Origin of the sequence: Paenibacillus sp. Root52 (assembly GCF_001426865.1) — a bacterium.
Taxonomy (GTDB): domain Bacteria; phylum Bacillota; class Bacilli; order Paenibacillales; family Paenibacillaceae; genus Paenibacillus.
On record NZ_LMFO01000034.1, the window covers coordinates 173,015 to 230,685 of the forward strand.

48 protein-coding genes (2 of these 48 running past the window's edge) are annotated in these 57,671 nt (G+C 47.4%); 31 read left to right on the forward strand and 17 right to left on the reverse strand.

Annotated features, from left to right (window positions below; translation table 11 throughout):
* The 5 genes from ASD24_RS29525 to ASD24_RS29545 all read left to right on the forward strand — a co-directional run.
* Positions 1–435, forward strand: the 3' portion of a protein-coding gene (locus tag ASD24_RS29525) for a rhamnogalacturonan lyase (RefSeq protein WP_056704004.1). The gene continues 1,440 nt to the left of window position 1, outside the view; 435 of the gene's 1,875 nt are visible here — the last part of the coding sequence; its start codon lies off the left edge, out of view; it ends in the stop codon at positions 433–435.
* A gap of 497 nt (positions 436–932) precedes the next feature.
* A complete protein-coding gene (locus ASD24_RS29530; protein ID WP_056704007.1) occupies positions 933–2,012 on the forward strand; it encodes a sulfate ABC transporter substrate-binding protein in 1,080 nt (359 codons plus the stop codon).
* A gap of 78 nt (positions 2,013–2,090) precedes the next feature.
* The gene (gene cysT, locus ASD24_RS29535) at positions 2,091–2,927 is read left to right on the forward strand and encodes a sulfate ABC transporter permease subunit CysT (protein WP_056704010.1); all 837 of its coding nucleotides are present in this window, start codon (positions 2,091–2,093) and stop codon (positions 2,925–2,927) included.
* 131 nt (positions 2,928–3,058) lie between these two features.
* Positions 3,059–3,934 (forward strand): sulfate ABC transporter permease subunit CysW, encoded by an 876-nt coding sequence (cysW, locus tag ASD24_RS29540; protein ID WP_056704014.1) that lies wholly within the window; start codon positions 3,059–3,061, stop codon positions 3,932–3,934.
* Positions 3,935–4,124: 190 nt separating this feature from the next.
* A complete protein-coding gene (locus ASD24_RS29545) occupies positions 4,125–4,367 on the forward strand; it encodes a YezD family protein (protein ID WP_056704017.1) in 243 nt (80 codons plus the stop codon).
* Positions 4,368–4,632: 265 nt separating this feature from the next.
* On the opposite strand, the gene ASD24_RS29550 is transcribed toward ASD24_RS29545, so the two are convergent.
* Positions 4,633–5,532 carry a hypothetical protein gene (locus tag ASD24_RS29550; RefSeq protein ID WP_056704020.1) on the reverse strand — a complete coding sequence of 300 codons (900 nt, stop codon included), beginning with the start codon at positions 5,530–5,532 and terminating at the stop codon, positions 4,633–4,635.
* Between the two features lie 82 nt (positions 5,533–5,614).
* Here ASD24_RS29550 and ASD24_RS29555 point away from each other — a divergent pair, with 82 nt between their 5' ends.
* The 4 genes from ASD24_RS29555 (at position 5,615) to ASD24_RS29570 (ending at position 9,207) form a co-directional block, all read left to right on the forward strand.
* Entirely contained in the window at positions 5,615–5,905 is a 291-nt protein-coding gene (locus ASD24_RS29555; protein WP_156395588.1) for a hypothetical protein, read from the forward strand.
* A gap of 33 nt (positions 5,906–5,938) precedes the next feature.
* Positions 5,939–6,352, forward strand: coding sequence for a GNAT family N-acetyltransferase (locus tag ASD24_RS29560; protein ID WP_056704025.1), 414 nt, complete (start codon positions 5,939–5,941; stop codon positions 6,350–6,352).
* Between the two features lie 472 nt (positions 6,353–6,824).
* Positions 6,825–7,457 carry an NAD(P)-dependent oxidoreductase gene (locus ASD24_RS29565; protein WP_056704028.1) on the forward strand — a complete coding sequence of 211 codons (633 nt, stop codon included), beginning with the start codon at positions 6,825–6,827 and terminating at the stop codon, positions 7,455–7,457.
* A gap of 82 nt (positions 7,458–7,539) precedes the next feature.
* A complete protein-coding gene (locus ASD24_RS29570) occupies positions 7,540–9,207 on the forward strand; it encodes an NAD(P)H-hydrate dehydratase (RefSeq protein ID WP_056704030.1) in 1,668 nt (555 codons plus the stop codon).
* Between the two features lie 506 nt (positions 9,208–9,713).
* Here ASD24_RS29570 and ASD24_RS29575 read toward each other — a convergent pair.
* The 4 genes from ASD24_RS29575 to ASD24_RS29590 all read right to left on the reverse strand — a co-directional run bounded on the left by ASD24_RS29575 (position 9,714) and on the right by ASD24_RS29590 (position 15,966).
* Positions 9,714–11,366, reverse strand: a complete 1,653-nt coding sequence (locus ASD24_RS29575; protein ID WP_056704035.1) for a methyl-accepting chemotaxis protein — start codon at positions 11,364–11,366, stop codon at positions 9,714–9,716.
* A gap of 29 nt (positions 11,367–11,395) precedes the next feature.
* Positions 11,396–12,403 carry a BMP family lipoprotein gene (locus ASD24_RS29580; RefSeq protein WP_056704037.1) on the reverse strand — a complete coding sequence of 336 codons (1,008 nt, stop codon included), beginning with the start codon at positions 12,401–12,403 and terminating at the stop codon, positions 11,396–11,398.
* 657 nt (positions 12,404–13,060) lie between these two features.
* Positions 13,061–14,671 carry a gamma-glutamyltransferase family protein gene (locus ASD24_RS29585; RefSeq protein ID WP_056704039.1) on the reverse strand — a complete coding sequence of 537 codons (1,611 nt, stop codon included), beginning with the start codon at positions 14,669–14,671 and terminating at the stop codon, positions 13,061–13,063.
* Positions 14,672–15,066: 395 nt separating this feature from the next.
* Positions 15,067–15,966 (reverse strand): glucose 1-dehydrogenase, encoded by a 900-nt coding sequence (locus ASD24_RS29590; protein WP_056704042.1) that lies wholly within the window; start codon positions 15,964–15,966, stop codon positions 15,067–15,069.
* A gap of 198 nt (positions 15,967–16,164) precedes the next feature.
* Between ASD24_RS29590 and fosB the strand changes: the two genes are divergently transcribed.
* Entirely contained in the window at positions 16,165–16,587 is a 423-nt protein-coding gene (gene fosB / locus ASD24_RS29595) for a metallothiol transferase FosB (protein ID WP_056704044.1), read from the forward strand.
* 260 nt (positions 16,588–16,847) lie between these two features.
* Positions 16,848–18,659 (forward strand): S9 family peptidase, encoded by a 1,812-nt coding sequence (locus tag ASD24_RS29600; RefSeq protein WP_056704047.1) that lies wholly within the window; start codon positions 16,848–16,850, stop codon positions 18,657–18,659.
* 218 nt (positions 18,660–18,877) lie between these two features.
* On the opposite strand, the gene ASD24_RS29605 is transcribed toward ASD24_RS29600, so the two are convergent.
* From ASD24_RS29605 to ASD24_RS29625, 5 genes are all read right to left on the reverse strand, one after another.
* Complete coding sequence (locus ASD24_RS29605; RefSeq protein ID WP_056704051.1) at positions 18,878–19,912, reverse strand: phosphotransferase family protein; 1,035 nt, start codon at positions 19,910–19,912, stop codon at positions 18,878–18,880.
* 20 nt (positions 19,913–19,932) lie between these two features.
* On the reverse strand, positions 19,933–20,283 hold the full coding sequence (locus ASD24_RS31270; protein WP_056704054.1) for an immunity 51 family protein: 351 nt from the start codon (positions 20,281–20,283) through the stop codon (positions 19,933–19,935).
* 23 nt (positions 20,284–20,306) lie between these two features.
* A complete protein-coding gene (locus ASD24_RS29615) occupies positions 20,307–21,284 on the reverse strand; it encodes an SMI1/KNR4 family protein (protein WP_235540967.1) in 978 nt (325 codons plus the stop codon).
* Between the two features lie 409 nt (positions 21,285–21,693).
* Positions 21,694–22,725 (reverse strand): ribonucleotide-diphosphate reductase subunit beta, encoded by a 1,032-nt coding sequence (locus ASD24_RS29620; protein WP_056704060.1) that lies wholly within the window; start codon positions 22,723–22,725, stop codon positions 21,694–21,696.
* 161 nt (positions 22,726–22,886) lie between these two features.
* Positions 22,887–25,220: a ribonucleoside-diphosphate reductase subunit alpha gene (locus ASD24_RS29625; RefSeq protein ID WP_056704063.1), complete on the reverse strand. Its 2,334-nt coding sequence runs from the start codon at positions 25,218–25,220 to the stop codon at positions 22,887–22,889.
* Between the two features lie 892 nt (positions 25,221–26,112).
* Between ASD24_RS29625 and ASD24_RS29630 the strand changes: the two genes are divergently transcribed.
* The gene (locus ASD24_RS29630) at positions 26,113–26,439 is read left to right on the forward strand and encodes an MTH1187 family thiamine-binding protein (RefSeq protein ID WP_056704065.1); all 327 of its coding nucleotides are present in this window, start codon (positions 26,113–26,115) and stop codon (positions 26,437–26,439) included.
* A 155-nt stretch (positions 26,440–26,594) separates the two neighbouring features.
* On the opposite strand, the gene ASD24_RS29635 is transcribed toward ASD24_RS29630, so the two are convergent.
* Complete coding sequence (locus ASD24_RS29635; RefSeq protein WP_056704068.1) at positions 26,595–27,719, reverse strand: LpqN/LpqT family lipoprotein; 1,125 nt, start codon at positions 27,717–27,719, stop codon at positions 26,595–26,597.
* A gap of 14 nt (positions 27,720–27,733) precedes the next feature.
* Complete coding sequence (locus ASD24_RS29640) at positions 27,734–28,165, reverse strand: helix-turn-helix domain-containing protein (protein WP_056704071.1); 432 nt, start codon at positions 28,163–28,165, stop codon at positions 27,734–27,736.
* 422 nt (positions 28,166–28,587) lie between these two features.
* Here ASD24_RS29640 and ASD24_RS30840 point away from each other — a divergent pair, with 422 nt between their 5' ends.
* The 7 genes from ASD24_RS30840 to ASD24_RS29665 all read left to right on the forward strand — a co-directional run bounded on the left by ASD24_RS30840 (position 28,588) and on the right by ASD24_RS29665 (position 33,982).
* On the forward strand, positions 28,588–28,689 hold the full coding sequence (locus ASD24_RS30840) for a dihydroorotate dehydrogenase (protein ID WP_200956226.1): 102 nt from the start codon (positions 28,588–28,590) through the stop codon (positions 28,687–28,689).
* A 46-nt stretch (positions 28,690–28,735) separates the two neighbouring features.
* On the forward strand, positions 28,736–28,843 hold the full coding sequence (locus ASD24_RS30845; protein ID WP_200956228.1) for a sporulation protein YjcZ: 108 nt from the start codon (positions 28,736–28,738) through the stop codon (positions 28,841–28,843).
* Positions 28,844–29,207: 364 nt separating this feature from the next.
* Positions 29,208–29,333, forward strand: coding sequence for a YjcZ family sporulation protein (locus ASD24_RS31275; RefSeq protein ID WP_222125999.1), 126 nt, complete (start codon positions 29,208–29,210; stop codon positions 29,331–29,333).
* A 286-nt stretch (positions 29,334–29,619) separates the two neighbouring features.
* Complete coding sequence (locus tag ASD24_RS29650) at positions 29,620–29,937, forward strand: hypothetical protein (protein ID WP_056704077.1); 318 nt, start codon at positions 29,620–29,622, stop codon at positions 29,935–29,937.
* A 703-nt stretch (positions 29,938–30,640) separates the two neighbouring features.
* Positions 30,641–31,237 carry an RNA polymerase sigma factor gene (locus tag ASD24_RS29655; RefSeq protein WP_056704079.1) on the forward strand — a complete coding sequence of 199 codons (597 nt, stop codon included), beginning with the start codon at positions 30,641–30,643 and terminating at the stop codon, positions 31,235–31,237.
* The gene (locus ASD24_RS29660; RefSeq protein WP_056704082.1) at positions 31,234–32,217 is read left to right on the forward strand and encodes an anti-sigma factor; all 984 of its coding nucleotides are present in this window, start codon (positions 31,234–31,236) and stop codon (positions 32,215–32,217) included. The genes ASD24_RS29655 and ASD24_RS29660 overlap by 4 nt, the downstream gene beginning before the upstream one ends.
* A 238-nt stretch (positions 32,218–32,455) precedes the next feature.
* Complete coding sequence (locus tag ASD24_RS29665; RefSeq protein ID WP_056704083.1) at positions 32,456–33,982, forward strand: HD domain-containing phosphohydrolase; 1,527 nt, start codon at positions 32,456–32,458, stop codon at positions 33,980–33,982.
* Here the strand turns inward: ASD24_RS29665 and ASD24_RS29670 are convergent, their stop codons facing one another.
* On the reverse strand, positions 33,983–34,636 hold the full coding sequence (locus ASD24_RS29670) for a phosphatase PAP2 family protein (RefSeq protein WP_056704087.1): 654 nt from the start codon (positions 34,634–34,636) through the stop codon (positions 33,983–33,985).
* A 242-nt stretch (positions 34,637–34,878) separates the two neighbouring features.
* On the opposite strand from ASD24_RS29670, the gene ASD24_RS29675 reads away from it, so the two are divergent.
* From ASD24_RS29675 to ASD24_RS29690, 4 genes are all read left to right on the forward strand, one after another.
* Positions 34,879–36,294, forward strand: a complete 1,416-nt coding sequence (locus ASD24_RS29675; protein WP_056704091.1) for an ATP-binding protein — start codon at positions 34,879–34,881, stop codon at positions 36,292–36,294.
* Positions 36,295–36,385: 91 nt separating this feature from the next.
* On the forward strand, positions 36,386–37,660 hold the full coding sequence (locus ASD24_RS29680) for an MFS transporter (RefSeq protein WP_056704094.1): 1,275 nt from the start codon (positions 36,386–36,388) through the stop codon (positions 37,658–37,660).
* A 95-nt stretch (positions 37,661–37,755) separates the two neighbouring features.
* Positions 37,756–38,433: an oxidoreductase gene (locus ASD24_RS29685; RefSeq protein WP_156395595.1), complete on the forward strand. Its 678-nt coding sequence runs from the start codon at positions 37,756–37,758 to the stop codon at positions 38,431–38,433.
* Between the two features lie 72 nt (positions 38,434–38,505).
* Positions 38,506–38,880: a RidA family protein gene (locus ASD24_RS29690; RefSeq protein WP_056704100.1), complete on the forward strand. Its 375-nt coding sequence runs from the start codon at positions 38,506–38,508 to the stop codon at positions 38,878–38,880.
* 181 nt (positions 38,881–39,061) lie between these two features.
* On the opposite strand, the gene ASD24_RS29695 is transcribed toward ASD24_RS29690, so the two are convergent.
* On the reverse strand, positions 39,062–39,820 hold the full coding sequence (locus ASD24_RS29695; protein WP_056704102.1) for a tryptophan-rich sensory protein: 759 nt from the start codon (positions 39,818–39,820) through the stop codon (positions 39,062–39,064).
* A gap of 254 nt (positions 39,821–40,074) precedes the next feature.
* Here ASD24_RS29695 and ASD24_RS29700 point away from each other — a divergent pair, with 254 nt between their 5' ends.
* Positions 40,075–41,064 carry an arsenic resistance protein gene (locus ASD24_RS29700; protein WP_200956231.1) on the forward strand — a complete coding sequence of 330 codons (990 nt, stop codon included), beginning with the start codon at positions 40,075–40,077 and terminating at the stop codon, positions 41,062–41,064.
* A 4-nt stretch (positions 41,065–41,068) separates the two neighbouring features.
* Here the strand turns inward: ASD24_RS29700 and ASD24_RS29705 are convergent, their stop codons facing one another.
* Both ASD24_RS29705 and ASD24_RS29710 read right to left on the reverse strand, forming a co-directional pair.
* Positions 41,069–42,691: a response regulator transcription factor gene (locus tag ASD24_RS29705; RefSeq protein WP_056704109.1), complete on the reverse strand. Its 1,623-nt coding sequence runs from the start codon at positions 42,689–42,691 to the stop codon at positions 41,069–41,071.
* 5 nt (positions 42,692–42,696) lie between these two features.
* Positions 42,697–44,526, reverse strand: a complete 1,830-nt coding sequence (locus ASD24_RS29710; protein ID WP_056704111.1) for a cache domain-containing sensor histidine kinase — start codon at positions 44,524–44,526, stop codon at positions 42,697–42,699.
* Positions 44,527–44,666: 140 nt separating this feature from the next.
* On the opposite strand from ASD24_RS29710, the gene ASD24_RS29715 reads away from it, so the two are divergent.
* From ASD24_RS29715 to ASD24_RS29740, 5 genes are all read left to right on the forward strand, one after another.
* Complete coding sequence (locus ASD24_RS29715; RefSeq protein ID WP_056704114.1) at positions 44,667–45,548, forward strand: carbohydrate ABC transporter permease; 882 nt, start codon at positions 44,667–44,669, stop codon at positions 45,546–45,548.
* Positions 45,549–46,385, forward strand: a complete 837-nt coding sequence (locus tag ASD24_RS29720; protein ID WP_056704116.1) for a carbohydrate ABC transporter permease — start codon at positions 45,549–45,551, stop codon at positions 46,383–46,385.
* A 718-nt stretch (positions 46,386–47,103) separates the two neighbouring features.
* Complete coding sequence (locus ASD24_RS29730; protein WP_056704121.1) at positions 47,104–48,402, forward strand: ABC transporter substrate-binding protein; 1,299 nt, start codon at positions 47,104–47,106, stop codon at positions 48,400–48,402.
* A 469-nt stretch (positions 48,403–48,871) separates the two neighbouring features.
* The gene (locus ASD24_RS29735) at positions 48,872–49,438 is read left to right on the forward strand and encodes a TetR/AcrR family transcriptional regulator (protein ID WP_056704124.1); all 567 of its coding nucleotides are present in this window, start codon (positions 48,872–48,874) and stop codon (positions 49,436–49,438) included.
* 65 nt (positions 49,439–49,503) lie between these two features.
* A complete protein-coding gene (locus ASD24_RS29740) occupies positions 49,504–51,495 on the forward strand; it encodes an alpha/beta fold hydrolase (RefSeq protein WP_056704128.1) in 1,992 nt (663 codons plus the stop codon).
* A 437-nt stretch (positions 51,496–51,932) separates the two neighbouring features.
* Here the strand turns inward: ASD24_RS29740 and ASD24_RS29745 are convergent, their stop codons facing one another.
* Complete coding sequence (locus tag ASD24_RS29745; RefSeq protein ID WP_056704130.1) at positions 51,933–53,912, reverse strand: methyl-accepting chemotaxis protein; 1,980 nt, start codon at positions 53,910–53,912, stop codon at positions 51,933–51,935.
* A 535-nt stretch (positions 53,913–54,447) separates the two neighbouring features.
* Here ASD24_RS29745 and ASD24_RS29750 point away from each other — a divergent pair.
* Both ASD24_RS29750 and ASD24_RS29755 read left to right on the forward strand, forming a co-directional pair.
* Positions 54,448–54,879: a chemotaxis protein CheW gene (locus ASD24_RS29750; protein WP_056704132.1), complete on the forward strand. Its 432-nt coding sequence runs from the start codon at positions 54,448–54,450 to the stop codon at positions 54,877–54,879.
* Positions 54,880–55,140: 261 nt separating this feature from the next.
* Positions 55,141–57,671, forward strand: the 5' portion of a protein-coding gene (locus ASD24_RS29755; protein ID WP_056704135.1) for a DEAD/DEAH box helicase. The gene runs 682 nt beyond the window's last position; the window shows 2,531 of its 3,213 coding nt (coding positions 1–2,531); the start codon lies at positions 55,141–55,143; the stop codon falls past the right edge of the window.

Consider the following 57,671-nt stretch of genomic DNA (forward strand, 5'->3'; position numbering starts at 1 on the left):
CAGAGAATCGGGACAACCGTACCTTCGTCCACGAACTTTGGCATCTGGTGGGATGGTGATCTGCTCCGCGAACTGTTAGACAGTAACCGTATCGACAAATGGGATTATGTGAATGGGCGAACGGTGAATCTGCTAACTGCCGCTGGAGCTTCCTCCAACAACGGAACGAAGTCTACACCGAATCTTCAGGCTGATCTGCTGGGCGACTGGAGAGAGGAAGTGGTATGGCGAACCAACGATAGCTCGGCACTCCGTATTTATACGACAACCGCACTCACCGACAAACGAATCTACACGTTGATGCATGATCCGGTGTACCGTCTGGGCGTAGCTTGGCAAAATGTAGCCTATAATCAGCCGCCACATACCAGCTTCTATCTGGGAGAAGGCATGAATCCACCTCCAGTGCCGAATATTCGCATTGCTGGACAATAGGGGACAAGTATCTCGGCGCATTGTATTCTGTCTGAGATTCTCATAATTCAGTCACATCAGTAACATGACGAATATGGATCAGAGAGTAGACGAAGGAACAGGGTATACACGCTCTGTTCCTTTTCGGCTTTTTTCCAGTTGTAAAATGAATTGGGCAAAAATCGGAAAAAACGTTTGACAGGTAAAAGGGCTGCCCTTATGATACATATAACTTACTAAACAGGTAGGAATAATTAAAAAGACTGTATAACGTGATGAACTTCATGATTCAGTCCAGCAGCAGAGAATGTCATCTGAACAGAATAACGTTCTCACCGTATCGACGGAGGAACACCGCAGCACATCGAACGCGATAAAGCATACCCGGCAGCAAGCCGGCATGACTTTAGGAGGGAGAGGTGTGTACAGGTGTCCCTCCGTTATTTGTTTTTCGGTGACGTTCCAAGCTGTTCAGCCTGTTCATGTAGTCACGCAGATCCACAGGGGGAGTGTTATTGATGAAAAAGAGAGTTCAAAAAGGTATTCTATTTGGTCTGGCACTGGTGTTGACAGGCGTGCTTGCAGGTTGCGGAGCAAATGGCAGTGATTCTAATGCAACTGGAGCATCTGGAGGGCAGGACAGTGGTGGCGATAGCCCGAAAGCCATTGAATTGTTGAATGTATCGTATGATCCGACTCGTGAGCTCTACGAGCAATACAACAAGGCGTTTGCGGCGTATTGGCAGAAGGAAAAAGGTCAAGACGTGACTATTAAACAGTCTCATGGTGGTTCGGGTAAACAGAGCCGCTCCGTCATTGATGGCTTAGACGCAGACGTGGTTACACTGGCACTGGGATATGACATTGATGCGATTGAAGATAAAGGCCTCATTAACGAAGGTTGGCAAGATAAATATGAGCATAACAGCTCCCCATATACATCAACGATTGTATTTCTGGTTCGAAAAGGCAATCCAAAAGGCATCAAAGACTGGGATGATCTAATTAAGGGTGACACTCAGGTCATTACACCGAATCCAAAAACATCCGGCGGAGCCCGCTGGAACTATCTCGCAGCTTGGGGGTATGCGCTCAAGAAGAATAACAATGACGAAGAGGCTGCAAAAGCCTTTGTAGGTGAGCTGTTCAAGCACGCACCTGTACTGGATTCCGGTGCACGCGGAGCCACAACAACGTTTGTAGAACGTGGACTTGGCGATGTTCTGCTGGCTTGGGAGAATGAAGCATTCTTGTCGGTGAAGGAACTGGGTCCGGACAAATTCGATATTGTTGTTCCTTCCGTGAGTATCCTGGCTGAGCCTCCGGTAGCTGTGGTGGACAAAAACGTCGACAAAAAGGGAAGCCGTGAAGTTGCCGATGCTTACCTGAAATATCTGTATAGTGAGGAAGGACAGACGATCGCGGCTGAAAACTATTACCGTCCAACCCTGGATACCGTGGCTGAGAAGTTCAAGGATCAGTTCCCTGACCTAGAACTGTTCACGCTGAATGATGTATTCGGCACATGGCGGGATACACAAGCGAAACATTTCAATGATGGCGGGGTCTTTGACCAAATTTACGTTCCGGGCAGTTAAGTCTGGGCAATCTGTACTCGATCCTATGGCAAGGAGCCAACCAGCCTGACCGGCTGAAGGCAAGAGAGGATGACGTTCATGAGCAAGGTAATAGCAACCCGGAGGCGCACGCTTCCGGGATTCGGGTTAACGATGGGATACAGCGTATTTTACCTTAGCCTTGTTGTATTGATCCCACTGACAGCCCTGGTGTTTAACTCCACAGGTTTGACCTGGTCTATGTTGGTTGAGACAGCTACGAATCCCCGAGTGCTCGCTTCATTTAAGGTCAGCTTCCTGACCGCAGGTGTGGCGGCTCTAATTAATTTGGGATTAGGGCTGCTCTTGGCATGGGTATTGGTGCGGTATGAATTCCCGGGTAAACGGCTCTTTGATGCCGTGATTGATCTGCCGTTTGCGTTGCCAACAGCGGTGGCAGGAGTTGCTCTTACGGCACTGTATGCCGGAAACGGCTGGATTGGGCAGTTTACGGAGCCTCTAGGCATCAAATTAGCCTATTCTCAGGCGGGCATTACACTAGCTCTGATGTTTATTGGTATTCCATTTGTCGTTCGAACGGTGCAACCGGTATTAGAAGAGCTGGAAGCCGAGGTTGAGGAGGCGGCTGCAACGTTAGGGGCAGGAAGATGGCGGATATTCCGTACCATTCTACTTCCGGATCTTATTCCCCCACTGCTGACAGGCTTCGCGTTGGCGTTTGCCCGAGGTATTGGAGAATTTGGCTCGGTCGTGTTTATTTCAGGCAATATGCCGATGAAAACGGAGATTGCGCCGCTGCTCATTATGGCGAAGCTTGAACAGTTTGATTACGCAGGAGCTACGGCTGTCGCTTTGCTGCTGTTGCTGGTTTCATTTATCCTGTTGCTGGTCATTAACTCTTTGCAACGATGGAGCCGGAAGGCAGGCAGGGCGTAATAGATTCGAATCGGTGCACCCTAATGAATGCTATATCCACCGTGTGCAAGAGCCGCGGGAATATCTAGGCATTCAATAGGTTGTTATCTGATGGTAGCTTTTCACTTATCCCACTGAAGGAGGTGCAGCGTATGGCGGGTTCTGTTCCGCTGAGTCCTGCTTCGCGCATACCAAGTGGCCCTGGGCCAAACCGTGCAACCACGGAGGCTCCTTGGGTCAAATGGCTGTTAATTGGACTGGCAGGTCTAGTATTGTTGTGGTTGCTTATTTTGCCACTGGTCATCGTCTTAATGGAGGCATTGAAGCAAGGATGGGGAGTCTATATCGCCGCTCTGACCGAGCCTGATGCGATGTCTGCTCTGAAGCTGACGCTGCTCGTTGCAGCAATTACGGTGCCACTCAATACGATATTTGGTGTGGCAGCAGCTTGGGTCATTACGAAGTTCCAGTTCCGGGGTAAAGGAATCATGATCACGTTAATCGACCTTCCTTTCTCCATTTCTCCCGTTGTCGGCGGGTTGATCTTTGTATTGGTGTTTGGCTCTAATGGTTGGTTCGGCCCATGGCTGGCTGAGCATGATATCAAAATAATTTTTGCACTGCCAGGCATTGTGCTGGCGACACTGTTCATCACGTTCCCCTTCGTGGCAAGGGAATTAATCCCGCTCATGGAGGATCAGGGAACCCGTGAAGAGGAAGCGGCGGTGACGCTTGGAGCCTCGGGATGGCGGATCTTCTGGAACGTCACGTTACCCAATATTAAGTGGGGACTGCTCTACGGTATTATTTTGTGTAATGCTCGTGCGATGGGCGAGTTCGGGGCGGTATCCGTCGTGTCTGGGCATATTCGTGGTGAGACCAACACACTGCCGCTGCATGTCGAGATTTTGTATAACGAATATCAATTCTCGGCATCTTTCGCCGTCGCTTCATTGCTGCTGATTCTTGCTCTGGCAACGCTCCTAGTCAAGAGCTGGCTGGGACATAAGAATGTGAGTGAACGATGAGTGAAGGCTAAGTATGATAAAAATGGAACCTTAACTGGTTAACGGAAAATACCGATTGACAGCTACTGGAAGCCCTGATATTGTATAATCCAAGTATATAGGTTGGATAAGAATGTTTTATAAGTCGGATGGATATAAGTACGTGTTCAAGTAATATTGCGGGCACAGCCCGAGAAGAGGAGGCGGCTCTATGGCTAAGCCGTTGAAAGTGGATGAGGTATGGATGGACAGAATCGCTGGACAGCTCAATGACATGGAGTTTGGGTCGCTGCACATCGTGGTACACGAGGGTCAGATTGTACAGATGGAGCGAACGGAACGTAAGCGTTTTGAAAATACACCGACAAGCAGCGCCTCCAAATCCGGCGGTGCTGCACGGAACAACACACCTCGTTCGTTGCGCGGCTCCAATGCCAGCGGTGCGAAGGGATAGCGTGAGGTAGTGAGATGGATTGTTACGGAGGCAGGGAGATGTACGAGATAATGCATCATTAGATTGTTGAAGATGTCTCCAGCAGAGCTGTTTCGTGCGAAGAACAGCAATACGATGGGTAAAACAAAGAGAAGCCGCAGGATGCGAGCTTCTCTTTGTTTGTTGACTATAGTGGACAATATGGATTAACCGCCCTTATAGGTCGGTCTATTGTTGTGCCGTGGTGTTTCATAGATAGCTGCGAATGTAGTCCAGCCAGTCTGCGCTACTCGTCCACTTTGGTACCCGATTTGCGCGTTGTATTCACTTCAATCTCCGCAGAAGCTTCCTTTGCCGGCTCTAGCTCTGTATGCCCTGCATAAGGACGTTCACTACGAGAACTTGTACCTGTCAGACGAAAACCAGACACAAACAATATGAGCTGCAAGCCCAGTGCGTAAGGAGCGGTCACAGGTCCAATAAGGTGCAGCAGAGAGCAGAGTGCAATGAGCGCATATAACACCTTGGTCATGGTACCTGATGCACCTGGTTTCCCGCGGCGAGGACTAGTCAAGAGCAGATAACCATAGAGTACCGTAATACATAGGGAAATGAAGCGAATCCAGAACAATGCGTAGGCCCAGCCATGCCAGAACGGTTGATTCAGTCCTTGCTGAACAATGATGAAATCAGCGGTTAGATACAGTAATGCTGCTACAGCAAGAGGCTCGACCGCAGGACGAATCACATTCCAGACGGCTTCCCACCAATGCACCGATTGTGTTTGGCTGCGTAGTTCTTCCGATAGGCTGGAGCTTTCTCGCTCTAGGGCTCTATGCATTAAGGTTAGCCGCGCAGGATCGGGGTCTTGAATGCAGCTACGAATCTGATCCTGAAGCTGTGGCGATAAGCTAACTGCTGTTCTACACGCCAGCATGGCGTTAAGCAATTCGTGCTGCTCAGCTTCCGTGCGTGTAGATTGCCTATTTTCAATAAAAGTGAGTTGCCCGAGCAGTGGTGTCGTTATGTATAATGTATCTCGTATCGCTTGTGTTCTCCGGTCTCGACTTCGTCTAATTTCGGTGGCAGACCATATGTATATGCCTAGGAAAAGGGCAATGATTCCGAGCAATAAGGCTACGAAGCCTGGATATGAGAACAGAAAAAACATCCAACGTTGCAGCACAGTTGGTCCTCCTTTGTACGAAAGTTGGGCGTAGCATAAATCCCGGTTATATAAGCTTCTCTCACTATTACACAGGAAGTAGTTGAGTTCAAGCAGAAAGATGGGAATGGAAGAAGAGCAGCAGCGTTTATATGATACGGCTATGGAAGAGATTGAACGAAACAAGGGAAAAGAATATTCTTACGACGATGCACGCGAACTTGTAGATCAGGGGAAGACCATGGCTAGTGGATCGTGGAGGATGAAGGTGGATGATCGAGGGAGGTTGTGGCTCGGTCAGTTACTGATAGACCTATCTTATCAATGGATAATGCCTACTTATATTCCACCTGTGTTATTGTTAATATCATGGCATAAGGTAACAAGAGCGTAATTGTAATTTAGTATATTGGGGAGGGTTTATTTCATGGATCACGTTATCGTTGAACACGCACCACCAGCCGTAGCCGAGTATTTATCTTTGCGAGAGATCGCAGGGATGAGTCCGAGAAGTCGTGAGGGCGCTGAGCGAGGATTGCCGAATAGTCTATTTGCGGTGTGTTTGCGACAAGATGATGTGCTTATTGGTATGGGACGAGTGGTGGGAGACGATGGTTGTTTCTATCAAGTGGTCGATATCGTTGTACATCCAGACGAGCAGGGAAAAGGGTATGGCAAGCTGATCATGAACGAGATCATGAAGTATCTGAAAGAGAACGTACCTGCCCGTGCCCTGGTGAGCCTACTAGCGGATGTTCCAGCGGATCGGTTGTATGCTCAGTTTGGCTTCGAATATACTAGCCCACAATCAGAAGGTATGTGGTGGAGACAAGAAGGATAGCTCGTTCAACACCATACATAATGAGTGAGGTTACCATGGGAGACTGTTCACAGTAATCCAGATACAGAATAGAGAACCGCTGTTTACTTGCAGGATTGCATTAAAGTTGAGCTGGTGCATGGTGTGATTCAGCATGGGCTGGTTGGATCTTTTGAAATGAACGATCGCTAAATTAATAGATAGGCTATAGGGGGCCGCATATGCGGCTTTTTTTGTCATTACCGAATGTATACTTCATTAAGTTATTGCGGTTTGTGCGAATTACCTTAGTTATCATTCTTGGAATGTTCCAGGTTGTGGGTGCTTGAAGAGGCAAAAACAGAGGGTTGACTGAATTCATCGCTATTCCCCGTTTACAAGCGAGGCTGTTCGGTTTAAGATGGCGTGAGCCGTTTAAGGTTATAATAGTAGATTAGGTATCACAATAACGGTACGTTCGCATAATGAAATATATAGAAAAGAGGGATTAGATATGAAAGTAGCTATTTTTGGAGCAACCGGAGCAATTGGGAAGACAATCTTGTGGGAGTTAATGGATCGTGGGCATGAAGTGACTGCGATTGTTCGTGACCCATCGAAGGTTGAGATGAAGCATGAGCGTCTGCGTGTAGAACAAGGGGATTTGCTTAACCCAGATCAGGTGGCTGATTTTACAGCAGGTCAGGAAGCGGTAGTGAGTGCATATGGCCCGAAATTTGGCTCCGAGGAAGAGTTGCTTGAAGTTACGCGTTCACTCATTGAGGGTGTTCGACGTGGTAAAGCGGCTCGTCTCGTTGTTGTTGGCGGAGCGGGAAGTTTGCTGACGGATTCGAATGAAATGCTGATGGACACACCGGGGTTCCCTGAAGAAGTCAAACCGCTTGCGAAGGCTCATGCAGATGCATATGAGATCCTTGCGGAATCGGATATTAACTGGACGTATATGAGCCCAGCAGCGACGATTACGACAGGACAACGGACAGGTCAATTCCGAATCGGGATGAATCGTGTTGTAACGGACGACCTTGGCGAGAGCACGATATCGATTGGTGACTTTGCAGCAGCTCTGGTGGACGAGCTGGATGATCCGCAATTTATTCAATCACGCTTTACGTTAGCGTACTAATTGTAGTAAAAGAGCACATCTAATGTAACAAAGAATACAGGAGCACGAATTCCTTGAAATATGCTTGGGGAGGGATGAGTTGTTGTACATCGTTACGGCTGAACAGATGAGAAGCATCGACGAGCATACGATTCATACACTAGGCATTCCTGCGGCGAGCCTGATGGAGAATGCGGGAAGAGCAATTGCGGAAGAAGTCATTCGGCTGTGCCGGGAAGAGCAGATACATGGTAGAGCAGGGCGTATGGATGAGTCCAAAAGAGGACAGACCCGGGCGCACACAGGGCCCGGGGATTGGCCTGGACGAGGTGGCGATATCACCGCCGATTCGGCGCTGGCGATGGAGCAACCCGGTGATCAGCAGTGGTACATGCTGATCGGCAAGGGCAATAATGGCGGCGACGGGCTGGTGGCGGCGCGCCATTTGGTTGAAGCGGGGCTCGGCGTAACTTTGGTCTACGCCGATGCACCGGAGGCACTGCGGGGCGAAGCCGCAGTGCAACGGGATGCCGCCGCGCAGCTTGGCATCCCTGCCCTTGTCCACGGACGCGAAGCCGTGGACTTCAGCCGGTGCACAGGCATCGTAGATGCACTGCTGGGCACCGGCTCGCGGGGGGCGCCGTGCGGAGCTTACGCGGCGCTGATTGAGGCGGCGAACGACAGCGGTAAGCCTGTCGTGTCTGCCGATGTGCCAAGTGGGCTGAATGCCGACACTGGGGAGGTATTCGAGCCCTGCATTCAAGCCCGGGTGACCGTATGCCTCGCGCTGCTTAAGCGTGGGCTGGTGCAGTACCCGGGCGCTTCTGCCGCGGGGCGCATTGTGGTGCGCGCCATCGGCATTCCCACGCGGCTTGCGCCAGAGCATGCCTCCGCAGTCCGTCTGTTGACGGACGAGGTGCTGCGCCGTGCGCTGCGCGTGGACACTAGTCGTCTCCGGGCACCGGACGGCCACAAGGGCACCTACGGCCATGTACTATTGGCCGCAGGAAGTCTGCCGATGAGCGGCGCTGGCCTGCTCTCGGCGAAGGCCGCGCTGCGCGCAGGCTGCGGGCTCGCCACATGGGCGCTGCCCGCGGCACTACTGCCGCATGTCATCGGCACCGTGCCTGAGCTCATGCTCGCCGCCGCTGCCGATGGCGACAGCGGCGAATGGAACGCGGCTTCCGCAGACGCTGTGCTGCGCCTGGCGGAGAGCCGCGATGTGCTTGCGACCGGCCCCGGGCTCGGTCGCTTCAAGGGCGACACAGACTGGCTACGTCGTCTGTGGCAACAGACGGATCGCCCGCTCGTCATTGACGCGGACGCCCTCAACATGCTTGCAGACGCTGGCCCACATGGGCCTCGCGACTGGGGCAAGCGAAGTGCGGCGACAATACTGACGCCGCACCCTGGCGAGATGGGTCGATTGCTGGGCATATCGACCCCGGAGGTGCAGCGTGATCGAATTGGACACGCTGCACGGTACGCCCGCGAGCAGGGCATGACCCTTGTGCTCAAGGGAGCACGAACGGTCATCGCAACGCCATCCGGCGAGGCGTACATTAACACCACCGGACACGCCGGCATGGCAACTGGCGGCGCCGGTGACGTATTGACCGGCATCATCGCCGGTCTACTCGCCCAAGGGCTTAGCGCGGAGCAGGCTGCCGCGTTCGGCGTATATCTGCATGGCGAAGCCGCCGAACGAGCTGCCTTGCTCCGCGGTGATCCAGCGTCTCTGCTCGCGGGAGATATTATCGACGCACTGTGATGTCTATTTCCCAGCACACGTTGCCCTGCTTCATGGACAAGGGAGGTCAGGCACAAACACACGCTGGGTGCGATAATATCTCCTATCGTACGGGCATCACACCAGCAACCAACCGGATTACACGGCCAATCTCCATCAACAAACCGTAAACAAACGCAAATAAAACTTAAAAACCTCCCGTCTCTCTCATCAAGAGAAACGGGAGGTTTTCCATTGTTCAACCATATACGCAAATACTTCTAACGAACACAGCTTACCCAGCCTACACTAAACCAAGCCAAATCACGATCAGAAGAACCTAACTTAAACAAGCTTGCCATCCAACTTTACATTCAACCTGCTCGTTCACCCTAATCTTCAACCTCAATGTTTAACTCCACACATAGAACCAATCCGAAAGGTACGCTTCAAACTACCAAGCTATCTACCCAGCAGTACCAAATACACTTACTTTACCGACCTCTAATGTAGCGCCTACCTATCGAAGCCTATCTATTGACGCCTACCTATAAACGAAACCGTTGCAACTCCTCATGCATCTCTGCACTGATCTCACGGAGCGATTTCACCTTGAGGCTTGCTTCAGCGAAGGAGCGCTGTTGCTCCGTCGTAGAGGCCGTAATCTCTTCACTGCTCGCAGCCGATTGCTCGGTGATGGCACTGATGTTTTCGATGGCATGCTGCACTTGGGAACTAAGTTCATTCGAATGCTGCATCTCCTCGGCAAGCTGGTGGATACCTGTACTGATACGCTCTGCACTCTGGCGAATCGCAGCGAAGGATTTCCGCGTCTGTCCAGTAGCCTCTTCCTGCTGAGCAAAGAGCTGCATGCTCTGTGCCACAGAGCCCTTGACCTTCTCCATAGATGTCGTGATCTCATCCACAGCCGCATAGATCTGTTTCACCGACTGTGCGGACTGCTCGGCGAGCTTGTTTACCTCATTGGCGACAACGGCAAACCCACGTCCAGCTTCACCTGCCCGAGCCGCCTCAATGGAGGCATTCAACGATAGAAGCGTCGTCTGCTTCGCGATTTCCGAGACGTATCCAGTCATGGTGGTGATGCGCTCGGCGCTTTCTTCCAGTTCTAATACCGTCTGTTCCACCTCAGACATCGCCAGACGATTCACTTCAGCGAGGCGGAGTTGTTCGGCGATCGCCTTATTGCCTTCCTCAACCGTATTTAACACCTCGCGGCCATCTATAGCTGATTGGGAAGTGGCCTCTAGGTTGCTATTGAAGGTGTGTTGCATCTTGTCCACGACCATCACGGTTTCGCTCAAGTCCTCCGCAATTTTCTGGCTGCCAATCGACAGCTCTTCGGTGGTACGAGAGACTTGTTGCACAATCGCCTGTGACGTATCATTGCCACGATCGATATCTTGTGCCATTTGATCGACACGATTCCCGGCTGTACCGATCGATTGAATGATTCCGCGAATATTGCTGGTCATTAGGCGGAAGGAGCGACTGAGGTCATCAAGCTCATCTTTGCCTTTGGCTTCGGGTAATTGTCCCGTCAGGTCGCCGTCGGCAATTTGCCCAGCAGCGACTTTTAACGTACCGATACGCTTGGCGATCTGGCGTGAAGTGTACATATTGAACAGCATGACTGCAATGAGCAATACGATGGCACCGCCGAGAGCGACCTGCCACGTTTGCTGAATGTTACGTTCCAGTTCTACGGTATATTGATCGTACCGTTCTCGGGTAATGTCATCCAACATATAGATATCATTCTGTATGCCTCGAACCCGGGTGCTGTAGCGTTTGGCTTCCGCACTGTTCATACTGCTCATTGCTTCAGTGGCACCCTGACTAAGTGTTGCTAATTTTGTTTGGATCGTCTGAATAAGTTCAAGCTGCCGATCCGTTTCCAGCAATCCGTCCGTAAGCTCCTGAATCATCGTTTGGCCATCTTCAAGCAAACGGATGACCGCATCCTGATTACCAGCCGTCATGGAGAACGAATAGACATCCAGCGCCTGCTGGATCTGAATCTGATTGGCATTAAGCTCACTAACCTTGAGCATGGCAGGTACTAAATTTTGATTTTTAGCATTCATGCCAAGCAATTCCATAATGATATAAGCTACCAGCGCAAGGCATAGAAGTAGTGAGATTAGAGCGTTAAGTAATAGTTTTCCCTGTAATTTCATATGTGCGTACCTCCTCGAATCCGCTTGAGTTATTGATCCAGCTTAATTTTGATTTGGCCGGATGAGATCTGAGTTTTCAGATCCTCGAAGGTTTGCTGCTCTTCATCACTGAGCGTGATATTATGTAGAGCGGTCAGGCCTACGGCGTTCTCAGCCAGACCCTCGACAATTTCCTTTTGAGGGAAGGTGTGCTTATTTTGAATGAATGTGTGCACAGCATTGTAGATGGATACATCCACATTTTTCAACATCGATGTCAGAATCGCTTTTTCCGCCAAAAAGAATTGATCTGTGTCTACGCCAATCGCGTATTTCCCCAATTTCTGAATCTCCGTGAGTGCACCGACCCCTGTTAAGCCAGCAGCCACATAGATCACATCAGCACCATTGTCCTGGATCAGTTGTGCAGCAAGTTCCTCACCCAGTTTGGCATTTCCAAAGTCTCCAGCGTAAATAATATCTACCTTCGCATCCGGGTTGGCAGCGAGTACGCCTTGCTCGAAGCCCTGCTCAAAATTGCGAAGCACAGGAATCTCCATGCCGCCTAAGAAGCCAACATGATCTTCAGTGGTCGCCATCCCGGCAATAATACCTGCGAGATAACTGCCTTCTTCTGCCCGGAACGAGATGGAGGCGATGTTGGGCAGTTCGGACTGACTGTCAATCAGCAGGAATTGCTGATCAGGATACTTCGTCGCTACTTTCTCCATATCGGCTTGAATGGTATCGCTAAGACCGATAATCAGGTCGAATTTGGCTTCTGCCAATTGTTCAAAGGAAGCTTCAGCAGTCAGCTTCTCATTAGGTTCACGATAGTCAAAGACAATGCTATTCTCATCCCTCGCTCGAACAAGCCCATCAAAGGCAGCATCATTGAAGGAGCGATCGCCCAGACCAACTTCCGTCATCACGATGCCAACCTTCGTTCTGGTTTCCGTTGCCGTTGATTTAGGATTTGCTGAGCAAGCTCCCAGAATGAACACCATTAGGATTAGAATCATGGTGAGCCTTACGCGGGTGGTATGGTTTGTTTTCATGTGTGATACCCTCATTTCTGTCATGACAAAGTTTGATTGTAGTGTCTTCTTGAACACATAGGAAAAACATCTAGCCGAGAGATATTGCAAAAAAATAATATAGGTAGGGAGTATTTCCCCTTATCTATATCGGATAGAGATGCACTGTGTTTTATGGTAGGTGCTGAAAATTTACGAAAATATAACCTAATTTCATGAATTAAACATTCAATTTACATTTCTTGACGTAACCATATGTATATACGCTTATACAAGTTGTTTGCTGATGTAAAACTAGCGAGTGTCTTACATCTCATTTAAAGATATCTTCCGCCACCCGTTTGCTGCTTGCTGCGTCACGTTCTCTAGACATAACCCGATACGCTTGCAAAATAGTTTCTTCCCTGTAACGTAATTCTGACAAAATATGCTCCATTCGGAGTGATAAGAGACGCCCCAGGAAAACGAAAAAAACCAAGTAGAGATCATATGAATCATCTCTACTTGGCTCTGATTGAAAGTTTGCCTAATGAACATGATGTGCCATGTGTTATACAGCATAATGAATGACTACAGCAGTGCAAGCATATCCCATTAGGACCATATGGAGATGCCGACTCATCTTCTCACATTCATCCATATCCTCTATCACGAACACAGCGAATGTTCGACGCAAGTCTACCACGCGGCAATGGTTCCATCTGCTCGACTTTCCGTTCCTCCGCATAATACACCATTGTCTGGGTTACGCCAGATGATCTGACCACGACCGAACTGAGACGGATCGACCTGCACCTGGATATCATGCCCTTTACGGGCGAGTGCTTGTGCAATATGCTGCGGGAAGTCCGGTTCTACAAGAATGGTTTTGCCTTTGGTCCACTGCCAGCGAGGGGAATCCAGTGCGGCCTGCGGATTCAGGTGGTAATCGACCGTGTTCATCACGACCTGCACATGACCTTGCGGCTGCATGAACCCACCCATGACACCAAATGGCCCAACCGCTTCATTACCCCGCGTGAGAAAGCCTGGAATAATGGTATGGTACGTTCGTTTGCCAGGCTCTAGTGCATTCGCATGAGTCGCATCCAGTGAGAAATTATGCCCGCGGTTTTGCAGCGCAATGCCTGTACCCGGTACAACGAGTCCTGAGCCAAAGCCCATGTAGTTACTCTGAATAAAGGAAACCATATTACCCTCACCATCGACTGTCGCGAGGTATACCGTTCCGCTTGAGCGTGGATCACCTGCTTCCGGTACGCGTGCTGTATCACCAATGAGTTTGCGCCGTTCTTCCGCGTAGGCATCGGACAACAGCTCTTCCACCGTTACGCCCATTTTGCGTTCTTCCGTAATGTACTTCTCTCCATCGGCAAAAGCCAACTTTATCGCTTCAAGTTGTCGATGATAACCGAGAACAGATTCCTTCTCGTCAAAGTCATACCCTTTCAACAGGTTGAGCGCTGCAAGAGCAATCAATCCCTGACCATTCGGTGGAATCTCCCATACATCGTATCCCCGATACGAGACCGAGATTGGATCAACCCACTCTGGCTTGAACGCCGCAAGATCCTCTTTCGTCAGATAGCCACCATGCTCTGCTATAAAGTTATGGATGCGCTCCGCCAGATCTCCTTCATAAAAGTCTCGCGCTTCGCTCTCGCCAATTCGGCGCAATGTTGCCGCATGATCCGGCGAGCGCCACATCTCTCCAACGGCGGGTACGCGCCCGCCCGGAGCAAATGTCTCAAACCACGCACGCCCTGCTTCGGCATCCCCCTGGCGTGCATAGATGTCGGCTGCCCGTGCCCAGTGACGGGCCAGCCCTGGCGCAAGCGGATAACCTTCCTCCGCATAGCGGATGGCAGGTTCCAGCGCTTCCGCCAGCGTGAGCCGTCCGAAACGACGGCTTAGCTCAGCCCAACCCGCCGGTGCGCCAGGCACCGTCACCGGAATAACGCCCAGCTTCGGCATCTCCGTATGGCCTGCCGCTTGAAGCGCCTCAATCGAAATGCTCTGAGGCGCAGGACCACTGGCATTCAGACCGTGCAGCTTGCCCTCTGTCCAGACGAGGGCAAAGGCATCGCCTCCAATGCCATTGGAGGTTGGCTCCAGCACGGTGAGTGCTGCCGCAGTTGCTATGGCGGCATCAATGGCATTGCCGCCTTTTTTCAATATTTCAAGACCAGCCTGTGAAGCGAGGGGCTGCGATGTGGCAACCATGCCTTGTTTGGCATAGACAGGTACACGGTAAGAGGGAAACGGTTGATAGAGTGGATCAAAATGCATCAGACGTCAGCTCCTTGTCACAAGATGTCAGGTTCCGGTATAACCGAATAATTACTCCTAACCCTCTTCGCAACGGAACAAGGGATATCCTGCTGATGAAGCCAAATTCACTCTCACATCAACGTTACAGCGTGCCAGAAGTACAGCTGTAGCATGTCCTATACGCACAACCAAAAGCTGTGCAATGCGCACAGCTCCCATCACGCATTACACAGCATTTATCCTTATCAAATGAATGAGCTACATACGGTGAATCCAATTTACCTCATTTGTAATAAGATGATCTCACTTTATTCTATTGTTACACCTCGTTCAGCTCTGAGTACATCGTTTTCCGCCTACAAATCTGGAGTGGCTAGACATGCGGCGCGGATAATTTTTGCCTACGGGAAACCTTATGTGGTAACCATATCGCCGCCGTTCACATGAATGCACTCACCAGTAACATAGGAGGAATCACGGGATGCAAGGTAGACATAGGCAGCCGCAAGCTCGTAGGGCTGACCAGCCCGACCCATTGGTGTATCTGTCCCAAATACTTGCACATCCTCAGCAGAGAAGCTGGCAGGAATGAGCGGTGTCCAGATCGGCCCCGGGGCAACAGAATTCACGCGAATCCCTTGTGGAGCGAGCGATTGAGAGAGTACACGGGTCAGCGAGACGACCGCTCCTTTGGTGGAAGAGTAGTCAATTAACTGCACGTTACCTTTGTACGCTGTAATAGAAGCTGTATTAATGATCGATGCGCCTTTGCATAGATAGGGGAGAGCTGCTTGGATCAGAAAAAAGTAGGCAAACACATTCGTTTGAAATGTATGGTAGAGCTGTTCCTCTGTAATATCGACAATGCTAGGCTGTACATACTGCACCCCATGGTTATTGACCAAAACATCAATTTTCCCGAACGTTTCCATCGTTGTGCGAATGACCGCTTCGCAGTTCTTTTTTAGCCTGAGATCAATCTCAATCAGCAGACAACGCTGCCCCAATTCCTCAATTCGTTCACGGGTCCTCTCGGCATCGGTTCGTTCATATAGATAAGCAATGACGATGTCTGCACCTTCTTTGGCAAAAGCAATAGCTGTCGCTCTTCCAATCCCACTATCGCCACCCGTAATAATGGCCACTTTGCCTTCTAATTTGCAGCTGCCAATATAAGCGGGATCTTCGCTGATCGGTTCGGGTACCATTAAGGTTTCTAGACCGGGCTGTTGATCCTGATGCTGGGGTGGAAAAGCTAGCTTTTGTTCTTTACATACCGTTTTCTCACCATAAAAAGGATAGACGGGATTCATGAATGTACATCCTCCTCGAACGTTCATTGATACGGCTAACCTATGCATCCGCCCAGAGGAAGGTGCGGTATTGATCAGGAATCATTTGTTTTTTACATGCGGAATATACCATAATAAGGATATCCACTCATTCCATATAGCTCCACACATGAAGTGTAAGATGAGATGTTGATCATACGATGGAGGTGTCAGGTGTCAATGAACATTCAAGGGATTAACCATCTGTGCTTTTCTGTATCCAATCTCGAAAAATCCATAACATTCTATGAGCGGGCGCTTGGTGCTCGCATTCAGGTGAAGGGACGTAAGCTAGCCTATTTTGAGCTGGCAGGCTTGTGGATCGCTTTGAATCAAGAAGATGTCATTCGCAATTATACTGAACAAACGTATACACATATTGCTTTTACCGTTACAGAAGAGGATTTTGATGCATCCGTACAACAGTTGCGTGAAGCGGGTGCGAACATTCTACTAGGTAGACCGAGGGATAAGAGGGACGCATTATCCGTTTATTTTACGGATCTCGATGGGCATCTGTTCGAACTACACACCGGTAACCTGCAGCGCAGGCTGGAATATTACCGTGAGGACAAACCACATATGACCTTTTATACGGAATAATTGAACATCCAATACTTAAGCTCCAACACTCAAGTAGGATTTCATTTACAACTTGATAAAGACATATAGGGATTACATCTAGAAGAACTGGATTGAAAATAGCTTACATATCTATTGTGTAAGTCATAGGTTCACCTATAATATGGAATCTATCACCTTATTTTACCACTGTTAAATACTTTCCATGCCACATGAAACTAGTTGCACATGTCAATGTTCGATCTCAATCTCAATGTGTAAACATTCCAAGGAGGTTTCTCATGATTGAATTTCCTAAACCAGATGTAGAGCAATATTTTCAGTCCTACCGGATTACCCATTTTGCCGTATCCAGTGATGAGACACGTTTGTATTTTGACAGCAACCTGAATGGTCAGCCCAATATCTGGGCGATGGATCTGCCGGGAGGGTTTCCTTATCCGCTGACATACTTGAATCAGAGCAGCATGTTTATCAAGCCCGATCCACTGGGGCGTTATATCTTAACTGCATTTGATCGTGATGGCAACGAGAGTTATCACTTATATGCCATTCCGCCAGAGGGCGGGGTACCGAAGCCGGTAGTACCTGCAGAGCCGAATGACCGCTGTTACTTTGCTCATCTATCCGAAGATGGGGAGCGTCTGTACTATTTTACGAGTGCTGGCAATCCGAATTATCTGAATTCTCATCGTCTTGATCTTGCTACGGGCGAGGATATATTGCTCCATAGCGGGGAAGAGGTGTCTAACAGCCTGGCTGCGGTGAGTCCAGATGAGAAGAGCTTTGTCATTGTGAAAATGTACTCCAATACATATCAGACAGCGCATCTGCATCGAGATGGTGAGATCGAGGACATTTTACCTGTGTCAGAGCGGCAGAGTCAGGTACCTTTTGTCATCTATGTGGATCATAAACGTCTATTGATGCTCACCAATGATAACGAGCCGTATTCCTATGTTGCGGAGTATGATCTAGATACGCGTGAATTCCGTCCGGTTTGTAAAATTGAAGGTGAAGATGTTGAGAGATTTCGTTGGCACAAAGAAACCGAAACTTTATACCTATGGACACTTACGGGCACGGAAAACCGGATGTACATCATGGGCAAACAGGACGCTGCGCCTCGGCGGGTGGACATGCCTTTAGATACGATCGCGCAGGCGACCGTGAGCAAATCAGGTAACCTATATATCCTTGGACGTGGAGCTATTCAGCCACATAACATCTATCGATTACCTGCGGGGAGCGATTCTTGGGAACCCCTGACCAATAATCGGGTGACTGGGCTGAGTACTGATGATCTGGTGTATCCAGACGTGATCCGCTATAACTCGTATGATGGGCTGGAGATCGAAGCTTTGTTGTTCAAGGCTAAGCCAGAACTGGCGAACGGATATACGGTATTTTGGCCGCACGGAGGGCCTCAAGCCTCGGAGTCGAAGTTTTTCCGTCCGATGTTCCAGATGATGTTAGCTCAGGGATACCATATTTTTGCACCTAATTTCCGGGGGAGTTCCGGTTATGGAGCTGAATTTATCAAGATGGTTGAACGAGATTGGGGCGAAGGGCCAAGACTGGATTGTGTTGCGGGGATTCAATGGCTGTTCGATCAGAACATCTCCTCACCAGACCGTCTGTTTGTTGTAGGTGGCAGTTATGGGGGTTACATGACCTTGCTTCTCGCAGGTCGCCATCCAGAACTGTTCCGAGCAGCCGTTGATATTTTTGGCCCAAGTAACCTGTTCACATTCCTGGAATCCGTCCCTGAGGATTGGAAACCCGTGATGGAGAAGTGGTTAGGTGATGCCGAGCGTGATCGTGAACGCTTAACCAAAGATTCGCCAATTACCTATCTGGATCAGATGGTGAACCCGATGTTGGTCATCCAGGGGGCTAATGATCCTCGAGTCGTGAAGGCAGAGTCGGATCAGATCGTGGAGGCATTGCAGAAGAAGGGTCTGGACGTCGAGTATTTAGTGTTGGATGATGAGGGACATGGCTTCTCCAGAAAAGAGAATGAAATTCTCGTGTATCGGCGCATGCTGGAGTTCCTACAGAAACATCAGGAAGCCCCGGTACAGCAAGGTTAATCCTGGACGGACTTGTACATTGGCAAGGAAACGTAACAGTACAAGTAAGAGTACAAGAGAAAGTAGAACAGGAGCAACACTTCTAACTTTAAGCTCCTAGCAAAATAGATCCATTTAAAAAACCGGCAGGACGTGAGAGTCTCTCAACGTTCTGTCGGTTTTTCACATTTATTTTTCCAGACCTATTACTAACCTTATGCTGTCAGCATATAGCCATATTAGTCCAGCAGGGCAATAACCGAGTCAATATACTGCTGTGCCCATGTGGCAAAAGGTAGATCTGCATCCCAAGTGACTTGTTGGGTTGCTTTGGCTTCACCCCATACCAATATGCGCTGATATAGAAGATGGATTCGCAGTCGTTCAGCAAAATGCTGGCACCGTTTCACATCCTCGGCACAGACCTGCTGACGGTAAGTACATAGAAATTTTTGAGCTAGCTCAGGCTTATGTTCACGCAGATACATAGCCGTTATTTTGGTCAGATCGGCGGTGCCATCTCCAAAATACGATGTTGTAAAATCGAATAAACCACTAATCTGCCATTCATAAGGAGCCTTCTGCTGTTTCTCCATTACCAGATTCTCGGACTTATAATCACCCATGACAAAGCTATAGACCGACATGGATTCAAAAGCAGACCTAGCCTCATTTAGCTGCTCGTCGACCCAGTCTATATCCTCATCGGTAATGCTAGAATATTGGGTAGCATCCTGTAACCAGTAGTCTATCGTGCCATATAGCCAGTCCGAATACGTTCCTGCAAAAGGTACAATTCGCTCAGCCACCGGATCATATTCTCCTGCATTAGGCACCTTCCAGTGGTGGAGTTCGGCGAGTGTATGTGCCAGCATCCTGGCAATCTGCTGTTCCTCGTCTGAGCTTAGTGTTGCTTGCAAGGCAGGATCATGCAGATGCTGTCCCGGTAATTCTGGCATAATGGCATAACTCCAACCAAGAAGTTCGGTCTCCTCATGAATCAGATAGGGGATAGGGACAGGAATTGTGGTGTGCTCTGCTAGCTTCTCTACGAAAAACCGTTCCTCCTGAAGCTGTCCGTTATATAACGGATTGCCTTTGAGGATGTATTCACCCTGAGAAGTGTGAATATGCAATGTCTGTCCCATAACCCCTTCAGCCGTTCGGCGGTAATGGATGAGTGTGCCGAGGTTGAAGTTGTCTAGCGCCTTCTGTAAATCCTTCTCTGCTACTTCCCCAAGTATATTGGTGGCAAAATAAATACGAGTTGTCATAGAAACCTCCTGACTACTCCTTAGTCCAGTTCAGCTCTAGAGAACAGGTCATGAATGAGATCATGCTGTTCACAGGCCTGTTTGAACCCTCGGGTGAACGTTATAAGTGCATCCTTGTTATCCGAGTAGACACAGAACATGTCGGCTTCAGGATCGAAATGAATTACGGCTACTAACTCGGGCATTTTTTCTTCAAGAAACACGGCTGCTAGGGAAGCCCAATCGTAACCATTGCCCTCGAAGCCTTCGTCAGCACGTGATTCGAAGACCTCTTGCTTATACGTACCTACATTCAAAATAACAGAATAGGAGCCGGTCTGTGCATCAATAAATATAAACGGCGCAAGTTCTTTTTCTAGTGTTGATGGCATTAGCTGCCCTCCTCGAAGATATGTTAGCTATCTTGTTCGTCTTCATCGATTTCGAATGTATCGGGATCAACCAGCCCATGCACAAATGCTTCAAAATTAGCAGCCAGGTATGTAATCTCATAGTCATCCTCTTGATCGACATGAACTACACAGGGCTCACCCTCCGGGCCACAGAACCGATAATCCAGCATCACGACATCGTGGCCCGCCGATGGACAATCACAGATAACGATTCCGAGATCAGGGTATCCCCAATCTTCAATCATGAACCGGCTTCCAAATTCCCCGCCTAGGGAGTACATTTTAACCCGCCCAATGCCCGAGATGCTTGTAATCGCAATATGATCCTCTGCCCAGGAAGTTTCTTCTTGGGTAGGAAATGCAGTGAGCGTTGGAACGCCACCATTCTGGGTGTGCATCAGTTGAATGTAGGAAGCAGGTAGCTTGTACCCTAATTCCCGCTCAATCGATACAATCATTTCCTCATCGAAAGGCTCGGAGACATGGTTATCTGTTGCATAATCGCTCTGCTCCCAGAATGTTGCAGGAGTGTAGGTTCCAGACGCGGCTCTGAGGTGATTCAATGTCCCGCGACGTTCCCATTCATCTCGTTCCGCCTCATAGCGTTGCAGGTCTTGTTGCATCTTTTCCGCTTTGGGTCTGAGCATTTCGAGGAATTCCAGCGTAGAATCGTCATGTGGCAATAGCTCGTTCCCTCGCTCAAAAGCCAGCAATGCTTTTTCGTAACTCGCAATATAAGCATATGCGTACCCTAAGCGGTATTGCCAGAGCGGATCATAGGCTCCTTGCTCATGAACAGATAGTAACTGCTCAATCGCTTCACGGTATCGTCCCGTATTGTTATAAGCTCTCGCCAGTTGACCAACTAGCTCATAACTCCGGTCAGATTCCGGGATATTTTGAATATGCTCTATAATGCGATTGTACTCGTCCTGTTCATGCCAGATGTTCAGTTGTTCCAGCAGTTCTCTTTCCATCATTACACCTCATCTCTATAAATGCGGAGTATTCCTTAATTTGTATATGTATATTGTACAAGGTCTAAAGTCAAAAAAACACTCCCGTCAGCAGACAGCCGTGAAGGCTTCCACCGAGAGAGTGTTTTGGTAATGCCGTTAGGGATATTTGGGTGAATTCCATATTCGATGCTGATCATGCCACTAGGCATGTTTGGTAATCAAAAGCGAACTTTTTGAACTAACTCATAAAGATCAGGTTTAAAAAGGTCGGTTTTCAGTACCGAGAAGATGGAATAAAGCTAAAAATGGAGTAGCGGAACGTAGGTAGAGCTACGTGAGCAACGGACATTTCGGGTGAATTCCATATTCGATGCTGATCATGCCAATTAGGCATGTTTCGTAATCAAAAGTGAACTTTTTAAACTATCTCTTACAGATCGTCAAATCCGTTGTCGTCGCCGACTTTACCGTAGTTACGGGATTTAGCTTCGAAGAAGTCTGTTTTGGTTGCATTCAGTGCTTCATCGGAGAATGGTTTGATCCAAGGCATGCAGTTCACATCAACGCCTTCGTAGGCTTTTTCCATACCCATCAGACGCAGACGTTTGTTAGCGATGTACTTGATGTAATCTTCCAGCTCATTCAGGTCAATGCCGCGAACGTTGCTGAGGGTGTAGTGTGCCCAGTTGGTTTCGAGCTCAACCGCACGGTCAATCGTTTTGTAGACGTATTCCATGTTCTCTGGTGTGTTCAGTTCTGGGAAGTCGACCAACAGTTGCTTGTACACTTCTGCGAAGAAGTAGCAGTGTTGGTTCTCATCACGCTGAATATAAGAGATCATTTGACTTGTCGCCATCATTTTCTGGTCACGGGCCAGATTGTAGAAGAAGGCGAATGTACTATAGAAGAAGATACCTTCAAGGATCAGATCGGCAACCATCGCTTGGAAGAACGTCTGTGGAGACGGCTCATCCCGGAAGCTCTGATAGATGTCAGCGATAAACCGGTTACGATCCAGCAATACCGGATCATGCTTCCAGTATTCGAAGATTTCTTTTTGCTCCTGATCAGATACGATGGAAGACAGAACGTAAGAGTACGATTGGTTGTGAACAACCTCTTGTTGTCCAATGATTGCAGAGATCGCTTCAAGTGAAGAATCGGTAAAATAACGTTTAACATCACCAACAAACATGGTTTGCATGGAATCAAGAACAGCGAGTAGGGAGATGTTAATTTTAAATGTACGTTTCTCTTCCTCTTCCAGTTGAGCAAACTGGGAAGCATCTTTGGACATCGGAATTTCGTCCGCAATCCAGTGGTTAAGCAATAACACTTTGTACAGTTTGTACATGTGAGGCATACGAATGTCGTTCCAGTTCAAGATCCCTGAGCATTCGCCTTCAATGATACGTGTCGATTGGTTAGGGGCTTCGGTATTGAAAATTTTCTGTACTTGCATAATCCGTTCACTCCTTGAATGAATTTCAACTTATCTATATCAACATCGAAAATGATGTTGTGATCGTATTTAGGCAAAAAAGTACCAGAGCAACGCTATTTTGCATTCAAAACAGGATGCCCTGGTGGTCATCGTAAGTCTAGTAAATATTCTTTAGTTGATCAGCTTGCGCAAGAATCACATTCTTCAATCGTTAATGCACGGCTACGTACATAATACGTAGATTTCAAGCCAGCTCTCCAAGCGTGCAAGTGCAGTTCCAAGAACTCCGTTGCTTTGATGTCTGGACGAACATACAGGTTGAAGCTTTGGCCTTGGTCGACGTGACGTTGGCGAGCAGAAGCCATATTAATGGAAGCATGTTGATCCACCAAGAAGGCTGTTTTGTAGTACCAGATCGTTTTGTCGGACAGATCCGGTGCCGGGTTCGCAATTTTGTATGTTGTTTTCTCTTCATAAGACAACAGTTCATACAATGGATCGATGCTGGCTGTGGAGCCGGCAATAATAGAAGTCGATCCGTTTGGTGCAATGGCGAACAACCAAGCGTTACGTACACCGTTTTGTTGTACTTCAGCTTGCAGGTCTTTCCATTGTTCTGTCGTTACGAATTCACCTACGCGCTCACCGGAAGTGTACTCGCGTTGATCGAAGTATTTACCACTTTCCCAGTCAGAGCCTTTGAATTTCGGATAATGTCCTTTTTCTTTGGACAACTCCATGCTGGCTTTAACGAGCAGGTAGTTAATTTTCTCATACAGGTTATCGTTATACGTAACAGCCTCTTCAGACTCCCAACGGATGCCTTCAAGAGCAAGCAAGTGATGAAGTCCGAATGTTCCCAGACCGACTGCACGATATTGGCTGTTCGTGTATTGGGCTTGCAGTACTTCAATATTGTTAATGTCGATTACGTTGTCCAGCATACGAACCTGGATGGGTACCAGACGCTCTAACACATTATGAGGCACGGCACGTGCCAAGTGAATGGAGTTCAGGTTGCAGACAACGAAGTCGCCAGGTACTTTGGAAATGACAATACGTGTTTGTCCGTCTTTCGTAACCAGTTCTTCCTTTTCTACTACAGTAGCAGATTGGTTCTGCATAATTTCAGTACACAGGTTGGAAGAGTAAACCATACCGTGAGCACTGTTCGGGTTAGTACGGTTAACCGTATCACGGTAGAACATATAAGGCGTTCCTGTTTCCAACTGGGATTTCATCACACGTTTCATGATATCAATCGCTTGAACTGTAATCCGGGACAAGAGTGGGTGATTAACAGCCTCTTCGTACTTCTCACGGAATGTTCCTTCGCCGAAGGACTCGTCATAGAAGTCTTCAAGTCCGAGTGCACGACCATTCTCGTCTTTCCAGCCCATAACTTTCTTCGTTTCGTGTGGGCAGAATAGATTCCACTCACCGCGGCTTGCTACACGTTCCATGAACAAGTCAGGCAGACATACACCGTGGAATACGTCATGCGCACGCATCCGCTCGTCACCATTGTTCAGCTTCAGATCGAGGAATGCCAGAATGTCTTTGTGGAAGACATCCAGGTATACGGCAATCGCACCTTTACGTGTTCCAAGTTGGTCTACGCTAACTGCTGTGTTGTTCAGCTGACGAATCCAAGGAATAACGCCTGAACTTGTGTTTTTGTGACCACGGATGTCTGAACCACGGGCTCTGACTTTACCAAGGTATACGCCAATGCCGCCGCCCATTTTGCTTAGACGTGCAACATCTGTGTTGGAATCGAAAATTCCTTCAAGGGAGTCGTCCACCGTGTCGATGAAGCAACTGGATAGTTGTCCAGCTACTTTTTTACCAGCATTGGACATCGTAGGTGTAGCAGCCGTCATGTACATGTTGCTCATTGCCCAGTAGGCTTCTTTAACTAGATCCATCCGTTTGTCAGCAGGTTCTTGGTGCATCAGGTACATCGCAATAACCATGTAACGTTCTTGAGGCAATTCCATAACTTTCCCATCAAAATCGTGAGCAAGGTAACGTTCTGCCAATGTGAGCAAGCCGATGTAGTCGAACAACAGATCGTTGCGGTAATCAATGCATTCCGCTAGCTCGTCAATCTGTTCTTTGCTATAGCATTCGAGCAGTTCTTCGCGATAGATCCCTTTCTTCACAAGATCTACGAGGAGAGGATGGAATGCACCGTAAGGCTCGTCCGGATAAGATTTGTATCTACGGTTGGTTGCCGCTTTTTTGTATAGAGAAGTAAGTAGGGAGCGTGCAGCTGCAAACTTCCAGTTTGGCTCCTCTTTAGTTACGAGCTCCAGTGCGCTCATCATAAAAGCATTACTGATCTCGTCCCCGGTAACTTCATCACGGCGGAGCTTGCTCGTCACTCCTTTTACCAGACGTTCCTTGTCCAGCATGTCTAGCCCACCCAGAATACGGTCGGCGTATACAGAGATACGCATATCGTCAAAGGCAAGCTGGCGGTTGTTCGGCTTGGTCACAACTTGTGGCATGAATATTCCTCGCTTTCGCATGTTTAAGAGATAAATTGGAGAAATTCTTTATATAAAGAATTGAGTGTTTTCTTACGTTGATAGAACATATCGATTGCATACTGCGGACTTAGCGGCGGTAACAGGTCAAGGCTTAAAGCGGTCAAAACAGAGTCAAAACGCAGCACAAATGCAAACCATGGTCATATAAAAAGCATTCTCCCCGCCTTGCGGCTGAAAATGCCCATGGATGCTCTGACTTCCTGCTTGTCACATCTTGCTTCATTCGACAGAACAGGGTGCTGTATGTAAGCTTTGGTCTGATAGAGACGTGCCTGTAATTTGAGGTGCCGGGTGCAGTCCAAACAGCCCCGTTAACCTCTACGTCAACTCTGTTTCGAGAAAGCGATTTACACCTACAGGGACGTGCATTTGAAGGTGATTTCATCCTGTTTTTCACGAGAAGACAGAAGGTGACTAATCGAAGCGGGGTAATCCAGTTTCACTACATTTTGTTGCTGTTAGAATACTGTAACCCAACATATAGTGTTTGTAAACAGGGTAGACACCGTGAAACGTAATTCCGAGTATACCAAAAATGCCGAGATTCCGCAAAGGAAAAGGTCTGGAAGATTTGAAGATTCTTCAAAAAAAATTTTCACCGAAATCGAATGACGTGAACACGTCAGTTTGAATTATTACGTATTCAACTGGTAGAATAAAATTAGTCAAAAATGAATCAATTTCATAAACCCTTTAGCGGCTTCAATCCAGGCTAGATGTAGATCAAAACGAATCAATTTATCTACGGCTAGTTATACCTACTCCATTTTAGTGAGTTATGAAATTGATTCCAATAGACTAAATTCAGCGGCAACGGTTGTTCACGAATGCCCAGAGGAGGCGAAGCAGCATGGCCATAGCAGAGGTAACAGTGATTCCAATTGGAACAGGCACGACAAGTCTGAGCAGTTATGTCGCAGACATGCAGAAGGTGTTGGAACATCAGCGGGGCATTACATATCAACTCACCTCAATGAGCACCATTATCGAAGGGCCGCTTAACGAAGTCTTCACAGCGATTGCAGCTCTGCACGAAGCTCCGTTTCTATCAGGCGCCCAGCGCGTCTCCACTTCCGTCAAGATTGATGATCGTCGTGATAAGCCAGATGCCTCAAGCATACAGAAGTTGCAGTCGGTGAATGACAAGCTTGCCTCTATGCCTCAGCGCCCGAATTAATTAGATAACAGGCTTAGCCCGTAATAATGAACCTGTACATGCTCACCTATATGAACTTTTTCGTAACCAAGTTCTCCTAGAGAAAAAAGAAAGTTTTCTAATAAAAATGAATACCCCAACCCTTAGGGTTGGGGTATTCAAAATACATCATGTATTTAATCTGCTACTACCAAAGACGCACCAATGAGAGTGGAATTGGTAAAACCGCCACCAACATTCTGGAACGAGTAGTTTGTAATAGGCAACCCGATGACTGTAGCAAAATCCCCATCAAGCAAATCTCCAGTTGTTGCAGGGTACAATGCTGTAATGTAGTTCCCATTATCATCCATCACGAGAACGATAGAGAACGTGGAACCAAGAGAATTATCTTCTTCGACTTGAACGACCTGCCCACTAACTTTCACAAACTTTTCGAAATAGTTGGCTACATTTTTATTCAGATGTCGAGTCGTTACGTTTGAGTCTACGAGACCTTTTACATTTTTGCGAAGTTCTGCAGTACTTGCAGGAAATAGATCACTATGTTTTGCGAAGAAATCATAAGAAGTTTGATCTAATACACCTGTATCAGATGTGACATATGGCGTTAAGCTATTGAAAAAATCGGCAACAGCAACTCCAGCAGCGTTAGCATTAGGCGTTTGATCCAGAGTAGCAGAAATGCTTAAGGAGTCGATGATTTGATTCACTTCATCTTGGTCGTAGGAATCCTTGGCGTAAGTTAACGTCATGCTATACAGATCCGTAGTGGACGGAATCATATATTGAACAAGAACCACTTCTGTACCGGTATTATTTGTATATGTTCCCTCTAGAACACCTGCATTATATTCTTTGTAAGGTTTGTTTGTGTAGTTGGTCTTTTTATACTCAGAGATACCGATCGCGGAACCATTCTGCAGATAATAGTTAGCCGTGTTATTGGCGAATTCTTCAGGATCAACTGAACCGGATGCACTGGCTTCAATGGTAAAATTAATATTATCTGCGAATTCTGTTGATGATGATTGATCCGAGAACGCAGCTTTTATTGCTGGTGCATTCCATTGGCTAGTATCTACACTTTTCCAGTTTTCTGGGTATGAGAAGGAGAAACCTTCCCCATTATATGTAGCGAACTTAGCAGCTTCAGCAGAGACCGTTTCAACAGGGGCAGTTTCAGTTGCAGCAGTTGTCTCTGGAGTTGTAGTTGTAGTATCAGCTGTCTTTGGTGTTTCTGAATTACCGCATGCACTAAGCAATGCAGCTAATGCTAAAATTGATATAAGCTTTTTCATGTATCTAACTTCTCCTAGTGTGTTCCCCATCGGATGGGATTTTTTCTAATGTCCTCTTGTGTTTGATCTTGCTTTAGTTCTAATCCTTCATAATTGTGTGTGATAAATTCAAAAAAATGTTTAGTCTCATTCTTGAGTTGATCTGGTGCGTTGAGAAACTCTTTTAAAAAGACACCATAGACAGGATGACTCATATAAAAGGAAAACTTCGCGTTTAATTCCCTTGCTGAGCTTTTCAACGGTTCTGAGTTTAGACCGATAAGATAATCGGCACTTGTCTCCAAGACTGTCACCAAGCGAGACAAAGCATCAGGATCTGGCTTCCTATGGTTAGTTTCATACCGGGACAATTGAACTATAGTGAGCTGTGTTTTCTCTGATAAATCCTTTTGAGATAGCCCCTTAAGTTCCCTTAAATGTTTGATGCGTTCACCCAGGGTTGACATAGACTCTCCTTCCTATGTAATAGCAAAATAATAACATTACTAAATAATTGAGAAAGTAAAATTACCAAAAAGGTAATTTTAGCACTATTTATAAAAAATATCCTCACAAAAATACCGTTAAGGTAACGTTGGTGAAAGTGAAATAAATAAGAAACCATGAGGGCGACTTATTCTTGTGGTGGAATAATGACTGGGAATCAGGGAATAAGTCTGTGGAACCAAGTGTTGCTGGTATGTGCACTATTGAGTTTAACAAGACTCCAATACATACGTGCTTGGGGTCTCACAAGTCTAGAAGGCATGGAGGGGTGCGGGACTTTAGATAATCCCATGGGGATCAGCCCAATTTTACCTAGAGCCCGGTCTGGAGAGGCACTGCTGCATATAGTGAACTGTACCTCAAATCGAAGGAGGGGTTTTACATGAGTGGAGTTGTAGGTGGATACGGCGGCTGGACATCGACTGGCGCGATTCTGGTTTTGTTCATTCTGTTGGTTATCATCACTAAGGCGTTCCTCGTTTAAAACATTTCCATGATCTGAATATTCTAAACATAAGGGAGGGTTCTCAATGAGCGAAGTAGTTGGAGGCGTAGGATACGGCGGCTGGACATCCACTGGTGCGATCTTGGTTTTGTTCATTCTCCTCGTAATCATCACTAAATCCTTCTGGTTATAATGATGAAGAGCTCTACCGGGTAACCGGTGGAGTTTTTATAGTGGACAAGCTTCGGTAGGTGACTTGATACATAAAACGAATATGACCAAACAAAGTGCCCATTTTGTCAAAAACAAGGCTTTCGCCCGGTCCAGAGGTAGGCTAAATACATAGCTTAGGGGTGTAGGCAAATGCTAAGGAGGAATGAACGATGAGCGAAGTAAAACCAAACTCACCGAACGGACAGGGACACGTATATGGACAAATGGGAGGTCATGAGCATATGTACGGACAATACACAGGTCATGAAGCATATGGTTATGGATGTGGCGTACCTATGGGATATGGATATGGTTATGGTCATCAACCTAATCAAGCACCCGTAATGCAAGGATATCATCACGGCTATGGTACTCCTTGTAAGCATGGTGGCGGAAGCTGGGGTTCAATGGGAACAATACTTGTATTGTTCATTCTGCTTGTCATCATCTCCAAAACGATGTTTATCTAATTGACGAATAGAAAGCTTCTTATAGAGAGGGAATAAAGTGTAAATGAAATAATGCGGGTGCCGAGTAGATCGGCGCCTTTTTTCTTTTGCTCTTATGTCCGTAGACATGTTGTAATCCAACCTGCATTTTAATCTGCATTATGTTCAGCCTCTAGGAGAAGAGCTTCTGCTCGTTGGAGCACGCAGCCGCTATTATGGGCAGGATCGCTATGATCTGAATGGCAAAATTGTTGACCGAGAGGGTCAATTACAGCATGAACTGCTGCTGGGAGATGGGATCGAACGAGTGCAGACAAGTATCGAAGGGAACATATGGACAAGTTACTTTGATGAAGGGGTATTTGGAAATTTCGGGTGGACTGAGCTTGTCGGTGCTCCTGGATTAATCGCGTGGAATAGACAGGGCGAGCAGATCTATGTGAACACCAAGGCAGATATTGCAGATTGTTATGCACTTAATGTGCTGTCCGATCAGGAGGTGTGGTTCTATTATTACACGGACTTCCAGTTAGGACGGATCACAGATCCGTATGACCAGCCTCAGGTATCGTTAGTTGAGACAGGCTGTCTGGTTCTCATGTCGTTGCTACGAATGGAACATTAGTGTTGTTTCAAAGCGGATGAACTGAATGTACTGGATGGAAGAAAGGATCAGTTACTGTTCAAGGAACGTAGCCATCTGTACATGGTCTAATTGGATGAGTTACCTAGCGTATAAGATCGGTAAAGTTGCCACGGGCATAGGATGATCTGAATATGAATGGACATGGAAAAACACCCGGAACCCAATTCCGGGTGCTTTGTGTGTGTATGTTTTCAATCTTCTCAAGAATAAGTGACTTCCAAAACAACAAAAGCCCTACCTCTCTTTTGTCCTTGCGGCTCCGATGACCGCGCCAGTGTGAATGGGAAAATCTTGTGAAACTCTGTTATACCGGGTCATGTGATGCAGGTTCTTCAATCTCCATAGGTTAGTGAACAATTCGCTGCGGTCGCAGCATGAAGAAAATATTCCGGGGTTAAAAGAAGACAGAAAATCATTTGAGGTTTAAAACCAACTCTTAGAGTATACCACACTCTGTAATTTTTTGCAAGATAAAGGAAAGAGAGCTTGTTCCACAGCCATTGTGCCGTGTAAATATGATGATCTGAATAGACGTGGTTAGAGTGGAGTAGAGTCGCAGATTATATCATGATGTATGGAAATAATTCAGAAAATTTCATGTTTTCTCTTCAAAGGTGTAATCCTCTTCAAATGTTTCAACGTAGGTTATAATATGGGGGAGCATAATGAAAGGAGCCCTCGGATGACAGAATCGATGGATGACAGCAGATTAATGCGTCAGATTGCAGAGCGAGATGCTTCAGCGCTGGAACTTTTATATGACCGCTACGAGCGGGCTGTATATTCCTTTGCTTATCGGATCGTGGGTGATCCCATGACGGCAGAGGAAACGGTTCAAGAGCTGTTCTTGCGTGTCTGGAATAACGCTGAACGATACGAGGCCTCACAGGGGAAGCTGACCACATGGATGTTTGCGATCACACGCAACATCGCAGTGGACATGCTGAGGCGTAAGTCCAAAGGGGCAGCCACAACGACGGTGGAGCAAGAAACACTGACGGCGTATGCCGATGAATATACGAATACAGAAGCAGAAGTAGAACGTAAATGGGAAGGCACTCGAATTAAGGAGGCGCTATCTCAGTTGAATGGTGATCAGCAACAGGTGATCGAATCGATCTACTATGCCGGGTTAACGCAACAGGAGGTATCCAGCAGATTCGGGATTCCGCTAGGTACAGTGAAGAGCCGTGTCAGGCTTGCGATGAGACAGTTACAGAAGCTGCTCGCCGATGCTGAATTGCATTCAGACACGGGAAGGGAGGGCATACATCCATGATAGAACGACATGAGGAGTGGTCTGATCTGGCACCGATGTATGTGCTAGGTGGGCTGGAAGCAGAGGAAGTGGAGGCATTCGAAGCACACTTGAAGGAATGTGATGCTTGCCGCCAAGAGGTGAAAGAATTGCAGGAAGTAACGGGCTTCCTGCCACTAGCGGCGGAACCTGTGGCACCGCCGCCAGGCATGAGAGCACGTGTGCTAAGCAACGTGCTCGGACAATCGCAGGAGGGAGCCGAGGCGAAGCCGGCCACCGCTCCTGCGCAGCCTGAAGCACCTGCTGTGCTTCAGGCAGATCTTGCGCCGCTCCGCGGAGAGGCGGCGCAGCCCGAGCCAGGCCTGCCGCCGGTAACGGCGGTGCCTGCGGCTCGGGCGGAAGAGGCTGCACAGGCACAGCCGTTGCAGCCTGGAGGGCGCGCGCGTCCGCGCGGCAGCCGCGCATGGCGCGTGGCGAGCGCTGGCCTTGCGGCGGCGGCGCTGGTGCTGGCGATCTACGCAGCACAGCTGCAGAGCCAGCTCAGCTTGCTGACGCAGCAAGCTGCCGGGTCAGCAACAGCGCAAGCGCAGCTCGCCGAGGCGCAGGCGCAGAATGCGCAGCTGCAAGAGCAGCTAGCGTCAGCGTTAGCGCCTGCCCAAGGCATGCAGACAGGCGAAGCCGTCAAGCTTAGCCCTGCAACGCAGGACATTGTAGCGCAAGGTCTCGCAACGATTGTCATCGACAATAAGGGCACTCATCTCGTCGTGCAAGCGGAGAACTTGCCTGCGCTGGAGGGGAAAGAGGCATTTCAGGTATGGTTGATCAAGGGGGATACCCCGCAGAATGCCGGAACGTTCCTAAGTCGCGATGGCACTGGAGCCGTGTATTACACCTTAGAATCGGTGAATGATTATGATACCGTAGCGATTACCCTAGAGCCGGATGCACAGGGTGATCAGCCGCGAGGTACGATGATTTTAGCCGCCAAAATAAAAGGATAACGCTCCCTCTATATGAACCAAAGGCTGCTTCTCAGGAAGCAGTCTTTTTGATGTGCATAGGCTCTGATCCTTCAAATTGTGATTATGAAAATATTGTAATATTGCCTCGCCTTAGATTGTATTAAAATCATTAAGTTTTTGGACTCAAATAACCGATAATATCCTAAGAGCTATATCCTTAATCTGCCTTAGGTTTATCGAGGTAGAGTGGGTTGCACAGAGAGAGTGAGGGGTTTGGGTGAAAGTTTACCGTTCCTTTATCTTACGTTTGCTGCGAAATTACCTCATCGGTTCATTAGGGGCTGTTTTTGTTGTGGGTACTGTCGTTATGGTATCTACCTTGCAAATACCAAATATTCAATTTTTACGCTTACTAGCGATTGTATTGATTTCGCTTGTGTTTATGCTGAGTGCGGAATGGGTCGCCTTTCGTGTGCAGCTTATGCCGATCCGGCGTTTTTTTGTAACAACAGAGCGCCATTCGAAGACGCAAATGGACAGCATGTATGAGAAAATTCATCGTTTTCCAGGACGAACTATCTACCGAATCATGATCCCACATCTATTAGGGTTCTCACTGCCAGCTGCGGGATTAACACTATGGATGCTTGATAGGGGTTGGGTGGAGTTTCCCACCTTTTATGTTTCGCTGGCAGCAGCATGCGCCATTTTGATTGCAGTGATGCATGCGCTGATCGAATACTTCCTTACGGTTCGAGCGGTAAGGCCGCTGCTGCTGGAAATTCGCCGCCAAGGTAAGCAGCAGTTTGGGATCGAGCCCTCACTTGATGGGCGTGTGCTTGTGTCGATTCAGCGTAAGTTCCAGCTTAGTACAGCACTGATCGGGCTATTTCCCTTGTTTTTGTTTTTCCTGGCAACGTTTATTCGGTTACAGTACATGGATCCCGAATTTGCCAAAGAGTATATCGTATGGGCGGTACTCGTTGTTGTGTTAGGGGCAGGCTTTGCGCTTGTGGGTAGCTGGCTGCTCATCCGCGATGTACGGGATCCTGTTGCTGATTTAACGAAAGAGATGAACCGAATTCAGGAAGGTGATCTGGGGAGACGAGCCCCGGATTTATATGCAGATGAATTTTCTGCACTAATATCTGGATTTAACATGATGATTAACCGGCTGGAGATGAGGCAGGAGCGTAATAGACAGCTGCTTCAGAGCTATTTCTCGACGCTAGCCGCTGCTTTGGATGCACGGGATAAGTATACGGCCGGTCATTCCATGCGGGTCGCAGAATACTCGCTTCTTATTGGCAAGCTCAGTGGCATGAATGAAGAGCAGGCTGACTTATTGTACAAATCCGCATTGCTGCATGACATCGGGAAGATTGGCATACCTGATGAAGTTCTGTTGAAGGATGGCAAACTTAGTGATGAGGAGTTCGCAATTATTAAAACTCACCCTGTGTTGGGTGAAAATATATTGCTGCAGATCGAGCCGGTCGATGCTATGGCAGACTTCTTACCTGGCGTCAGATCCCACCATGAACGGTATGATGGAAGAGGTTATCCAGACGGTAAGGCGGGACTAGATATTCCCCTCTTTGGCCGCATTATCGCCGTAGCGGATGCATTTGATGCGATGACCTCGGATCGTCCCTATCGGAATGGGATGAGCCATGAGAAGGCATTAATGATTCTAGAAGAAGGAAAAGGATCCCAGTGGGATCCCTATTTCGCAGGTTTGTTTATTGACGAGTGGAGACGGCAACAGCATCTTCAGAAACCGTCGGAGCAGGGGATCAGTTGATCAGTTGATCCCTTGAGTCCACTTCGACTCTTTTCTGCGGCGGCGGTGGAGAGCTAGGCCAGTTATAATTGTGAAAACGCATTCTCCGAGAATGACTGCACCCAGTGCGTCATAGATGACATGTTGTTTGATCAACAGTGTGGATACGATAATGAGAGCAGCTCCACCAGCCACCCATCGTTTGATGGATTTACGGATACTCGGAACCGAGAGTACAGCGCGCATGACCAGATAGGAATGAAGGGCGTGAATGCTTGGGAAACAATTATATGGACGATCCTGGCTGTAGAGCCATCCAAGAATAGATGTACCGAGACCTGTACCGGTTAGCTCCGGGCGCGGCACCATGGTCTGAAAGTTAAAGTAAATGAGATAACAGATCCAGACACAAATGTTCATGGACAACAAGACGCGGTAATACATGAGTCGATCTTTGGCACATAGATACGCCAATACTCCGAATACAAACGGATACCAGCCCAGATAAGGAATGGACATCGCTGGCATGAAGGGAATCATGCGGTCGATCGGGGAGCTCAGTATGACGAATCCGCGTTCTGGACTATTCAGAATATCATAGAACATTCCCATGACAGCCAAGGACAGCATTAAACTTAGCGACAGCCAGTAGGATTTACTTTTTAAGATTTGCACAGCAGGCTTTCTCCTTTCATTCATGTTCGGGCACGAACATGATCACACAATGTAACTAGTTCAAATTTAAACAACAATATATTCTACTACGTCCAGGCCACAAATTGAATCCTGATTTGTGTATATTTGTGTATTCTTTTGACGAATAAGAAATGCGGAAGCGGAAGTGGGCATGATATGATAGAGGTACATACGGACAGGCGGCGCTAAAGCCAGTAAAGTCGGACAACAGGAGTGAGCGAATGCAATTTTCAAAAATGTTCGTATTGAATATGGGGATGCTGATTACGATTGCATATCTCGCTAGTGTGTTCTATAAATATATCGTAATACGTACCTCTTCTCGGGTGAAACAGATCAGTTCGGTGTTTCTTCTCATTTTTGCAGGTTGGATCAGTACGGTTTTTGGATTCCAGCTCACGGAGGAAGTCATCTTTGATCTCCGATACGTTCCTCTAATTGTTGCCGTTCTGACTTATAGGCAACCCTATAGCGTAATCCTCATTGGTGTGGGGATCGGATTATCGAGGCTAACGTTTGGCATTACAGATGCGACGTTGGCCGCCGTCATTAATATGTCGATGCTGGGTGTGATTTGCGCAGGTCTAAATATATGGATGAGGCGCAGCAACTACAGGCTGATTATTAAAGGCATTCTCGTCACACTTATCGTGAATGTGGTCAACAGTATCAATATCGCGATTGTGGGCGTTATTCCAGCGCCATACTTTTTCTCACACATCATGCCTTATACACTTCCTACAGGTATCATGCTAAGTCTTATTTTTGCCTTCATCCTACGTGACTTCCAGAATGAACAGAATCGCATTTTACTTATACAGAGTACGAACCGATTGTTGTCTGTGCAAAAGGAAGAATTGCAGAAAGCGCAGATTGTGCTAGAGGATCGAGCCAAACAATTGATGATCGCCTCGCAATACAAGTCTGAATTTCTCGCCAATATGTCTCATGAATTGCGTACCCCATTGAACAGTGTCATTAACTTTGCCCAGATGATCAGCGAGAACGCGGATACGATGGATCAGGAGGATATCGTACGTTTTGCCACGATGATTGATCATTCTGGTCAAGAGTTATTAACGTTAATCAACGATATATTGGATCTATCCAAAGTAGAGGCGGGCAGGCTCGACATCGTTTTGGAGGATATCAGTATCGCCCAATTGACTGAGGATGTCATGAGTCACTTTCAATTGGTCGCGGAGAAAAAAGGCGTCGAACTTATACTGGAGCGCAAAAAAGGTGTACCTGAGACCTTATGGTCAGATCCCCAGCGTGTGCAGCAGATCTTGCGAAACCTGATGTCGAATGCCATCAAATTCACCCCTCAGGGCAAGGTACAGTTGACGGTGAGTACTGAACAATCGAACAAGCTCTCAAGACCAGGTCGCTGGCTCGTATTCGCTGTCAAAGATACAGGGATCGGCATCTCAGAAGATCAATTTGAGTCTATATTTGAAGCATTTCAACAAGCGGATGGCTCCATTAGTCGTAAATTTGGCGGTACGGGATTGGGTCTGTCCATCAGCCGAGATTTGGCACGTTTGTTGGATGGAAACATCCAGTTGGAGAGTGTGGAAGGCAAGGGAAGTACATTCCGGTTATACCTTCCGCTAAATCGTGAAAAAATGGGTTGACAATGATTGGACTGTGAGTAGAATTTGGGGTGACAACTAGCATTGGCCGGCGATAGAAGCCTGGTCTAAGGAGTGTATCCCCATACAGAAGATGGTCAAAGTAAACCCTCCCTCGTTTGCAAGCAAACTACGGCGTAAGGGTTCGAAACAACGTACCAATTTAGCAATTGCAACGTGGGAGGGCGTACCCGCAATTATTTTACAGACTTTGCTGGGTGGCCCATTTTTAACGGGATTTCTGCTGTACCTTGGAGCCGGGTCAAGACAAATTGGTTTTGTGCTCGCAATTACGACGTTTGTAAACATTGCACAGATTGGTGCAGCCTATTGGATGCAGCGCATTCGCAGTCGAAAGCGTATGCTTCTGTTGTTCGTTGGGGCGCACCGTATCCTGTGGAGTGCGACAGGGCTTATCCCATTTCTTTTCCCGCAGGAATGGTGGGTATCTATTTTTATCGGGATGTACACTGTAGCGTTTATTGCCAATACAATCGGCGGTATGATCTGGACATCGCTTATTGGAGACATTGTGCCAGCCAAGGTCAGAGGGCGTTATTTCGGGATACGAAACACGATTCTGAATGCTCTTGGAAGCGTATGCTTATTTGTTGGAGGTATTGTTCTGGATCGTTTTCCAGGCGGGACGGGTTTCCTCATTTTGTTCATTCCCGTATGGATCTGTGCGATTGCGAATACCGTCATTTATTTCTTTTATCCAGATGTGCCCTTTGAGCGTTCTACGGAAAAAGTATTTTGGCGTATGTTCAAGAAGCCATTTCAAGATCAGTCGTTCTTAAAGGCAACACTCTTCTTGGCGGCTTGGTTGCTCATTCAAACGCTAATTGTTCCACTATATTCTTATGTCATGCTTGATTTGCTTAATGTAAACTATCAGACCGTGTCTATCATTACCGTAGTACAGACCTTGGTTATGATGATGGGATTCTACCTCTGGGGTAACCTCAATGCTAGATTCAGCAACAAAACGTTGTTGTTCTGGACGTTGCCGATCATAGCACTCTCCTGTTTATCATGGGGATTGATGTCGTTTATGCCAGTTTTGGTAGCACTATTTTGCTCTCATATCTTTCTTGGCATTGGTGTGGGAGGCTTCAACCAGCTTGCCTTTAACTTCACCATTGGAGATACACCCAAAAGCGAACGTCCGATGTTTGTGGCGGTATATTCGGCATTAACCGGGGTAACTTCCTTTCTTGGGCCATTAATTGGGGGCTCGCTATATGAGAAAATGGAGAAGTGGCCTGAACCGATGACATGGTTCTCGACCTATGGCTTTCAGATGGGTGTAGGTGCAGCGATGTTAATTTTAACGTTTACCCTGGGTCGTCGGGTTTTATTGCGATAAGAGTGATCGGAAGATTGTTCTGTTATTAGAGTCGCCTGTGTAATGTCCTTTAGTTCATTTTAATATACAGAAGGGGAGGGATGATTATGGAGCATATCGAAAAGAAGGCAGTGGTGATCGGAGCTACCGGTCTTGTCGGCGGTCTATTAGTAGATCGTTTGCTTAAGCATTCATCCTACCGTGAGATTCATGTATTTGTCAGGCGTCCATTGACGCTAGAGCATCCCAAACTGAAGCAACACATCGTAGACTGGGATCAACTTCATGAGGTTGCTCATTGGTTCATAGGTGTAACGGATCTGTATTGTTGCCTTGGAACAACGATCAAGAAAGCTGGCAGTCAGGAAAATTTCCGCAAAGTGGATTATGACTATGTTGTAGAAGCAGGAAAACTTGCAAAGCAGCACGGTGTTTCTCAGATGCTGGTGATCTCGTCAATGGGTGCGAATGCGGATTCGCGCGTGTTCTACAGCCGAACCAAAGGGGAAATGGAGGGTGCCTTAACTGCCCTTGGCTTCAATTCATTGCAAATCTTCCGCCCCTCTCTCATTCTAGGAGATCGGAATGAGACTAGAATTGGCGAGCAGTTGGGTGCTTACGCGATGAAGCTGCTGGATCGGTGGATGACAGGCAAGGCTGCTAAATATCGAGCGATCCCTGCTGCAACCATTGCCCAGGCGATGATCAATATTGCACTTGTGGGAACAAGAGGTCATCATGTTTATTCCAATGAAGTTATTCATGTGCTTGGAACAGAAGCTTCCGTGGTATAATAAGCATCACAAATGAGTTCATCGCTTGCTCCCTAAGGTGGCATGAGTACGAACATAAAGGAGAGTTAATCCATGAAAAAACCAATTTCTACGGATCAGGCGCCAGGCGCTATTGGTCCATACAGCCAAGCTGTCGATGCAGGTGAATTTATCTACACGTCCGGTCAACTGGGGCTGAACCCGCAAACGGGAGAGTTCGGCGCAGATGTACAAGAGCAGACTCGTCTTTCCCTAAGCAATGTGAAGGCGATCCTCGAAGCGGCTGGTACCACAATGGATAACGTTGTGAAAACAACCGTATTCCTGAAAGACATGAACGATTTCGTTCCTGTGAATGAAGTGTATAGCACATTCTTCACACAGCCATATCCAGCACGTAGTGCAGTTGAGGTTGCTCGTCTGCCAAAGGATGCACTTGTTGAGATCGAAGTTATTGCCCGCAAATAGGACAAGCTAAATCATACAACAATATCAATATAGAAATACATAAAAAGCCGATTCTCTGGTCTTGATCAACCAGGGAGTCGGCTTTTTGAGGATTACGATTTACTGCACAATGATATGCTTAAAGGAACCAAGCTTGCGTAATGATGATTGGAATAGCTCATCTTCGTGGTAAGTATATATGTTAATCCCGATCCTGATTACGGGCGAAGAAGAGCCATACCGCGTAAAGGGCAATCACGATCGCCAAGGTAATCGCTGTATAATAGACGGAAGTGACGTCTTTTTGCTTCAATGCGATGGCAATGTATGCCCACGTGAAGACGAGTGGATATACGCTATCGCGATAAGGGAAACTCACGAGGACTGCGAGCACAAGACCTACAATGAGCATAATAATCGTCCAAGTTGGTTCGCTGATGCCGAAGCCATCCCAACCGATTTTGTATAATAACACCGCAACGTTGATAATGGTGGCTACACTCACCCATCCAAGATAGATGCTAAATGGCAGCTTTACAAGCCACATCTCGGCAGTTGTCGGTAGAGTGATGGCACGTGTTTTGAGGTATAACACAATCAGAGATAATAAGAGCAATACGATAATCAGTAGAGCGAGACCTGTCTGTAGGTTCTGAAAAGCAAAGATCCACGCCACGTTAAAGGCACAGCTGGCCAGAAACCAATATCCGAGCCGAGTGATCGAATCTCGTTTCCAGGATGCAGGGACAAACTGGTAAATGACGAAGCCAGCGAGCAAGAGGTAGATCAGTCCCCAGATGGCGAACGCGTATCCCGCAGGGGTTAGTAGGACAGGGTACATATCCGACACTTCTTTGTTGGTTCGGCCGCCAATAGGCAGCGCATTCGAGAGGTAGTTCACAATGATAACAGCGATAAAACCAATAGCGTTTAACCACTTGTACGGATTATTACGTGACATGGTATTTCCTCCTTGGTTTAACAGAAATGAATGAACCACGGGTCAGTCTACAATGAATATACCCAGTTCTCCCACATTTTAATAAGGAGCATGCAAAAAAAAATATCCAAGACATCATGTGATTCTAGAAAAAGTCACACATGGAGACACATTTAATCCCAGTCTGTCCCAATGTACGCAAGTTGAATCCATAATATGTCCGATATAACGGACTTCTTGTACATTTATCTATAAAGAACATTAGAGCTCTGCAAATGATAGAGCTGATCGGGGGAAGAAGATTGTTTACAAGAGAAGTGATGGAGAAACAACAGACCTGGTTTTATGTAGCTGCTCTGCTTGTGGGGGCAGGTATTGGGCTGGGTATGCCTGATTGGGGATCGGCTCTGGTGTATACCGTTTCACCTGTGCTCGCATGTTTGTTATATACCATGTTTGTACAGATTCCTTTTCTACAGCTTAGAGCATCGATATCGAATCTTCGGTTTATAGGATCATTGCTAGTTGCTAACTTTGTTGTCGTTCCTGTCGTTGTATGGCTGCTTATCCTCGTATTCCCGCAGACGTCTGCTGTTTCGTTAGGGGTCTATCTGGTGTTACTAACTCCGTGTATTGACTATGTTATTGTATTCACTCAGCTTGGGAGAGGCAATGAGAAACTCATGCTTGCTTCCACCCCTATGCTGTTCGTGGTGCAGATGATCATGTTACCGGTGTATCTATGGTTGTTCATGGGTACAGAGGCGGCGCGGATCATGCAGCTTGGCCCTTTTGCCGAGGCATTTCTATTCCTGATTGTCATCCCGCTGTTTCTGGCGATCTGTACGCAGGTCGGTTCTAAAGGCAGACCCAAGGGCGAGGCGGTATTAAATGCCACCGCTTGGCTACCCGTCCCATTGATGGCTCTTGCGCTGATTGTCGTGGTTGCTTCTCAGATCGGTCAGGTGTATGAGGAGTGGGCTGTTATGGTTAACGTTCTTCCTATATACATCGCTTTTATGATCGTAATGCCGCTATTCTCCCGGATAATTGCACGTATCTTCCGACTTGATGTGGGCGCGGGCAGGGCACTGATCTTCAGCGCCTCTACACGCAATTCACTGGTTGTACTTCCTTTGGCACTCGCGCTGCCAGCAGAATGGGCTGCCATAACGGCTGCTGTAATTGTCACGCAGACGATTGTTGAGCTGGCGGGAGAGTTGATCTATATTCGTGTGGTGCCTACCGTGTTATTAAAGGATTAGGTCGTTATTGATCTAGAGATTTTCGATAATCTCCAGGTGTCAGTCCTTCCATTTTCTTAAATACTTTGCTGAAATATTTCTCGTCTTGGAACCCAACCATCTCAGAGATTTTGGCAATGCGCAGGGAAGGATTTTGAAGAAGTAATTTGGCATTATTAATCCGCAGCTTCCCAAGATATTCCGACCAGTTCAGACCGAACTGCTGTTTGAATTTACGAGAGATATATTCACGACTGAGATAGAAACGGGCAGAGATCTGTTGTAGGGACAAGTCCTCCTGATAATGAGCATCCATATAACGAGCAATCTCTTTCATCGGGTCATGGCTTGTATGGTGCTGTGCTGCCAGGGCTTTCCCAGCAGCGATAAGTCGCTGTTCTAACAGAGAGCGAAGGAGCGGAAGAGACAACTTTCCTTCACGATCAAATGGCAGCTCAGCAAAAGGTAAGAATTGCTCATCCAGCTTGTCCTCTTCCTCTGTGGAAGATATACTTGCCGTGTCGTCAAGCCAACGCCCCAGCATCCATTCCATCTCTTGAACCCACTGGAGAACCTGCTCTGGTGTAACCGTATCAAGCCTGGTAAGTGGATCGATCCACTCGGCTACGGCTGCAGATACATTAGATTCACGCCCACTTATCGCTGCTAATCGCAAGGGCTCTTCCATTGTGGATAACCGAAGACCTTTAGCTGCTATGGACGAGTCTAATGAAGCATGGAATTTATGCTTAGTCTGTAACGCATTTCGTCGCCAAAGCCGCTGGCTCGCTTCCTGATACGTATTGGGAATGCCAGATGGGAATACCTCACAAGAAGCAATACCATAGTGAAGACGACGCTGAATCGTCTGTTCCAGTCCAGTATTCACACGTTCCAGCACTGCCTGCATAGAGGCTGGCGAACCCCAGTGCAGCAATACAACTTGGTCTGGCTGATCTAGGTGGCGGAACACGACCCCTTCATTAGGAGTGGATAACATCTCTGCACAGATATTGAGTACGGAGAAAACGAGCAGATCAGGCTGGCTGCGATATTTCGCCTGACAACCAGCATCGAGTTGAGATAGACTCGTGACGGCGATGTTGCATGTATTTACGAGCAGGGAGATGTTCAGCTCATTACGAATTCTCTCCATTTGAGTAGTAATGTTGCCACGCCCAACGACTAATTCCGTAAGCAAGCGGTCATGATAATGCGGGCGCATCGTATTCATGACCATGGATTGTTGCATCGTCTGCACACGAAGGGTCTCATCTTCCTGCCAAGCTTTAATCGCTTTTAACAAGGATGCATTAAGTTCCTCCGTTTCGACCGGTTTTAATAGATAATCCATCCCACCATAACGAATGGCATGCCTAACAAGCTGAAAATCATCGTACCCACTGATAACTAACACTTTGCTATGTGGGGTATGGACAGAGATCCACTCCAGTAACTCCATGCCGTCTTTGCCTGGCATACGCATATCGCTCAGTATAATTTGCGGCTCATGTTCAGTGATGATGTCAATCGCTTCGTGGCCATCCGCTGCTTCCAATAACGTGTCTACTCCCATAACTTCCCACTGCCCCAGTAGCTTAATTGCGTCGCGGACGTGTTTTTCATCATCGACAATTAGTACTTTCATGCTGCTCACTCTCCCGCGTAAATTTTAACGATGATCTGCACGCCATGTGGCTCCCTATTGCGGATATCTATCATTGCCGGGTGTTCTGCAGAGGAGTTGAGCCGCAGTCTTTGACCGACGTTACGGAGCCCAATGGACTCGTTCTCGTCTGTCTCTTTTCCTACGATCTCTGATGTGCTTAATTCCTCGCGGAACCATTCCCGGATCTCGATAAGCTTCTCCTCCGGAATCGACGGACCGTTGTTCTCTAGATGAATTTCAACCCAATGATCGGTTGTCAGATGACTATGAATGCTGATATATCCCTTGCCAGGTTGAACATCAGCTCCATGCTTGAAATAATTCTCAATCAGCGGCTGAAGTGTCATGCGCGGCATCTCCACAGACAGTGTATCCTCGGCAAAATTCAAATTCACCTCTAAGCGTTCACCAAAACGCTCCTGCTGCAGCTCCAGATATAATCGGGCATGCTCGGCTTCTTCCCGCAAAGTTACACAAGTCTGATCTCGCATACTGTAGCGCAACATTTTGGATAAGGAAGAGAGCAGTGCATAAGCTCGTTGTCCTTGCTGTTGAAGCGCAAGTGTACCGATAGATTGGAGCGTATTGTATAGAAAATGTGGATGAATCTGAGCTTGTAAGGCTCTAAGTTGATTGGTTTTGTTGGCGAGTTCAAGTCGATACTCCCTCAAGATCAAGTTATTCACAGTATCCATCATATCTCGAAAATGACGGGCAAGAACGCCGATCTCATCCCGACTTGTTAAGCGGATATCCACATGTAGCCTGCCTGCCTGAATCTGATTCATATAACGCATCAATTGTTTGAGTGGGCCTGTAATTCGAATGGAGATAAACAGTGTAGCCACAATGACCATGATTAGTGCAGTAATTGCGATTAGAGCATTGTTCCACGTTAGCGTGTTCGCTCGTGCATATAACGTTTCATTAGGGATCTGTTTAATAATGGTCCAGTCTGCAAATGAACTACCTATTTGTTGATAGACATACATGGAATGCTCTTGCTCGAAATGACCTGTATTTGTCTGAAAATGTACCTTCCCCGCACGAATATTATTTAATTCAGCGGCAACCTGCTTGTTCAATACAAGGCTATCACTAACCTGTGAATCTCCCTGATAGATGACCTGATTATGACGATCTACGATATAAATCTGTTCCTTCGCTGGGTCATATAGTCGGCTGCTGATCGCCGCAATGCTGTCCATATTAAGATCAATTGACAGTACACCCAGACGTTCGGTTGAAGGGATGTCCATGATAACGCGATGTAGCGTAATCACTGTTCTTGAAGGGTCATCCGCAGAGGCTGCCTTGAATCCATACGTGTGGCTGGCGTGAGCTGATTCGATCCATATATCCTGACGGTTTCCATTCGTCTGTCCATGAAGCGAATCGGAATAAGCCTGCTTACGTTCTTCCCGTTTCGGGAAAGGGTTCGTGATGAGTGTAGACTGATTTGCTGCAAATGAGTGCAAGTAGAGCTGGAATACATCCGGAACCGCCGAACGGATCGTCTGTAGCGTGGTGTACACCTCTGCCACTGCGCGATAATCCCCAGGAATCTTCGCTAGATTGCGTAGAAAATGGGGGTCGTTATACACTGCGAGCGAAGCCCTTGCCGCATTATCGATGTAGTTATTCAGGTTGGTCGATGCCTGATAGATCAGGCGTTTGTTCTCGGCAACGGCCTGTTCCCGCAAGGCTGTCTTGGTCTGAATAAACGTCATGCTCATGGACGCGAGCAGAGGTAGAGTTGTAGCAATCAGCATAAATGCGATCAGTTTGGTACGGATACTATAATATTTTGTCATCGTTGCACCCCTTCTGGTTGCAGGTTAGGAAAGGACAATATTTTCCCCCCAACTGTTCACAAGCATCGGTGTTTCCTTGAGCTTCATTGGGGTTTAATAGACGAAGAGACCAATTTCATCCAATAGAAGGGGAGAACGATATGAAGCATCGGCATTCATCCCAGCTGTTACAGCAGCTTGTGTTCGTGGGTCCCTCCATCGTCTTTTTTATTCTCATCATCGTAGTTCCTTTCCTGCTGGGAACGTACTATTCCTTTACAGACTGGAACGGGGTATCCGCGAGCATTAATTGGGTTGGGTTTGACAATTTCTTGCATATCTTTACGAATGATCCGAAGTTCCAAACTGCGTTCTGGTTCACCGTGCGCTTTACGGTGGTCGGTGTCATTCTGACCAATGTGATTGGTTTTTTCCTTGCATACTTCCTGACCAAACCACTCAAGACGAGAAACATCCTACGTACCATTTTCTTCATGCCTAACGTGATCGGTGGGTTGTTACTCGGCTTTATCTGGCAATTCATATTTGTGAAAGGGTTTTCAGCAGTTGGCGACGTGACCGGGTGGTCCTTCTTCAACCTTCCCTGGCTGGGAGATGAACCGACCGCCTTCTGGGGTATTGTCATTGTATTTGTCTGGCAGACTGCAGGATATCTAATGGTCATCTACATCTCTTCCTTAACCAATGTATCCCCTGACCTGCTGGAAGCGGCTGAGATTGATGGGGCTAGCCGGTGGCAGGTACTGCGCAGCATTATTTTACCGCTCGTGATGCCTGGTGTCACGATCTGTCTGTTCCTTGCCATTTCGTGGTCATTCAAAATGTTCGATCTGAATCTGTCCTTAACCAAAGGTGGACCATTCGGTTCAACCGAGTCCGTAGCCTTGAATATTTACAATGAAGCCTTCGTGAACAATCGGTACGGAATCGGGACAGCAAAAGCACTTATATTCTTCGTAATCGTTGCCATCATCACGATGATTCAGGTACGTCTGACGAAGAGCAAGGAGGTCGAGGCTTAGATGGAAACGAAGAGTAACTACCGGTTAAGTACCATCGCCACTGAGATTGTTATGGTGTTGCTTGGAATTCTGTTTCTGGTTCCGTTCTACTTCTTGTTCGTCAATTCAGTCAAGACATTTGGTGACCTGCTTACCAACTCAGCAGCATGGCCGGAAGTGTTCCAGTGGAGTAACTATGCTAACGCATGGGAAAAAATAAATTTCCCTTCTGCGCTGATGAACTCGCTTATTGTGACCGTAGTGAGTAATCTGCTGCTCGTACTAATCAGCTCTATGGCAGCATACCGGATGGTTCGAAGCAACACCCTGTTTAATCGCATCCTGTTCGGGATGTTTATCGCAGCTATGGTAATTCCGTTTCAGTCTATCATGATTCCACTGGTTACCGTAACAAGTAATCTGGGTCTGATCGACAGTCTAGGCGGCTTAATCATCTGTTATCTCGGATTTGGTGCACCGATGTCGGTCTTTCTCTTCCACGGATTTGTTAAATCGGTTCCGCTTGAGATAGAAGAGGCAGCACGTGTGGATGGAAGCTCCGCTTATGGCGTATTCTTCCGCATTGTATTCCCACTCATGAAGCCGATGTATGTAACCGTCATTATCTTGAACACCCTCTGGATCTGGAATGACTATCTATTGCCATCCCTGATTCTACAGAGCTCGAACCTACGTACGATCCCGATAGCGACCTTTGCGCTCTTCGGTCAATATACGAAGCAATGGGATCTGGCATTACCCGCTCTAGTCCTGGGCATCATGCCAATCATTATTTTCTTCCTGTTAATGCAGAAATACATTATTCAGGGGATTACTGCTGGATCAGTTAAAGGGTAGGTGCGAGGGAGGTCGCTCCGGGATCAGGTGCGCTTTCGATCGCTGTTGCTCCTCGGTGGTCTGAATGTATGAATGCAAGGAAGCCACCGAGTATCAAAGGCGAGCGCTTCGCTTCTCCAGCGCATCCAGATCCCTCCACTCCTGCCTCGCACGAAGGGAGTAGAAGGGGCTATGCCCGCAATCCTTGGGCATAACCCCTGGGAAAGAGAAGGTCAAAAGCAGGCGCCCGAGGGAGGGTCGCTCCGGGATCAGGTGCGCATCCGATCGCTGTTGCTCCTCGGTGGCCTGAATGTATGAATGCAAGGAAGCCACCGAGTATCAAAGGCGAGCGCTTCGCTTCTCCAGCGCATCCAGATCCCTCCACTCCTACCTCGCACGGAGGGAGTAGAAGGGGATTATACCCACAAACCTTGGGCATAACCCTGGAAAGAGAAGGTCAAAAGCGGATACACGAGGGAGATCGCTCCGGGATCAGGTGCGCWTYCGATCGCTGTTGCTCCTCGGTGGCCTGAATGTATAGCTGCCAAGGAAGCCACCGAGTATCAAAGGCGAGCGCTTCGCTTCTCCAGCGCATCCAGATCCCTCCGCTCCTGCCTCGCACGGAAGGAGTAGAAGGGGTTATGCCCGCAATCCTTGGGCATAACCCCTGGGAAAGAATACGGCAAGTCTCGCTATGCGAGGGGCAATTCATTTAAACTACATTAGGGAGAGTGTATGTATGAAAAAAATGACGAAGTTTACGCTGCTCATGCTCATTGCGTTTTCCGTTATGCTTGCAGGCTGCGGGAATGGCGACAAAAGTGGTAGTCCAATTAACACGGATCCGCAAGGCAGCGGAGAAGCCGCTACAGGCGATAAAACAATTAAAATCTTTCAATTCAAAGTGGAAATTGCGGAAGCGCTTAACCGACTCAAAGCCGAATATGAATCAGCCCATCCTGGCGTCAAATTGGATATTCAAACCGTGGGCGGTGGTAGTGACTACGGTGCAGCACTGAAAGCGAAGTTCGCCGCAGGTGAGCAGCCGGATATTTTCAACGTAGGTGGATATCGTGAGCTAGATACATGGCTGGAATACTTGGAAGATCTGTCTGACGAGTCTTGGGCGAAGGATGCGCTGGAAGTAGCGAAGGAGCCTATGATGAAAGACGGCAAGCTCTATGGGCAGCCCCTGGCATTAGAAGGATATGGCTTCATCTACAATAAGGATCTGTTTGCCCAAGCGGGCATCACAGAAATTCCAACGACACTGGAGCAATTGGATCAAGCTGCGCAGAAGTTACAAGCGGCAGGAATCACACCGTTTTCTAACGGATATCAAGAATGGTGGGTACTCGGTAATCATAACGTGAACGTGGCATTTGCCAACCAAACGGATCCGGTAAAATTCATTGCAGGTCTTAATGAAGGAACAGAGAAAATTCCGGGCAACCAAGTGTTTGCAGATTGGATCAACTTGCTCGATTTAACACTGAAGTATAGTAACAAAAACCCGTTGACTACGGACTACAATACTCAAGTCACTCTATTTGCTACCGGTGAAGCTGCGATGATGCAACAAGGAAACTGGACGCAAGTACAGATTGACGGAATTGATCCTAACCTGAACCTGGGTATCTTGCCGATGCCAATTACAAACGAACCGAATGATAAATTGTTTGTGGGTGTGCCGAACTACTGGGTCGTGAACAAGAATTCGCAAGTAAAAGACGAAGCTAAACAATTTCTGGAGTGGCTCGTAACCTCTGATGTGGGTAAACAGTACATGACCAAAGAGTTCAAATTCATCCCAGCATTCAGTACGATTGAAGCATCTGAAGAGGATCTGGGCGATTTGGCTACAGACATTATGAAATACAGTCAGGAGAACAAAACATTAAGCTGGAACTTCAACCGTTTCCCTGAAGGTGTTCCACAAGAATATGGTAGCACGATTCAAGCCTATGTAGCAGGCAAATCAGATAAAGATGGCTTGCTTGATGCCTTGCAGCAAAACTGGGATAGTCTGAAAAAGTAAACAAAGCTATTCTAATGACAATACATGTACGAATTCGCTAAAAATTAAATATTATCCACAGAAAAAGGTTATCCACACCCGTTAACGAAATGAAAAAAAGTAAAAGAATGCACAAAACGCGAGTAAAGCCAGCCAGGATATTGTTTCTGGTTGGCTTTTTCTTGTGATCTGCCGGACAAATAGGAAGAATGTCCATCTAGAACGGACAATAACTCAAATTGTCTTTAGGAAATGTGGATAATCGTAGTAAGGGATTCATACGATTAGGCACATGTTATCCAGTTCATCCACCACATGTGGATATCCTGTGACTAGAAACGACTAGATGTGGATATGTCTAACGAATTTATAGGGTTCACTATTATCTATATTGCATTTTATTGATTAGTACTATATAGTTCTATTTATGAAAGAACAACAACCCAAAACTCAGAATACTCAGTCTACCCGATCTAAGAGCTCAAGTCCATTGAATCGAACAAAAGCGGTGGAAGTCGCCGCAGAGTTGTTTTTGCGCCAAGGCTATAGCTATGTCAGCATGGATGAGGTTGTACGAACAAGCGGAGTATCGAAATCTAACATCTATTATCATTTCAAAAACAAGGAGGAACTGCTGCAAGCGGTTGTACAGCACTGGATCACACAGTATGAGTCGCAGCTATATCTGCTGCTCAGTCAGCACGAGCGGGGAGTCGAGGAACGAATCTATTCGTTTATCTCCATGTTGTCTGCAGGCATTGAAGCACGCAATTATGAGGGGAGCTGCCCCTTTATTACCCTATACATGCAGACACCAGCGAGTGCGCCGGAGGTAAAAGAAAGCATATCACGCTTCTTCCGTGAGATGCAGCCAATGGTCGAAAAGCTGCTGCAGCAAGGGCTTGATCGCGGTGAATTCCGCAAGGGAATTGAACCTCAATCTGCATCTTCACTATTTATTGCAGCGCTAGAGGGTTCGCTAGTTCTTGCAGAGACTGCCCGAGATACGTCGGTGATCGAGCAATCCGTGCGTACATTTTGTCAGATGCTTCGTTAAACGAAGCTCTTTTTTTGAATATAACTAGTACTAAATAGTACTACTAGAGAGGCGGATATATGATAATGGAAACTCGTACATACACAACAGAAATGGGCACAACCGATCATGAAGCTACAACCATTTTACTTACAGGCAGCACTGGATTCATCGGTAAGGAGGCAGTCAGACAACTCATTGATGAAAACTTGAATCTGATCCTGCTTGTACGATCCAAAGTAAAAGCCAAAGTGACACTACAAGCATACGGAATAACGGACTATAGCCGAATTACGTTTGTTCAAGGGGATTTATCCGTTTCGGGACTTGGGCTTAGTACAGAGGATTATAAGCTAGCACTTGGAGCGAATGTCATCATTCATGCGGGTGGAACGATGGATGTGACACTGGAGCGAACGGTAGCAGAGCGTATTTTTATGAATGGGGCTAGGGAGATAGCAGCGCTTGCTGAAGAGATTCATCGTGCACATGGACTAAAACATTTAATCCACGTTGTTGGTTTTATGAGTCCGTATGGGAAAAACGCTACGGAATCAGAGGGTTCTACTGAGGGGAATTCCCTCACTCCATCAGGGAATTGGCGTAGCGCGAGCAGCAACATGATGCATACCGAGAGTGCCTATGAACATATGAAATTCGAAGCAGACGCATATATTCGTCAACACGCGGAGAGGTGTGCCTATCCTCTATCCGTTGTGAACCCAAGTACAGTCGTGGGTGCATATCCAACGGGGGAAACAGAACAAACAGGTGGCATTGGCATGCTTGTACAAGCAATGAGTAAGGGAAGAATGCCGATCATTCCTGGGGGAGCATCTCACTGGTTGCCTCTCATATCCAATGATGTGGTCGCACAAACCATTGTTTATCTATCCAGAGAAGTAGAATCGAACGGAGGTACTTACCCTGTACTATTGCCAAAGGAGGACAGTCCCAATATGAAGGAACTCATTCAACTTATGGCGACAACATTGGACGTACCTTCACCTCGGTGGTCAGCTCCTCTTCCAATGATTCATGCAGCGATGAAGGCTGGTGGAGAACGAATTAGTGGTATCCCGCCAGAGTCCATCTCGTTTATTACGAAGCAGCGTTTTGACTTGGAACAGACGGAGCAGTTATTTCTTCGCATGGGGCAAAAAATACCTAATGTCGTTCCATTACTACCCCATGTCATTGCTGATCTAGACTATCGATTGACTAATCCGATCGTTGCAGCTAAAGCTCTACCTGAAGGTTGGGTGCGGACACGAAAAGGCAATCTAGCGGTGCTTGTCCACGAAGGTCACGGCGAGCCATGGGTAATCATTCATGGATTAATGAGTAGTGCAGATGAAATGTTACCTCTGGGGCAGGCGTTACAGCGTTTAACGGGGAATCCAATTTGGCTAGTGGATCTTGCAGGATTTGGTCGTTCTCCAGCTCTAGGATCGTTGCAAGTGGAAGTGGGTTTTAAAGGTCAGGTTACGGAGGTTGCGGGGGTGTTGAATGAGATATCGGGTCCATTCAGACTCGTTGGGCACTCTATTGGAGCAAACATAGCCGGAGCAGTCCTGCGAGAATATAAACGGGAGAATGTTCAACTGGCTGTGCTACAACCGGTATGGACAGCTTCTGAGGACCAAGTTCAACGGTTGGCCTCTAAGCTACCTAGAAGAATGCTGCAAAAACAACTTTCCCGAATGAGCCCGCGGCGACTAGTGAGGCAATTGAAACGTGCAGACTCCACTACGATAGACGAAACAGCACTTCTAGCATATGCCGAGAGAGTCTCTGCTAGCTTGCGATCGCCTCGGATCGCTGGAGCCAATGCCGATCTTCTTCGCTGGATTCAGCGTCCGGATCGAGCTGTTGTTCCAACCTATGATGAAGCGATAAGAACACTATTCGTGTGGGGTAGGGCAGATACCGGCTACGGGCGTCCGCAGGAGCTTCCGACCTCCTTGAAGTGTGCAGAGCTTCCTTATGGACACCAGTTTCCGATTTTTCATCCACAAGAGACAGCAAGGATACTTGCTGATTGGCAAATAGAGCAGGAATTGAAGACACATGCCTGAACCAAATGGAATCGTATACACAACCTATCCACAATCCGCAGCCCTTCTAGAGGCCGTGTAAATTCTTACGGTAGTTTATCCTACAAATACACAACATATGCACAACATACGAAAGGTTACCCACAGAATTGTGGGTAACTGTACACAGTCTGTGGGTAACTTATGCACAAGATATCCACAATCTGTTGAAAGACAATATATTACAGCCTAATTTACGTCGTTTCTATCGATAACATGCAGATATCCACAGATGCATAAGTATTTAATTTAAGAAAATAAAAAAACCTCCGTTCGGCAAGTGGAAGCCACTGTTGACAGAGGTTTCTTCCATTTGCCTACGAAGGAGTGCAAGTATTTCTAACGCAACATTACATTCATAAATGATATAAATTTATAAATGCCTTTTTACAAGAAATGAACAGAGATAAAGTCTTTATTTATTTAGATTCTGTATTAAAACGACTAACCTCACGTAGTAATTGGTCTGCATGGTCAGACAGAGCTTTGGCTGCAACGGATATGTTGCCAATGGATTGGGATTGTTCCGTTGTGGAAGAAGCGGCTTCCTCGGTAGAGGCGGCACTTTCCTCGGCAACGGCTGCTAGCCCTGTCATAACGTCCGATACTTGAGCGGCACCTGATTTGATTTCGTTCATACCTGTCGTGATCGAGTTGATTTTGTGAATAATCTCATCAATAGATTGGCGAATACGCTCAAAGGATGCTGAGGTGTCTGCCATGGAATCGGATTGCTCCGCACTATTCAGGCGGAATTGTTCCAGTTCGGTCGCACTCTGTTGACCTGCAGCATGTAGATCATTCAATAACTGATCGATTCCAGCTACAGACTGAGAGGATTGTTCTGCAAGCTTACGCACTTCACCAGCGACTACAGCGAAGCCTTTGCCATGCTCTCCAGCGCGTGCAGCCTCAATGGAGGCATTCAATGCCAATAGATTAGTTTGGGCTGCGATGTTCTGAATACTACTGGTAATGACTGAAATTTCGTTAAGCTTACTCAATAACAATTGATTGGACGTTTCCACTCGATTGGTTGATTCATGTCCTGCTTGAGAGAGATCATTCTGCCTTGCGATCGCATCGTTTCCGCTCTCCATCGCATGATTCACGTCCAGAATGGTTTCGGATGCTTGGCGTGCCTCGTCTGTAATTTGATCAATCACTTGATTGATGCCTGATACCATCTCAGCTCCGGCTTGAATGGATTCGGCTTGTTCGCCTGCACCTTTGGCAATTTCATCAATAACGGTTGAGATCTGCCCCGCAATTTCATTACTACCCGATGCATCCTTAAACATCGTCTGAGAGGAAGATTGCACTTGTTGTGCAGACTGATCGACCTGTTGAATTAGGCTGCGAAGTGAAGATGACATCTCATTGAAGGATGCTCCGAGCTGAGCAATCTCATCTTTTCCTTTGACGGAAACCTGCACGGTGAGATCACCTGCGGCCAATTGTTGTGCACTGTTTTTCATCGCAATCAAAGGCTTAATCGTTTTTAAGGCTAAGAAATAGGCAAGAGCAGCCAAAATTAGAGTAAAGATCACGATAAATGCAATAAACAGTTGTCTCATCTTCGTGAATTCTGCCAAAGCAGCTGATTTGGAGATCGAAGTCGCTGCAATCCAATTGGTGTTCGGAATTTTCTCATAGTAGATGAGCTGCCGATCATTGTTGTATGTATACTCTGACATTCCACTTGGTTCTGCAAGCATCTTACCTACGACTTCTGTATAGTCACTCTGTTCAGCAAGCGGCGTATTCAGCAGATCATGATTGGGGTGGGAGAGGACCACACCGGTTCGGTCTAGCAAAAAGGTGAATCCATTATCGGTTTCGATGGAACTAATCTCATCTTTGATCGAATTAAGAGAGATATTTTCCGAGATAGCCCCCTGGAAGTTGCCATTTTCATCATGCAGAGGTACCCCGATAAAAATAGATTGTACACCCGCTTGGGTTACATAAGCATCACTGAAAGTAAGCTGATTAGAAGCCTTGATAGCAAGGTACCACGGGCGCTGACGCGCATCGAAGGATGCATCCGGCTGAAAACCTGCACCATCTAGATATGTACCATCCTCAAGTCCAAAATAAATCGTAGCGATATCTTCCTTATTATTTGGCAACTGGAATGCCTGAAGGTGCTCCATGCTAATGTCTTGAAGTGGAACAGTGTCATTGATGACCTTTCCGACGGTTTCAATCACTTTGGCTTGAGTCATCGCCCAGCCGTCGACCTCGGCTACAGCTTTTTGAACGGTGCTCTGCAGCTCATTATCGACCGATTCTGTAGCTTGCTTCTCAATAACGTAGAGAGAGATGTATCCAATGGGTGCTGCCAGCAGGATACAGATAGCGGTGACGATGAAAATGACTTTGGTTTTTAGCGTCATAATATTTACCTCGTTTCTGAAATAACACCCCGGGACTTTAGTCCTTGAACGAATGTTTGAATATACTATGTATATCGTCAATGTTTTGCTGTAATGTTACAGATATGGAGTAGGTAATATGAACCATGCAGGTTACCAAATAAAAAAGGGTAGATTTGTTCTCTCTGCTAGATGGGGAAGAGAGGATTTTGCGGGTGAATGCTAGAATCTCAGATTCATATTACAGGGTAAAATTTCACCTGACCTAGACCGATATAATATGAATAAAGATTAGGGCGTGTCTCAAAACTAGCTGAAGTGCATCTTTTACCGTCTTTTCGCCCCCTGCTGCGTCACTTTCCCTTGACGTGCCCCGGCACGCCTGCGGAAAACTTTCTTGCTTGGAACGAAAATTCGTCAAAATCTGCGTCCTTCGGAGTTTTCAGACACGCCCTAGTTATGCCGAATCACGAAGCCTAGTGAAATTAATTCATCTACAGATGAAGTAGACGATGTAAGGTTCTAAAAATGGAAATGAGAAGGGTCTGAGGGATCTATGGATGAGAACATTCAATATATTAATTTCTCGGTAGGAGAGCAGTTTTTTGCACTTCGGATTGATGAAGTTCAAGAAATCATTAGAATGGTGCCGGTTACAACGGTTCCTTTTGGAAGTCCGGAAATTAGAGGGTTTACTTCGCTATACGGGAAAGTTGTCTCCGTTGTAAGTTTGCGTGTGTTGTTAGGCATGCCGGATCAGGAGGACACTTCTGCCACACGGATTATTGTTGTACCGTACAAAGATGGGTTTGTACCTCTTATTGTAGATACGGTTGATTCTGTCGTAACATATGAACGATTCGAAAAACCTGCGGAAGAACACAAAAGATTCATGAGTGGAGTCTTCAATGAAATCGGGTACGGTGAAGATCATACAGCGGGTATTTTGAACCTTGAAGCGTTGCTGGGCAGCTTAACCCATTCGTAGTCGTTCCAAGGCTGTATCAATTACTTCTTTCCGTTTAGCTCACGTGTAAATACGAAGTTCATTATCTATATTTCATCGTTCAGTGAAGACATGGGTGGTTGATTTCTCTAAATGCTCCTTATCCCCTTTCGGGGGGAAGAGGGGCATTTTTTGCATACCAAACGATGAAAATAAGCAATTTTTATAGGTAAAGGTTTTTAAATCGACTCGTTTTCGTATATGATGGAGAGTAACAATGCGAAGGGATGACGGGAGACTGTAATGATGCAATCGCTGTATGGTGTATGGCTTGGTGACGTGTTTTTTTGTTTTTCCGGTGAAACATCGGAACCACGTGTAGATGCTTGGAGTCACGTGGTCAGACGGCTAAATTTTGGCGACGGGGGTCGTCTATTTCAGCCTGCCGCTCTGCGCCTTGCGGAGTTGCGCTGGCCGAATCCGATGCGTAATGCTGCTGAAGCCAAGGGAACGAAGCGTCGCCAATTACTTGGAAGAACGCTCGAAGGACTGGCAATGTCGCCCAAAGATACATTTAAGCTGTTGCTCCATTGGGATGACAGCATACTGAATGCGGCAGGCATTCAAGCTGGAGAAGAGATTAAATATTGGGTAAAAGCAGCCGAATTTACACAGGAATTGTTGCTGCGTGGAGAGATTGCGCCAGCGGCTGAATTTGCTGCGAAGACAGGAGCGCGTCGGCGCACGGGGCAAGAAACGTTAACCGGTGTATGGCGCCCGCGCTTATTACATGAGGCAGACGTGGAGCGATTCCGAGAATTAGCTGAGGCTATGCCACCAATTGGTCTATCTGCGCCGGGGGCTTACGCTTCTTCTGAACCGGAATCGCGAGAAGAGGCAGGCGCGACTGTCTTATTTTCATTTATGAGCGGCATGGTTCATGCCGTTGTCACAGGTGAGCTGGAGGGCATGGATAGTGAAATGTCACGGTACCGGACGCAATTCCGGCGTGGATCTTCTCCAGTATCAGAGCTGTGGTGGAACAGTTTAATATCGATGTTCCGCCCTGTGACCGTACAGGGAGCGACGGAGGAACTGACTGAATTCATGGAGATAATTCAAGACGCAGGGGGCACATCCATGCCCTTGATGAGAACGGAAGAGATTGCTCCTACAGAAGGTGAAATTAAACTTGTATTACGGCTTGAGCCGCCCCTTGGCGAACTGGAAACATTATGGGGCATTACGTTCTGGGTAGACAGTGTGCAGGAGCCAGGGCTGAGACTGCCCGCTCGTACAATCTGGGCTCATCCAGAGCGTGATTTAGATCGGGGTAAGGTTCAATATGCCGCTATTGCAGAACAGCTGTTAATGGCGCTAGGGTACGCAACGGAGTTGGCTCCAGAGCTTGAGACTGCATTGCTTGAGCCACGTCCTGAAGGGATTAAGCTCTCACAGCAAGCCTTCTTCGAATTTCTAACACATGCCGTACCTCGTTTACAGAAGTCTGGGGTGACGGTACTCATGCCTTCTCGCTGGAGTCGAGCGGGCAAGCGTCGTGCTGGTTTACGTTTACAGATGCTGAATCGTGGCACAGAACAGACGCCGAGCGCTTCATCTGCACTGGGCATGGAACAGCTTGTGGCGTTTAAGGCTGAACCGATGATCGATGGTAAACCAGTGACACCGGAGGAGCTCGCTGCACTGGCTGAAGCGACGGTTCCGTATGTGATGTTCCGCGGTGAATGGATCGAAGTGGATACGAAGGAAATTCGCCAAGTTCTCCGTTACATGAAAAAAGAAGAAGAACAATACATGCCTCTATCTGAATGGCTGCACCTGGCCGCAGAAGAAGGCGAGGATGCCGCATGGAAAGGTCTGTCTGTATTTGGCGCAGAATCGGAAGGTCTGCTCTCCTTCTTACTGGATGGACAGGTGCTACGCAGCATTGAACCACGACAAGTGCCCAAAGAGCTGCATGGAGAGCTTCGTCCTTATCAGGAACGGGGATATCAGTGGTTATCGGCCATGCGTGAGCTAGGGTTCGGCGTATGTCTGGCGGATGATATGGGTCTTGGTAAGACGATTCAGGTCATCACCTGTCTGCTCGACCTGAAGCACGAGGAGCAACAGATCGCCGCGCAGGAAGCGGAAGAGAATGATGGGGAAACATTAGAGACGGGAGCAGATGGCACATCGGAATGGGATGCCGCTGCGTATTCGCAGGGAGTTCATCTACCTGCATTAATTGTGTGTCCAACATCCCTTCTAGGAAACTGGCAGCGGGAACTGAAGCGGTTCGCCCCTGACCTAACCCTCTATATTCATCATGGCGGACAGCGACTGCATGGTGCTGCATTCCAGGCAGAAGCACAGGCGCATGATATCGTGTTAACGACGTACCATCTAGCTGGACGGGATGGGCCTGATCTTGCTTCGCTGCAATGGTCTACTGTGGTGCTGGATGAAGCACAGTATATTAAAAATTATCGTACGAAACAGGCGCAGAGCGTGATGCGTCTGTCTGCTCCTCACCGAATTGCAATGACGGGTACGCCGGTAGAGAACCGGCTGAGCGAGCTGTGGTCCATTTTCCAATTCTTGAATCCAGGGTACTTAGGCACGGCTTCGTCGTTCCGCCAGCGCTATACAGGTACAGGAACCTCGGAAGAGAATGGGGCTTCTCTGCGGGAGCTTCACCGACTTGTGTCTCCATTTATGCTGCGCAGGCTCAAAAGTGATCCGGACATTCGCAAGGATCTACCGGAGAAGCTGGAACTGAAATCCTACTGTTCCCTGACACCAGAGCAGACGGTGCTGTATCAACGTGTTGT

Coding starts and splice junctions, on each gene's coding strand:
- ASD24_RS29530 (WP_056704007.1), top strand. CDS start 933: ATGAAAAAGAGAGTTCAAAAAGGTATTCTATTTGGTCTGGCACTGGTG.
- cysT (WP_056704010.1), top strand. CDS start 2,091: ATGAGCAAGGTAATAGCAACCCGGAGGCGCACGCTTCCGGGATTCGGG.
- cysW (WP_056704014.1), top strand. CDS start 3,059: ATGGCGGGTTCTGTTCCGCTGAGTCCTGCTTCGCGCATACCAAGTGGC.
- ASD24_RS29545 (WP_056704017.1), top strand. CDS start 4,125: ATGGCTAAGCCGTTGAAAGTGGATGAGGTATGGATGGACAGAATCGCT.
- ASD24_RS29560 (WP_056704025.1), top strand. CDS start 5,939: ATGGATCACGTTATCGTTGAACACGCACCACCAGCCGTAGCCGAGTAT.
- ASD24_RS29565 (WP_056704028.1), top strand. CDS start 6,825: ATGAAAGTAGCTATTTTTGGAGCAACCGGAGCAATTGGGAAGACAATC.
- ASD24_RS29575 (WP_056704035.1), bottom strand. CDS start 11,366: ATGAAATTACAGGGAAAACTATTACTTAACGCTCTAATCTCACTACTT.
- ASD24_RS29580 (WP_056704037.1), bottom strand. CDS start 12,403: ATGAAAACAAACCATACCACCCGCGTAAGGCTCACCATGATTCTAATC.
- ASD24_RS29585 (WP_056704039.1), bottom strand. CDS start 14,671: ATGCATTTTGATCCACTCTATCAACCGTTTCCCTCTTACCGTGTACCT.
- ASD24_RS29590 (WP_056704042.1), bottom strand. CDS start 15,966: ATGAATCCCGTCTATCCTTTTTATGGTGAGAAAACGGTATGTAAAGAA.
- fosB (WP_056704044.1), top strand. CDS start 16,165: ATGAACATTCAAGGGATTAACCATCTGTGCTTTTCTGTATCCAATCTC.
- ASD24_RS29600 (WP_056704047.1), top strand. CDS start 16,848: ATGATTGAATTTCCTAAACCAGATGTAGAGCAATATTTTCAGTCCTAC.
- ASD24_RS29605 (WP_056704051.1), bottom strand. CDS start 19,912: ATGACAACTCGTATTTATTTTGCCACCAATATACTTGGGGAAGTAGCA.
- ASD24_RS31270 (WP_056704054.1), bottom strand. CDS start 20,283: ATGCCATCAACACTAGAAAAAGAACTTGCGCCGTTTATATTTATTGAT.
- ASD24_RS29615 (WP_235540967.1), bottom strand. CDS start 21,284: ATGATGGAAAGAGAACTGCTGGAACAACTGAACATCTGGCATGAACAG.
- ASD24_RS29620 (WP_056704060.1), bottom strand. CDS start 22,725: ATGCAAGTACAGAAAATTTTCAATACCGAAGCCCCTAACCAATCGACA.
- ASD24_RS29625 (WP_056704063.1), bottom strand. CDS start 25,220: ATGCCACAAGTTGTGACCAAGCCGAACAACCGCCAGCTTGCCTTTGAC.
- ASD24_RS29630 (WP_056704065.1), top strand. CDS start 26,113: ATGGCCATAGCAGAGGTAACAGTGATTCCAATTGGAACAGGCACGACA.
- ASD24_RS29635 (WP_056704068.1), bottom strand. CDS start 27,719: ATGAAAAAGCTTATATCAATTTTAGCATTAGCTGCATTGCTTAGTGCA.
- ASD24_RS29640 (WP_056704071.1), bottom strand. CDS start 28,165: ATGTCAACCCTGGGTGAACGCATCAAACATTTAAGGGAACTTAAGGGG.
- ASD24_RS30840 (WP_200956226.1), top strand. CDS start 28,588: ATGAGTGGAGTTGTAGGTGGATACGGCGGCTGGACATCGACTGGCGCG.
- ASD24_RS30845 (WP_200956228.1), top strand. CDS start 28,736: ATGAGCGAAGTAGTTGGAGGCGTAGGATACGGCGGCTGGACATCCACT.
- ASD24_RS31275 (WP_222125999.1), top strand. CDS start 29,208: ATGCAAGGATATCATCACGGCTATGGTACTCCTTGTAAGCATGGTGGC.
- ASD24_RS29655 (WP_056704079.1), top strand. CDS start 30,641: ATGACAGAATCGATGGATGACAGCAGATTAATGCGTCAGATTGCAGAG.
- ASD24_RS29660 (WP_056704082.1), top strand. CDS start 31,234: ATGATAGAACGACATGAGGAGTGGTCTGATCTGGCACCGATGTATGTG.
- ASD24_RS29675 (WP_056704091.1), top strand. CDS start 34,879: ATGCAATTTTCAAAAATGTTCGTATTGAATATGGGGATGCTGATTACG.
- ASD24_RS29680 (WP_056704094.1), top strand. CDS start 36,386: ATGGTCAAAGTAAACCCTCCCTCGTTTGCAAGCAAACTACGGCGTAAG.
- ASD24_RS29690 (WP_056704100.1), top strand. CDS start 38,506: ATGAAAAAACCAATTTCTACGGATCAGGCGCCAGGCGCTATTGGTCCA.
- ASD24_RS29695 (WP_056704102.1), bottom strand. CDS start 39,820: ATGTCACGTAATAATCCGTACAAGTGGTTAAACGCTATTGGTTTTATC.
- ASD24_RS29700 (WP_200956231.1), top strand. CDS start 40,075: ATGATAGAGCTGATCGGGGGAAGAAGATTGTTTACAAGAGAAGTGATG.
- ASD24_RS29705 (WP_056704109.1), bottom strand. CDS start 42,691: ATGAAAGTACTAATTGTCGATGATGAAAAACACGTCCGCGACGCAATT.
- ASD24_RS29710 (WP_056704111.1), bottom strand. CDS start 44,526: ATGACAAAATATTATAGTATCCGTACCAAACTGATCGCATTTATGCTG.
- ASD24_RS29715 (WP_056704114.1), top strand. CDS start 44,667: ATGAAGCATCGGCATTCATCCCAGCTGTTACAGCAGCTTGTGTTCGTG.
- ASD24_RS29720 (WP_056704116.1), top strand. CDS start 45,549: ATGGAAACGAAGAGTAACTACCGGTTAAGTACCATCGCCACTGAGATT.
- ASD24_RS29730 (WP_056704121.1), top strand. CDS start 47,104: ATGAAAAAAATGACGAAGTTTACGCTGCTCATGCTCATTGCGTTTTCC.
- ASD24_RS29740 (WP_056704128.1), top strand. CDS start 49,504: ATGGAAACTCGTACATACACAACAGAAATGGGCACAACCGATCATGAA.
- ASD24_RS29745 (WP_056704130.1), bottom strand. CDS start 53,912: ATGACGCTAAAAACCAAAGTCATTTTCATCGTCACCGCTATCTGTATC.
- ASD24_RS29750 (WP_056704132.1), top strand. CDS start 54,448: ATGGATGAGAACATTCAATATATTAATTTCTCGGTAGGAGAGCAGTTT.